Annotated in this window: 43 protein-coding genes; 14 read left to right on the top strand and 29 right to left on the bottom strand. The window is 70.5% G+C overall.

Going from position 1 to position 55,430, the window contains the following annotated elements; all coding sequences use genetic code 11:
- From ACFWI9_RS09645 to ACFWI9_RS09635, 3 genes are all read right to left on the bottom strand, one after another.
- A partial coding sequence (locus ACFWI9_RS09645; RefSeq protein ID WP_387160290.1) for a condensation domain-containing protein occupies positions 1-2,462 on the bottom strand: 2,462 nt, incomplete at its 3' end.
- Positions 2,463-2,512: 50 nt separating this feature from the next.
- Complete coding sequence (locus ACFWI9_RS09640) at positions 2,513-3,622, bottom strand: MupA/Atu3671 family FMN-dependent luciferase-like monooxygenase (RefSeq protein WP_387160289.1); 1,110 nt, start codon at positions 3,620-3,622, stop codon at positions 2,513-2,515.
- 36 nt (positions 3,623-3,658) lie between these two features.
- On the bottom strand, positions 3,659-5,677 hold the full coding sequence (locus ACFWI9_RS09635) for an amino acid adenylation domain-containing protein (protein WP_387160287.1): 2,019 nt from the start codon (positions 5,675-5,677) through the stop codon (positions 3,659-3,661).
- A 239-nt stretch (positions 5,678-5,916) separates the two neighbouring features.
- Here ACFWI9_RS09635 and ACFWI9_RS09630 point away from each other — a divergent pair, with 239 nt between their 5' ends.
- Positions 5,917-7,188: an MFS transporter gene (locus ACFWI9_RS09630; protein ID WP_387160285.1), complete on the top strand. Its 1,272-nt coding sequence runs from the start codon at positions 5,917-5,919 to the stop codon at positions 7,186-7,188.
- Positions 7,189-7,284: 96 nt separating this feature from the next.
- Here ACFWI9_RS09630 and ACFWI9_RS09625 read toward each other — a convergent pair whose 3' ends face one another.
- Together ACFWI9_RS09625 and ACFWI9_RS09620 are read right to left on the bottom strand one after the other, a co-directional pair.
- On the bottom strand, positions 7,285-8,931 hold the full coding sequence (locus ACFWI9_RS09625) for a glycoside hydrolase family 71 protein (RefSeq protein ID WP_387160283.1): 1,647 nt from the start codon (positions 8,929-8,931) through the stop codon (positions 7,285-7,287).
- 180 nt (positions 8,932-9,111) lie between these two features.
- Positions 9,112-10,248, bottom strand: coding sequence for an LCP family protein (locus ACFWI9_RS09620; RefSeq protein ID WP_387160282.1), 1,137 nt, complete (start codon positions 10,246-10,248; stop codon positions 9,112-9,114).
- 385 nt (positions 10,249-10,633) lie between these two features.
- Here ACFWI9_RS09620 and ACFWI9_RS09615 point away from each other — a divergent pair, with 385 nt between their 5' ends.
- Together ACFWI9_RS09615 and ACFWI9_RS09610 are read left to right on the top strand one after the other, a co-directional pair.
- Positions 10,634-12,037 carry an exopolysaccharide biosynthesis polyprenyl glycosylphosphotransferase gene (locus tag ACFWI9_RS09615; RefSeq protein WP_387160281.1) on the top strand — a complete coding sequence of 468 codons (1,404 nt, stop codon included), beginning with the start codon at positions 10,634-10,636 and terminating at the stop codon, positions 12,035-12,037.
- 152 nt (positions 12,038-12,189) lie between these two features.
- The gene (locus ACFWI9_RS09610; protein ID WP_387160279.1) at positions 12,190-12,375 is read left to right on the top strand and encodes a hypothetical protein; all 186 of its coding nucleotides are present in this window, start codon (positions 12,190-12,192) and stop codon (positions 12,373-12,375) included.
- Here the strand turns inward: ACFWI9_RS09610 and ACFWI9_RS09605 are convergent.
- Positions 12,366-12,947 carry a dienelactone hydrolase family protein gene (locus tag ACFWI9_RS09605; protein ID WP_387160278.1) on the bottom strand — a complete coding sequence of 194 codons (582 nt, stop codon included), beginning with the start codon at positions 12,945-12,947 and terminating at the stop codon, positions 12,366-12,368. The two genes, ACFWI9_RS09610 and ACFWI9_RS09605, sit on opposite strands and share 10 nt — an antisense overlap.
- 23 nt (positions 12,948-12,970) lie before the next feature.
- Between ACFWI9_RS09605 and ACFWI9_RS09600 the strand changes: the two genes are divergently transcribed.
- Positions 12,971-14,065, top strand: coding sequence for a mechanosensitive ion channel family protein (locus tag ACFWI9_RS09600; protein WP_387160276.1), 1,095 nt, complete (start codon positions 12,971-12,973; stop codon positions 14,063-14,065).
- 66 nt (positions 14,066-14,131) lie between these two features.
- Here the strand turns inward: ACFWI9_RS09600 and ACFWI9_RS09595 are convergent, their stop codons facing one another.
- From ACFWI9_RS09595 to ACFWI9_RS09580, 4 genes are all read right to left on the bottom strand, one after another.
- Complete coding sequence (locus ACFWI9_RS09595) at positions 14,132-15,730, bottom strand: Na+/H+ antiporter (protein WP_387160275.1); 1,599 nt, start codon at positions 15,728-15,730, stop codon at positions 14,132-14,134.
- Between the two features lie 134 nt (positions 15,731-15,864).
- Positions 15,865-16,806 carry an RluA family pseudouridine synthase gene (locus ACFWI9_RS09590; protein WP_387160274.1) on the bottom strand — a complete coding sequence of 314 codons (942 nt, stop codon included), beginning with the start codon at positions 16,804-16,806 and terminating at the stop codon, positions 15,865-15,867.
- Between the two features lie 17 nt (positions 16,807-16,823).
- The gene (gene lspA, locus ACFWI9_RS09585; protein WP_387160272.1) at positions 16,824-17,435 is read right to left on the bottom strand and encodes a signal peptidase II; all 612 of its coding nucleotides are present in this window, start codon (positions 17,433-17,435) and stop codon (positions 16,824-16,826) included.
- An 89-nt stretch (positions 17,436-17,524) separates the two neighbouring features.
- Positions 17,525-18,640 (bottom strand): TraR/DksA family transcriptional regulator, encoded by a 1,116-nt coding sequence (locus ACFWI9_RS09580; protein ID WP_387160271.1) that lies wholly within the window; start codon positions 18,638-18,640, stop codon positions 17,525-17,527.
- Between the two features lie 583 nt (positions 18,641-19,223).
- Between ACFWI9_RS09580 and ileS the strand changes: the two genes are divergently transcribed.
- Positions 19,224-22,364: an isoleucine--tRNA ligase gene (gene ileS / locus ACFWI9_RS09575; RefSeq protein WP_387160269.1), complete on the top strand. Its 3,141-nt coding sequence runs from the start codon at positions 19,224-19,226 to the stop codon at positions 22,362-22,364.
- A gap of 288 nt (positions 22,365-22,652) precedes the next feature.
- On the opposite strand, the gene ACFWI9_RS09570 is transcribed toward ileS, so the two are convergent.
- From ACFWI9_RS09570 to rsmH, 16 genes are all read right to left on the bottom strand, one after another.
- Positions 22,653-23,735, bottom strand: coding sequence for a DivIVA domain-containing protein (locus ACFWI9_RS09570; protein ID WP_387160267.1), 1,083 nt, complete (start codon positions 23,733-23,735; stop codon positions 22,653-22,655).
- A 49-nt stretch (positions 23,736-23,784) separates the two neighbouring features.
- Positions 23,785-24,081, bottom strand: a complete 297-nt coding sequence (locus tag ACFWI9_RS09565; protein WP_338676159.1) for a YggT family protein — start codon at positions 24,079-24,081, stop codon at positions 23,785-23,787.
- A 66-nt stretch (positions 24,082-24,147) separates the two neighbouring features.
- Positions 24,148-24,771, bottom strand: a complete 624-nt coding sequence (locus ACFWI9_RS09560; protein ID WP_387160265.1) for a cell division protein SepF — start codon at positions 24,769-24,771, stop codon at positions 24,148-24,150.
- Between the two features lie 134 nt (positions 24,772-24,905).
- Complete coding sequence (locus ACFWI9_RS09555; protein ID WP_387160263.1) at positions 24,906-25,622, bottom strand: YggS family pyridoxal phosphate-dependent enzyme; 717 nt, start codon at positions 25,620-25,622, stop codon at positions 24,906-24,908.
- A complete protein-coding gene (gene pgeF, locus ACFWI9_RS09550; RefSeq protein ID WP_387160261.1) occupies positions 25,619-26,380 on the bottom strand; it encodes a peptidoglycan editing factor PgeF in 762 nt (253 codons plus the stop codon). The genes ACFWI9_RS09555 and pgeF overlap by 4 nt, the downstream gene beginning before the upstream one ends.
- A gap of 28 nt (positions 26,381-26,408) precedes the next feature.
- The gene (gene ftsZ, locus ACFWI9_RS09545) at positions 26,409-27,614 is read right to left on the bottom strand and encodes a cell division protein FtsZ (protein WP_387160259.1); all 1,206 of its coding nucleotides are present in this window, start codon (positions 27,612-27,614) and stop codon (positions 26,409-26,411) included.
- Between the two features lie 276 nt (positions 27,615-27,890).
- Entirely contained in the window at positions 27,891-28,736 is an 846-nt protein-coding gene (locus ACFWI9_RS09540; protein ID WP_387160257.1) for a cell division protein FtsQ/DivIB, read from the bottom strand.
- 50 nt (positions 28,737-28,786) lie between these two features.
- Complete coding sequence (gene murG, locus ACFWI9_RS09535) at positions 28,787-29,881, bottom strand: undecaprenyldiphospho-muramoylpentapeptide beta-N-acetylglucosaminyltransferase (protein WP_387160255.1); 1,095 nt, start codon at positions 29,879-29,881, stop codon at positions 28,787-28,789.
- A 6-nt stretch (positions 29,882-29,887) separates the two neighbouring features.
- A complete protein-coding gene (gene ftsW / locus ACFWI9_RS09530) occupies positions 29,888-31,306 on the bottom strand; it encodes a putative lipid II flippase FtsW (protein ID WP_387160253.1) in 1,419 nt (472 codons plus the stop codon).
- A gap of 219 nt (positions 31,307-31,525) precedes the next feature.
- The gene (gene murD / locus ACFWI9_RS09525; protein ID WP_387160251.1) at positions 31,526-32,944 is read right to left on the bottom strand and encodes a UDP-N-acetylmuramoyl-L-alanine--D-glutamate ligase; all 1,419 of its coding nucleotides are present in this window, start codon (positions 32,942-32,944) and stop codon (positions 31,526-31,528) included.
- Positions 32,941-34,011: a phospho-N-acetylmuramoyl-pentapeptide-transferase gene (gene mraY, locus ACFWI9_RS09520; protein WP_387160250.1), complete on the bottom strand. Its 1,071-nt coding sequence runs from the start codon at positions 34,009-34,011 to the stop codon at positions 32,941-32,943. The genes murD and mraY overlap by 4 nt, the downstream gene beginning before the upstream one ends.
- Positions 34,008-35,456 carry a UDP-N-acetylmuramoyl-tripeptide--D-alanyl-D-alanine ligase gene (murF, locus tag ACFWI9_RS09515; RefSeq protein WP_387160248.1) on the bottom strand — a complete coding sequence of 483 codons (1,449 nt, stop codon included), beginning with the start codon at positions 35,454-35,456 and terminating at the stop codon, positions 34,008-34,010. The genes mraY and murF overlap by 4 nt, the downstream gene beginning before the upstream one ends.
- 4 nt (positions 35,457-35,460) lie before the next feature.
- A complete protein-coding gene (locus tag ACFWI9_RS09510; RefSeq protein ID WP_387160247.1) occupies positions 35,461-37,158 on the bottom strand; it encodes a UDP-N-acetylmuramoyl-L-alanyl-D-glutamate--2,6-diaminopimelate ligase in 1,698 nt (565 codons plus the stop codon).
- Between the two features lie 17 nt (positions 37,159-37,175).
- A complete protein-coding gene (locus tag ACFWI9_RS09505; protein WP_387160245.1) occupies positions 37,176-39,128 on the bottom strand; it encodes a peptidoglycan D,D-transpeptidase FtsI family protein in 1,953 nt (650 codons plus the stop codon).
- Positions 39,129-39,132: 4 nt separating this feature from the next.
- Positions 39,133-39,795: a septum formation initiator family protein gene (locus tag ACFWI9_RS09500; protein WP_387160291.1), complete on the bottom strand. Its 663-nt coding sequence runs from the start codon at positions 39,793-39,795 to the stop codon at positions 39,133-39,135.
- A 27-nt stretch (positions 39,796-39,822) separates the two neighbouring features.
- Entirely contained in the window at positions 39,823-40,806 is a 984-nt protein-coding gene (gene rsmH, locus ACFWI9_RS09495) for a 16S rRNA (cytosine(1402)-N(4))-methyltransferase RsmH (protein WP_387160243.1), read from the bottom strand.
- Positions 40,807-41,210: 404 nt separating this feature from the next.
- On the opposite strand from rsmH, the gene ACFWI9_RS09490 reads away from it, so the two are divergent.
- The 4 genes from ACFWI9_RS09490 (at position 41,211) to ACFWI9_RS09475 (ending at position 46,972) form a co-directional block, all read left to right on the top strand.
- Positions 41,211-41,756 carry a beta-class carbonic anhydrase gene (locus ACFWI9_RS09490; protein WP_387160241.1) on the top strand — a complete coding sequence of 182 codons (546 nt, stop codon included), beginning with the start codon at positions 41,211-41,213 and terminating at the stop codon, positions 41,754-41,756.
- A gap of 199 nt (positions 41,757-41,955) precedes the next feature.
- Positions 41,956-43,011: an AAA family ATPase gene (locus ACFWI9_RS09485; protein WP_387160239.1), complete on the top strand. Its 1,056-nt coding sequence runs from the start codon at positions 41,956-41,958 to the stop codon at positions 43,009-43,011.
- A complete protein-coding gene (locus ACFWI9_RS09480; RefSeq protein ID WP_387160238.1) occupies positions 43,011-44,435 on the top strand; it encodes a DUF58 domain-containing protein in 1,425 nt (474 codons plus the stop codon). Before ACFWI9_RS09485 ends, ACFWI9_RS09480 begins: the two co-directional genes overlap by 1 nt.
- Positions 44,432-46,972, top strand: coding sequence for a DUF3488 and DUF4129 domain-containing transglutaminase family protein (locus ACFWI9_RS09475; protein ID WP_387160237.1), 2,541 nt, complete (start codon positions 44,432-44,434; stop codon positions 46,970-46,972). The genes ACFWI9_RS09480 and ACFWI9_RS09475 overlap by 4 nt, the downstream gene beginning before the upstream one ends.
- 242 nt (positions 46,973-47,214) lie before the next feature.
- On the opposite strand, the gene ACFWI9_RS09470 is transcribed toward ACFWI9_RS09475, so the two are convergent.
- From ACFWI9_RS09470 to ACFWI9_RS09460, 3 genes are all read right to left on the bottom strand, one after another.
- Entirely contained in the window at positions 47,215-47,604 is a 390-nt protein-coding gene (locus ACFWI9_RS09470; protein WP_387160235.1) for a DUF3040 domain-containing protein, read from the bottom strand.
- Positions 47,605-47,874: 270 nt separating this feature from the next.
- Complete coding sequence (locus ACFWI9_RS09465; protein WP_387160233.1) at positions 47,875-48,663, bottom strand: methyltransferase; 789 nt, start codon at positions 48,661-48,663, stop codon at positions 47,875-47,877.
- 77 nt (positions 48,664-48,740) lie between these two features.
- Positions 48,741-49,376, bottom strand: a complete 636-nt coding sequence (locus tag ACFWI9_RS09460; RefSeq protein ID WP_387160232.1) for an SAV_6107 family HEPN domain-containing protein — start codon at positions 49,374-49,376, stop codon at positions 48,741-48,743.
- 161 nt (positions 49,377-49,537) lie between these two features.
- On the opposite strand from ACFWI9_RS09460, the gene ACFWI9_RS09455 reads away from it, so the two are divergent.
- From ACFWI9_RS09455 to ACFWI9_RS09435, 5 genes are all read left to right on the top strand, one after another.
- Positions 49,538-50,377, top strand: a complete 840-nt coding sequence (locus ACFWI9_RS09455; protein WP_387160230.1) for a PP2C family protein-serine/threonine phosphatase — start codon at positions 49,538-49,540, stop codon at positions 50,375-50,377.
- A gap of 88 nt (positions 50,378-50,465) precedes the next feature.
- Positions 50,466-51,455: an MASE1 domain-containing protein gene (locus ACFWI9_RS09450; RefSeq protein ID WP_387160229.1), complete on the top strand. Its 990-nt coding sequence runs from the start codon at positions 50,466-50,468 to the stop codon at positions 51,453-51,455.
- Positions 51,456-51,546: 91 nt separating this feature from the next.
- Positions 51,547-52,584 (top strand): ATP-binding cassette domain-containing protein, encoded by a 1,038-nt coding sequence (locus ACFWI9_RS09445; protein ID WP_387160227.1) that lies wholly within the window; start codon positions 51,547-51,549, stop codon positions 52,582-52,584.
- Positions 52,556-54,643, top strand: a complete 2,088-nt coding sequence (locus tag ACFWI9_RS09440; RefSeq protein ID WP_387160226.1) for a YhgE/Pip family protein — start codon at positions 52,556-52,558, stop codon at positions 54,641-54,643. The genes ACFWI9_RS09445 and ACFWI9_RS09440 overlap by 29 nt, the downstream gene beginning before the upstream one ends.
- Positions 54,644-54,671: 28 nt before the next feature.
- Positions 54,672-55,280, top strand: a complete 609-nt coding sequence (locus ACFWI9_RS09435; RefSeq protein WP_387160224.1) for a TetR/AcrR family transcriptional regulator — start codon at positions 54,672-54,674, stop codon at positions 55,278-55,280.
- Positions 55,281-55,430: the final 150 nt, after the last annotated feature.

The following is a 55,430-nucleotide window of genomic DNA, read 5'->3' as shown; positions in this document are numbered from 1 at the left end:
ACATACAACTCCCCCACCACACCCACCGGCACCGGAACCAAACACCCATCCAGCACATACACCCGCGTATTCGCCAACCCACGCCCGATCGACGGTGTGGCGTCACAGGCAGAGGCCGGCTCCAGGCGGAAGCGGTGCGATGTGGTGAAGGTGGTGTTCTCGGTCGGTCCGTAGCCGTTGGTGAGGAAGGTGCCGGGGAAGTCCTCCAGCATCTGCCGCACCGCCGCCGGTGACGGCTCTTCGCCACCGACCCAGATATGCCTCAGCTGCCCCAGGGCGGGGCTCCGCTGCGCGACAAGGGCGCCGAACAGCGAGGCGGTGAGGAAGGCACTGGTCGCCCCGTGCCGGGCGACCGCCTGCTCGATGTCCTGTGCGGCGGACTCACCCCTCGGTGCGACCACTACGGTGCCGCCGTTCAGCAGCGGGACCCAGAGCTCGAAGGTGGAGGCGTCGAAGGAGTGCGGCGAGTGCGCCAGTACCCGGCTATGGGTGCCATCGGCCCAGCACGGGTCGGCACACAGCGCGAGGACGTTCCGATGGGTCACCAGCACGCCCTTGGGGTGGCCGGTGGAGCCGGATGTGTACATCACATAGGCGGCGTCCTCCGCGTGGCTGCCGGGCAGGCCACGGATCGCCCCCGTGTCCGGTACCGACCCCGGTCCCTGCATCCGCTCCGGGTCCGTGACATCCAGCACCGGGAGTTCGTCGTACGACCGCGCCCATATGCTCGCCCGCTCGAGCGCCGACGGGTCCGTGAGCAGCAGGCAGGGCCGGGTCTCGTCCAGGATCGTCCGCAGCCGTCGGTCCGGGCTCCGGAGGTCGAGGGGCAGATATGCCGCACCGCTCCTGAGCACGGCCAGCAGGACGACGACCAGATCGGCGGAGCGCTCCATCGCCACGGCGACGCAGCGCTCCCGGCCCGCGCCGAAACCCCGGAGCACCTCGGCCAACCGCCGGGAACGGGCTTCCAGCTCCCCGTAGTTGAGCGAGACCTCACCGCACAGCACAGCGGTGGCGCCGGGCGTCGCTGCGGCCTGCTCCTCGAACCGCAGCGGGACGGAGCCTTCCGGTACGGGGTGTACGGGGCCCTGCCCGGCGTCGAGCACGGACTGCCGCTCGGCGGGCCCCATCAGCTCCGGATGTCCGATGGGCTGGTCGGGGTCCCGCACCGCGGTGGTCAGGAACCTCTCGTAGGCACGGGCGAGGCGCGCGGCCGTGGCGTGGTCGAAGAGGTCTTCCGCGTAGACCAGCCGCACATCGAGACCGCCGTCGGTCTCGGTGACGTCGAAGACCAGGTCGAAGGCGACCGCCCGGTCCCGCCCCTCGGTCGTCAGCCGGGCGTCGACACCCGGGAGGCGCATGGCGGCGGTCGTGTTGTTCTGGAGCACCAGCATGACCTGGAACAGGGGGTGCCGACCTGCGGAGCGCGCCGGGTTGACCGCCTCCACGACCTGCTCGAACGGCACGTCCTGATGGGCGAGTGCGGACAGCACCTCGGACCGTGTGTGGCGCAGCAACTCGCTGAAGGGCGGGTTCGCGGACAGGTGGGAGGCACCGGTTCGGACCACCACCGTGTTCACGAAGCAGCCGACGAGGTCTTCCAGTCCGGCGTCGGTGCGCCCGGCGACGGGGCTGCCCACGGGGATGTCCGATCCCGCGCCGAACCGGTGGAGCAGCGCGGCAAGGCCGGCGTGCAGCACCATGAACAGACTCGCCCCGTGCTCCTTGGCGACCTCCTGAATCCTGGTGTGCACCGGTGGGTCGAGTCGGAAGGGGACGACGCCGGCCCGGTGCGATGCGATGGGCGGCCGGGGCCGGTCGGTGGGGAGGCCGAGCTCTTCGGGGAGGCCGTCGAGACTGCGCCGCCAGTAGGCGAGCTGCCGTGCGCACAGACTGCCCCCGTCCTCGGGCGAACCCAGCACCTCACGCTGCCACAACGCGAAGTCCGCGTACTGCACGGGAAGTTCGTCCCATTCCGGCGCCACGCCGCCACCGGACAGCCGCGCACGATAGGCCGCCGAGAGATCACGCAGGAACGGCGCGGCCGACCATCCGTCGAACGCGATGTGGTGCACCACGACCACCAGTACGTGCTCCTCGGGCCCGGGTGAGAGCAGTTCCGCCCGCAGCGGCAGCTCCCGCGCCAGGGTGAAGGGGCGGTCCGCGGCGGCGGCCACGGTCCGTTCGATGTCCGCGGTGTCGACCCGGCGGACGGGCAGCGCCAGGCGCGCGGCCGCGTCGTCGGGATCCAGGATCAGCTGCCGGGGCTCGTCGTCCCGGGCGGGGAAGAGTGTCCGCAGGATCTCATGGCGTCCCACCACGTCCCGGAGCGCCTCGGTGAGCGCCGGTACGTCCAGCGCTCCGGACAGGCGGACCACGACCGACGCGTTGAGGGATGCATCCCCGCCGTCCACCTCACTCTGGAACCAGAAGCGCAGCTGCGAAAAGGACAGAGGGGTCATGTCGTCCGGGCCTCCAAGCCTCAGAGTCTCAAAGAAGGGAAAAGGGGTGGTCAGGCGAATGCTTCGCGGAGTTCGTCCAACTGCCGCAGGCCCTTGAGCACGGTCGCGGTGTCCACGCCGAAGTCGATCAGGCAGGCGATCTCATCGACCCCGACATCACGCAGGCGCTCCACGATCCGGCGCGCTTCGTCCACGGTGCCGAAGAGTCCGCGCTCTTCGACGTAGGTGTCGAAGGAGCGGGCGACGAGGAATTCGATGTCCTCCTCGTCGAGTGCGTCGGCGTCGATATCGATGTCATCGCCGGGATCGGAATCGGATTCGAAGTCGGAACCGGAGTCGGGGTGCGAACCGGGACGGTCGTTCCCCAGCGAACCGGTGACCAGGTTGAGTGAACTCTTCAGGTAGGCGTGGAGGGGCCCGCGTACGGCCTCCCGCACCTCCGCCAGGTCCTGCCCCAGCAGGGTGTGCAGCATGAGGACGACATGGCCTTCCGCTCCGTCATGGGTATCGCGGTGAACCCTGCGGTATTCGGCGATCTTTCCGGCCAGTTCGCCGATGTCCTGGTGGAGGAGATGGGTGAGTATCCCGGCACGGCTCGTGGCCGCGGCGCGGAAGGTGTCGGCATCGCCCGCGCTGGTGATCCAGACCGGGAGCTCCGGCTGCACGGGGGGAGGGTAGATCCGCACCGCAGCCGGGTTGCCGGTCCCGTCGACCACCTCGTGGCTGCCGCCGCGCCACAAGGTGCGGACCTGCTCGACCCGCTCCAGGGTGACACGCTTGCGGTCCTGGTAGGAGCTGTGGCTCAGGGCGAAGTCGACGGGGTGCCAGCCCGAGGCGAAGGAGACGCCGACCCGGCCGCCGGAGAGGTTGTCGACCACCGACCACTCCTCGGCGATCCTGAGGGGGTGGTGCAGGGGCGCGACCACGCTGCCGGCTCTGATCGCGATTCGCTCGGTGGTGGTGGCCAGCGCGGCGCCCACCACAGCGGGGTTCGGATACAGCCCGCCGAACGCGTGGAAGTGCCGCTCAGGTGTCCATACGGCGCGGAAGCCATGCTGATCGGCGAACCTCGCTCCTTCGAGAAGGAGTTCATAGCGGCCTGCGCCACCGTCCGGGTGACTTGCGCTGTCATCGGCGAAGTAGAAGAGGCTGAAGTCCATGTGATCCCCCGTTTCTGTCGGTTGGCCGTCAGCCGGTCAGCTGCCGCCTCGCATCCGTCGCAGCGCCGGCCGCGCCCTGGGGGCGGTATCGAGCCGCTCCGAGAGGTCGGCCACCGTGGGTGCGTCGTAGACCGCCTCGACGGTGAGTTCGACACCGAACTCCGCACGGATTCTGCTGACGAGCCGGGTCACGAGGAGTGAGTGGCCGCCGAGTTCGAAGAAGTCGTCATCGATGCCGACACCGGCGCCGGCTGCCCCTGGCGACGCCCCCCGTGCCCCGAGGAGTTCCTCGTACATCCGGCACAGCGCTTCCTCCCGGGGCGTCCTCGGTTCGCGGCAGTCACGCCTGGGGCCGATCTCGGGCTCGGGCAGGGCGGCGCGGTCCAGCTTGCCGTGCGGTGTCAGCGGGAAGCGGTCCAGGACGACCACGGCCGACGGCAGCATGAACGACGGCAGGAACGCTGCCGCGTGGCCGGTGACGGACTCCCTGAGGTGTGCGGCGGCAGCGGACACCGGGCTGGTTTCCGGCACCACGTAGGCCACGATCCTTCGGTCACCGCGGCCGTACTCGCGTATCGCCACCGCGGCTCCGGCGACCCCGGGATGTGCGGCGAGCACCGCCTCGATCTCACCCGGTTCGATCCGGTGGCCCCGTATCTTCACCTGCTGGTCGGCACGGCCGACGAACTCCAGTTCGCCGTCAGCGTTGCATCGGACGAGATCGCCGGTGCGGTACATCCTTGTCCCCGGGGGGCCGTACGGGTCCGCGACAAAGCGTTCAGCGCTGGCCGCCGGCCGGTTCAGATAGCCACGGGCCAGGCAGACCCCCGCGACATGGAGTTCACCCACCGCTCCGGCCGGTACCGGCCGGAGCCATTCGTCGAGCACGTACACACGTGTGTGGCGCACCGGCCGCCCGATCGGCGGCTGCGCGGAGCCGGTCAACGCGGAGCCGTCCAGCGCACCGCTCATGGCGGCGCAGACGGTGGTCTCGGTCGGCCCGTACGCGTTGATCATCGTGCGCCCCGCCGACCAGCGGCGCGCCAGTTCGGCCCCCAGCGCCTCGCCCCCGACGACCAGGTTGCCCACCGAACGCAGGGCGTCGGCTGACAGCACGCTCAGCACCGCCGCGGGCACCGCGAGATGGGTGATACGCCGCTCGTCCACCAGGCGGTGCAGTTCCGGCCCCGGCAGCAGGCTGCGGGCGGGCGCCATGACGAGTGTGGCGCCCGAGGAGAGGGTCATGGCCACCTCCCAGAAGAACGGGTCGAAGCTGGGGGAGATGAACTGGAGTGTCCGCGAGGTCACTTCGACCTCCAGCGCCCGCCGCAGATGGGCAGCCAGATTGGCGAGCCCCGCACGCGTCACCACCACACCCTTAGGGCGTCCGGTGGATCCCGAGGTGTAGATCACATACGCGGCACCGGCCGGATACAGCGGGCCGTGCCGTTCGGCGTCCGTGAGATCGGCCGCCGGATGGCGACGTGATTCGGCTTCCCCTTCCGGGGCGTCGAGGCACAGGAGATGTACGGGGGGCAGCGCGGAGGGTCCGGACAGTGCGGTGGTCACCTCGGGAGGCAGCGCGCTGTCCACGGTGGTGAGCAGTATGCCGGGCCGTGCGTCACCGAGGATTCGGGTGATGCGCTCCGCCGGGTACTCCGGGTCCACCGGCAGATACGAGGCCCCGGTCTTCATCACGGCCAGCACCCCGGTCAGCAGTGCGACCGATCTCGTCGCCGCGGAGGCGACGACGGTCTCCGGGCGCGCACCCCGCGCGATCAGCAGGCGAGCGAGCCGGTTCGCGTCGGCGTTGAGCTCGCCGTACGAGACCATCCGGCCCTTGAACTCCGCAGCCGACGCGTCCGGAGTCCGCTCCGCCCAGTGCTCGAAGCACTCCAGCAGGCTGGGGGTAGCGGTATCCGCCTCGCATTCCCAGCCGATGGGTAATGGTTCAAATCCAGAGGAATCCACGGGCGCGGAAATCGCGGCGCACTCCGCGCATTGGGCCGCGGACTCGTCAGAACATCCTGAGGCGCCGCGCGAATCATCACCCACGAACGACTCCTCGCCTTGATCCGTGAGATCCCCGTTTCGACACCCGTACACGTTTCGCGGGGCCTTCTACGGAGACCAGGGGTTTTGTCCGTACCCCATTGCCGTAACAGTGCGTCCGACACGATTCAGCGGCCGATCCTAGGCGCGACACGGCCTGTTTTCACAGTGTTGCAGACAGTTGTGTGATCTTGTTAACGTAACCCGTCCATCGCGCAGGCCACGAAGGACCTGTTCTCGCTATGACTTCACAGGAGAGGGCACGTCCGACGCGGTTAGGCGGACTGTGGGCCCACCGCAACTTCCGTTTCCTGCTCATCGGGGAGACCGCAGGCCGGCTCGGGGCGAGCATCACCTCGGTGCTGCTGCCTCTCCTGGCAGTCGACACCCTGCATGCCTCACCGTGGATGATCGGGCTGCTGACCGCCGCCCCATGGGTGCCCTGGCTCGTCATCGGACTTCCCGCCGGCGCCTGGGTGGACAGACTTCCGCGCCGCAGCATCATGCTGTGGTGCAATCTCGTTTCGGCGGTGCTCCTTCTCAGTGTGCCGGTCGCATGGTGGCTGGCCGCACTGAGCATCTGGCATGTCCTGGTGGTGGCCTTTCTGACCGGCGCGGCCGCCGTGTTCTTCTCCACCGCGTACTCCGCCTATCTGCCGTCCCTCGTGGACAAGGACGATCTGATGGAGGGCAACGCCAAACTGCAAGCGGCGGAGCAGACCACCCGGGTCGCCGGTCCCGGCGCGGGCGGCCTCATCGCGCAGTCCGTGGGCAGTGCCACCGGATTGCTCTTCGAGGTGCTGTCGTTCCTCGTCTCGACGGTGTGCTTGCTGTCCATCCGCGCCGTCGAGTCCCGCCCCGACCGTGAGTCGGGACCGATACTCCGCGAGATAGCCGACGGGCTGCGCTTTGTCACACGCGACCGCTACGTCCGCGCCATCACCGTCTTCGGCGCTGCGGTGAACATGGCCCTGGCCGGCTACCAGGCCACACAGATCGTCTTCCTCGTCCGCACGGTCGGCGCGTCACCGGGCCTGGTCGGAACGCTGGTGGCCTTCGGCGGGGTCGGCGGCATCCTGGGCGGTCTCGCCGCCGCACGGGTGTCCCGCCGCTTCGGCACGGCACGCGGTCTGCTGTACGTACAACTCGTGGCGGCGCCCTTCGGGTTGCTCATCCCGCTCACCCAACAGGGTTCCCGGCTCGCCCTCTTCGCCATCGGGTCCACCGTGATGATGGCCGGTGTGGTGGCCTGCAACGTCATCATCGTGAGCTTCCGGCAGTCCTACTGCCCGACAGAGCTCATCGGACGGGTCACCGCCACGACGATGTTCGTCAACTTCAGCACGATCCCGGTGGGCGCGCTGCTCGGCGGCGCGATGAACACCTTCCTGGGACTGAGGCCGACGATGTGGGTGGTCTGTCTCGGCCTCTGCGCCACGAGCGGCATCCTGCTCTCCCGACCCCTGCGGGGGCTGCGGGACCTACCCGTCTCCCAACAGGTACCGGCGGCCTGAGGAATCGCGCCGACGACGAGGGGCGGGGCCCGGTACGGGACCCGCCCCTGGCAGCGGGCCCCCGGGGAACGGATCTCCCGGCCTCGCCCGGAGCGGTCAGCGCCTGCTGGAGACTCCGTAGTACTGGAGGTCCTGCACGGCGGCCGTACGCTGCGCCGGATAGCGGGTGGTGACGGCGGCGGCGGTGCCGCCGTCGCGGCTGACCACGGCCTCGGTGCGGCCGGGGCTCAGCGGCAGCCCGCGAGCGTACGGGCCTGCGGGAGCACCGTACGTATGGGGCACGGTGCCGACGCGCGCGCGGACCGTGGCGGGTGCGGTCAGGAAGGTGAGGACTTCCACCTGGTCACTCGCGGGCGCGGTGCCCGGCCGGGGACGCATCCGTAGGGGGTGGGTCGCGGTGTCGGCGGCGGACGTGAACTGCACGCGGGAGGTGACGTACACGGTGTCACGGACGATCCGGGGCCAGGTCCCCGTCTTGAAGCGCGTGAGGTAGTAGGAGGATATGTCCAGGTAGGTATGGCCGTTGTGCAGCGAGGGAGCGAACTGCGTGCCCTCCGAGTAGTCGTTCCAGGTCGTGAGCTGCACCCAGTCCGCCCCGTCGGAGATCGCGTGGTTCCAAGTCGAGCGCAGGGTGGCGGTGTTGCCCGCTTCGTCGTAGACGCCCTGGTTGGGCCGGGCGTCCTGGATGGACACGGCCTGCATCCACTTCTTGCCCAGAGAATGGGCGAGCCGGATGTCGTCGGGAACACCGTCCTGCTGGGTGTGGCTGCGGTTGCCCCAGGACGAGAAGGCCTCACTGAACGGTGCGAACCGCTCGGCGTTCGCACGGAATTCCAGGAAGACCGGGACCAGCGCGGTGCCGATGCCGTGCTCGCCGAGGCGTCCGATGACCTGGCTCCACCAGGCCGGTTCCCGGGCCTCGGCCTTGAACGGGGAGACCACGAGGCGGCCGTCGGCCAGGCGGTACGCGGACGGGGAGGCGGCGAGCTCGGCCAGTGCGTCGGCGAGGGTGCGCGGGTCAGTGTCCAGGGACGCCATGTCCGGCATCAGCACGATACGGAATCCGGGGTCGACGCGCTGCGCCGCGCGCAGCAGCAGTTCGACGCGCTCCCGGTTGGTACCGGTCAGGGAGAGGATGTCGACGGTGAATCCGTCGATCCCGGCGTCCCGGGCGGTCCTCACTTCCTTTTCCAGGTTGGCGAGTCGCCAGTCCCCGCCGCTGGGCTGCACGGGCAGCGGCCGGTCCCGGAGCAGCCCGCCGTAGGCCGCGTGCTTGCCCTTCTCCCCGTCGGCCGTGAGGTAGTTGCGGTTGTAGTAGTCCCGCGCGGTGGGCTCGTTGTCGAGCGAGAGCGGGTAGGGCGGGAAGTAGTGCGCGAAGACGAGGTGCGGACTACGGCGCAGCACCTCGGTGGCCGGCAGGTCGAAGGGAAGCGCCGAGCTCGACGGCCCAGCCGGTGCCGTGCTGGGCTCCGGGTCGGGAGCGGGCCCGGTGGGCTCCGGGCTCGGCGGCTCGGAGGGCGTCGTGGTGGGGGACGCGGGCGGCTCCCAGTCGGGGGCCGGTTCGGTGGCAGCCGGGCTCGGTCGAGCGGCGCGCGGCACGGGGTGTTCCCGGTCGCCCGCGAGACCGGCTCCGGCACCCAGCCCGATCAGTAACAGTCCGAGCAGGGCTCCGATCGTGGCGCGTCGTTTTCGGTTGGACGGTCTTCGGTGGTGGTGGGCGCGGCGGACCGGCTGTTCCAGCATGGGTGTCCTCCGTGGACGCGGCGTGGGTTCTGAAGCACGGGACCAGACGCTCACAAGCATGGCCTGCCGACCGGTGAAAGCACTATCGAACGAGCCTCTGTGGCGACAACACGCCACCGTCGCAAAGCGGCTCAGGGCGTCTCAGCACGTCGCGACGCGTCTCGGCACGTTCTCAACGCGTCAGTGCGTTGTGGCGCCGAGCCGGTCGGTGTCGTCGTGGGTCTCCATGTAGACGTCGAGGGAGTCCTCGCGCATGGCCTGCCACAGCTCGGCTCCTTCGCCGCTGTCCAGCAGGACCACGGACTGGCCGGAGATCATGTCGGTCCCCTTGACGGGGGCGTTCATGAACACCATCGAGCCAGGACGCACGTTCCTGTTGTCCCACAGCATCGCGCGCAGGTCGGTGTCGCTGAGCCGGTCGTCCACGCTCACCGCCGCGGTGAGGTCGTCCAGCACCTCGGTGGCCTTGGCCGGGTTGGAGAACGTCGACGGGCGCATGACCTTCCCGAGCAGGGTGCGCAGGAAGTACTGCTGGCGGTGGGTACGGTCGAAGTCGCCGCGGGGCAGGTTCTTCCGTTCGCGTACGTAGGTCAGGGCCTCGGTGCCGTCCATATGGCGGCTCGCGCCGTCCACGACGAGGTCCACTCCGCCCACGGAGTCGGTGAGTTCCTTGAAGCCGTCCCAGTCGATCACGGCGAGGTGGTCCACCCGCACCTTGGTCAGCCGCTGCACCGTGTCGATGAGCAGTGGCGGTCCGCCCCAGGAGAACGCGGCGTTGAGCTTGGCCTTGCCGTGTCCGGGTATCTCCACCCAGGAGTCACGGGGCAGTGAGACGACATACGCACCGGAGTGGTCCGCCGGGAGGTGGACCAGCATCATCGTGTCGCTGCGCTGGGCGCCGTACTTCCACTGGGGAGCCTTGGCGTCGCGGCCCGTGGTCGGCAGGTCGGAGCGGCTGTCCACGCCGACGAGGAGGAACGTCTGGCCGCCGCGCGACGGCGCGGGCTGCTCGGCCGCGGGGATCGTCGTCGGGAAGACACCGGATATGCGGTCGACCTTGCCGGTGTAGTGGTCGACGGTCCACCAGGCGATCCCGCCCACCATGAGCAGGCCCACCGCGAGCAGCGTCATCGCCCCGATGAGCACTCGGCGTGCGCGGCTCCTGGGCTTCCCGCGGCGCCGGCTCTCCGCTCCGGTGGCCCCGGTGGCCGTGCCGCTGGTCCCGGGCGTCGCCCCGTTGGCGTCGCCGGTGGTGGATTCGTCCGACTCCACGGCGGCAGCCGGGAGGATGTCCATCGCTTCGGTCCGGTCCGTCATCGCGGCATCGGCCGCCTTTCTGTCCCCCACCACGCACCCCGGCACCGCTGGAGCGTGTCCCCTTCCCCGTCGGGCGCACACTGTAGCCAGCATGTTCGAGGTTCGTACAGATTTCTGTGAGGTTCGCGACCCGGCGCCCCTCATCCGCACACCATGCGGTTTCATGTGGCCCAGTACCTGTCGGTCACGTTCACGTAAACGCGCCCATGCGTGCATAAGTTTGCCGGTACCGTTCACCATCGTGTCACATGTTCGATGAACAGACGTTCGTGACATCGGTAGCTCACGCCACCGAACGTGCCTGGGGGGGTACATGTGGGATGTTCAGACCGCTGATTTCGATCGATCAAGCGAGGCCCGTTACAGGGCCCGCTCCTCACTGTGGATGGGACGCAAGTCCCGGTGGTATCTGCCCGCTTCGCTGATCATCGACCTCGGCGGCGCCGGGGTGCCCGTAGGGCTGATGTTCTACGCCACCCATCAGCCGTGGGCGGTCCCGAGCGGTATCGCCGCGGGGCTCGCATGGGCGGGTGTCCAGTTGTTCCGTTCGCGCTACGAGGCACGGGCCATCGGCGAGGACCGGGGCGCGCTCCCGGTGCTCCACGACTGGTTCATCCTGCTGGGAGTGCTCGCGGTGGGACACGCCGCGATGGGGATCCGGTTGCGCGCGCTGCTGTGCCTGGTCGCACTGCTGCCGGCCCTGCTGCTGACACTGATCTGCCGCAAGGCGGTGCACCGCCATCTCGCGGCGAAGCGCCGCAGGGCGCAGGCGGTGGTCAAGGTGCTGGTGGTCGGCGAGCCGACCGCGGCGGACGATGTGACCGCGCACCTCGCCGCTCGTACCGACCATCCGTATGTGGCGGTGGGAGCCGTCCCCGTGGGAGGCGGAGACTTCGACTCCGGCATCCGGACCGGAAAGCGACTGGCCGAGACCACGCCCGAGTCCCCGGCCGAGGACTCCGAGCTGGTGGTCGGCGCGGTGCAGCGGCTCGGCGCCGACCTGGTGCTGGTCGTCCCGGGCACCACGCTCTCCGGGGAGCGGCTGCGCCGCCTCTCCTGGGGACTGCACGACGCCGGGATCGAACTGTTCCTCGCACCGGGTCTGGTGGAGGTGTCCGTCAAGCGCCTGGAGACCGGATCAGCCGGCGGTATGTCGCTGCTTCGGGTGGCCCCGCCGACCAAGGAGGGCATGCAGCCCCTGCTCAAGCAGGTGCTGGACCGCTGTTCCGCCCTGCTGGGTCTGCTGGTGCTGGCCCCGCTGCTGCTGCTGATCGCGGCGGCGGTGAAGCTGTCGTCACCGGGTCCGGTGTTCTATCTCCATGAGCGCATCGGCCTGAGTGGGCGCCCGTTCGTGATGTGGAAGTTCCGCAGCATGCGGGTGGGCGCCGACACCGAGAAGGCCGATCTGGCCCAGGAGAACGAGCACGACGGCCTGATGTTCAAGATGCGCCGCGACCCCCGGGTCACCCGCGTCGGACACTGGCTGCGCCGCACCTCTCTCGACGAACTGCCCCAGCTCGTCAATGTGCTCAAGGGTGACATGTCCCTGGTGGGCCCACGGCCGCCGCTCGCCGACGAGGTGGCCCGCTACACGCCCGTCGAGTGGCGGCGGCTGACCGTGCGGCCGGGGATGACCGGGCTGTGGCAGATCAGCGGGCGCTCGGACCTGTCCTGGGACGAAACCGTCCAGCTCGATCTCAGCTATGTCGACAACTGGTCGTTCACCAGCGACGTGGATGTCATGGCCCGTACGTTCCGCGCCGTCGTCGACGGCCGCGGGGCGTACTGAGGACGGCACCCGTGACCGCACAGCACCCCGACGTGGTCGCCGGCGCCGGGCCCCGCCGCCGCGGGCCCCGGCCGGACCGCGGCGGGCCCCCGGGCCCGGGGCCGGGGGGGGGCCCCCGCCCCCACACCGCGCCGCCCCGCCCCGGATACTGGGTGGTCTACGCACCGGGCCCGTTCACCAGCGGCGCGTCCGCGCTCGCCTTCTGCGCGGAACGCGGCAGGACGACGGCCAACTCCTGTATCGGCCGCTATCTCAGCACCAGCGCTGACGACTACGGATTCCAGTGCGGCCCGCCGGCGAGCAATCCCACAGGCCGGTGCTACCGCCGCTATTCCTGAGCCGGGAGTGAGCCGAGGAATTCGAGCGCCACCCGCCAGGTCCGGTCGGCCGCTTCCTCGTCGTAGTCCGGAAGATCCGGGTCGGTGTACAGATGTCCCGCGCCCGGATAGCGGTGCACCTCCACGTCGGCCCCCGCTCTGCCCATCCGGAGGTACCAGGCCGTCAGCCAGTCATGCGGCTCGAACGGGTCGGGGTCGGCCACGTGCAATTGCACCGGCAGCTCATCGACATGGGCATCATTCGCAATATCGGATGTTCCGTGCAAAAGTAGCAAACCGCGCGCCTTCTCGTCTCCAAGCGCCAGGTTCTGCGCCACGGCCGCGCCGAACGAGAAGCCCGCGTACACCAGTCCGTGCTCCGAGTGAGGGGCGGCGGCCAGGACCGCCCGCTTCAGGAGTTCATCCATACCGACCTCGTCGCGGAACTCCCTGGCTTCCTCGACGGAGTCGAAGACGGACCCGCCGAACAGGTCGGGTGTCCACACCTGGTGCCCGGCCGCACGAAGCCGCTCGGCGGCCGAGTGCACGGCCGGACGCAGACCGTACACAGAATGGAAAAGCATGATGTGCATGCGGTCAGGTTACGTTCGAGGTTATGGAGAACGTGCTGCGCCCGATGATCGTCCTGGTCGGCTCGGTGGGGCTGACGCTGCTGCTGGTCTGGCTCGCGGACCTGCTGCTGCGCCGAGCCGACGCCCGCCACAGTGAGACCCCGCTGTGGGGACTGCTGCGCCGCTGCCGCGCACCGCTCCAGGTGGTGCTGCTCACCGCCCTGCTGAGGGGCACCTACGGGGAGACGCACATTCCGGTCGTGGAGCGGAACGAGCGACTGATAGGCCATGTGCTGACCCTGGTGCTGATCGCGGCGTCCTCCTGGCTGGTGATGCGGATAGCCGACGCGGTGGTCGAGTCGTCCTATTCGCGCTACGCGGCGAGCACCAGCACCCGGGATCCGGCCCGGGTTCGCCGGGTACGCACGCAGGTGGCACTCGTCCAGCGGATCGTCACCGCCGTCATCTGCGTGGTCGCCGTCGCCTCGATGCTGCTGACCTTCCCGGGAATGGACAAGCTCGGCGCCTCGCTGCTCGCCTCCGCCGGCGTACTGGGCATCGTCGCCGGTGTCGCCGCGCAGTCCACGCTCGGCAACCTCTTCGCCGGTTTCCAGATCGCCTTCGGCGACATGGTGCGGATCGGCGACACGGTCGTGGTGGACGGCGAGTGGGGCACCGTGGAGGAGGTCACCCTGACGTTCCTCGCGGTACGCACCTGGGACGAGCGGCGGATCACCATGCCGGTCTCCTACTTCACCAGCAAGCCGTTCGAGAACTGGTCCCGCGGTGGTGCGCAGATGACCGGCACGGTCTTCCTGCACCTCGACCACTCGGCACCGGTGGCCGCTATGCGCGAGAAGCTCCGGGAGATCCTGCTCGAGTGCGGGGAGTGGGACGGGCGCGAATGGTCGCTCGTGGTCACGGACACCACGCCCAACTCGATGGTGGTACGGGCGGTGGTCACCGCCAAGGACGCCGACGACCTCTGGACGGTGCGCTGCGCGGTGCGGGAGCAGCTGATCGGCTGGCTGTGCGAACGCCATCCGCACGCGCTCCCCCGCATCACGACGGCGATGGCGGTGGAGGCCCCTGGGACACACGCGGAGGAGGGCGTCTCCCGACGAGGTGGACAGGGCTGATCTGGCCAGGAGGCCGGTGCGGGAAGTTGGGACGCGCGGCGCACCGCTGACCCCCACCCGTGCCGCTCAGCGCATACTGCGTACGTCGAGATGTCGCAGCACCCGGTCCACCACTTCGGGATCGGTACCCGGTTCGCTGCGGGCGGCCAGTACCTCATGGCGTGCGGCGGACAGCATCTCGCGGGTGATCCGGGACACCGTGCGCAGCCGGTGGGCGCGCTGGGTGTACCAGTCGCGGCGTTCCTCCTCCACGATGTCCGGGCTGATCCGGGTACCGACGTCGTACGCGGCCCGCTGCAGCCGCCCGGCGATGTCCTCCGGCAGGTCCTCGACCTCCTCGATCTCCTTCAGCCGGTGCTTGGCCGCCCGTGCCGCCCGGCGGGCCAACTCGCGCTCCAGGGCCCGTTCGGCATCCGTGTCGGCCCGTACACCGAGGCGTTTCACCAGCCAGGGGAGACTGAGCCCCTGCACGATCAGAGTGGTCATGATCACCGCGAAGGCGATGAAGATGATCTCGTCGCGGTACGGGAACGGCTCACCGTCCGCGGTCCGCAGCGGGATCGCCAGAGCCAGCGCCACCGACGCCACTCCCCGCATGCCCGACCACCACATGACGACGGTCTCGCGCCAGCCGACCGGGATCTCCTCGTCGTAGTCGCGGATGCGGTGCAGTCGCTTGGCGAGCGCGGTGGCGGGCAGCAGATACAGCAGCCGTACGCCGATGACGACCGCGACAACGGCGGCGGCCCAGCCGGCGAGGGTGACCATCCCGGCCTCGTGCCCGTCGGCCGCCGCCTCCACTACGTGGTAGAGCTCAAGTCCGATCAGCCCGAAGGCCAGGCCGGTCACCAGGGTGTCCACGACCTGCCAGAAGGTGTCCCCGGCCAGCCGCCCCATCACGTCGTCCGCGTCGACGGCGTTCTCGGCGAGATAGAGCGCGGTGACCAGAACGGCCAGCACACCGGACCCTAGGAGTTCCTCGGCCAGCGCGTAACTCACGAACGGCACCAGCAGCGTCAGCCCGATCTGCAGGGTGGCGTCGCCGAGCAGTCCCATCAGCCGGTTCGACAGCCAGCCGAGCGCCAGTCCGACCACGACCGCCACCACCGCGGACAGCACCAACTCCCCGGCCGCCTTGGGCCATGAGAAGGTGCCGCTGACGGCGGCGGCGATCGCCACGTGGTAGAGCACGATCGCGGTGACGTCGTTGAAGAGCCCCTCGCCCTCCAGGATCGACACCAGCCGCCGGGGCAGCCCGAGCGAGCCCGCGACGGCGGTGGCGGCGACCGGGTCGGGCGGTGCGACCAGCGCTCCGAGCGCGACGGCGGCGGCCAGCGGCAGCCCGGGGACGACGGCGTGCGCGACCGCCGCGACCGCCGCCGTGGTGACGAACACCAGGGCGACGGCCAGCAGCAGGATGGGCCGGATGTTGGCGGTGAACTGGCGCCAGGACGTGCGCTGGACGGCGGCGTACAGCAGCGGCGGGAGCAGCAGCGGCAGGATGTACTCGGGCGGCAGGGCGATGTTCGGCACGAACGGCAGCAACGCGAGCACCACACCGATGAGCGTCATCAGCACGGGCGCTGGCAGCCCGAGGCGCTCCCCCAGCGGCACGGTGACCACGGCACCCAGCAACAGACCGAGCAACAGGGCCAATTGGTCCACGGGCGTACCTCCCGGGGGCGGTGCGTTGAAGGCCGGCCCGGTAAGCGTCCCACGCGATCACCGCGAATCGGCCGCCACCCCACCCGGGGAGTGGGCGGCACCGCCCACTCAGGCGCTCCGCGTCCCGGTCGGCGTCAGGCGCTCTCCGCCGCGATACGGTCCAGGGCCGCCTGGAGGTCGTCCGGGTACTCGCTGCCGAACTCGACCCACTGCCCGTCCGCGGGGTGCTCGAACCCGAGCCGCACGGCGTGCAGCCACTGCCGGGTCAGACCGAGCCGCCGTGCCATGGTCGGATCGGCGCCATAGGTGAGGTCGCCCACACAAGGGTGCCGGTGTGCCGACATATGCACCCGGATCTGGTGCGTACGGCCCGTCTCCAGCTTGATGTCGAGCAGCGAGGCGGCCCGGAAGGCCTCCATCAGGTCGTAGTGCGTGACGGACGGCTTGCCGTCAGCGGTCACGGCCCACTTGTAGTCGTGCTGCGGGTGCCGTCCGATCGGCGCGTCGATGGTGCCGCTCAGCGGGTCGGGGTGGCCCTGAACCAGCGCGTGGTAGCGCTTGTCCACCGTGCGTTCGCGGAACTGCTGCTTCAGCAGCGTGTACGCGCGCTCCGACTTGGCGACCACCATCAGGCCCGAGGTGCCGACGTCCAGCCGGTGCACGATGCCCTGGCGCTCCGCGGCGCCAGAGGTGGAGATCCGGTACCCGGCCGCGGCGAGCCCGCCGATCACGGTGGTCCCGGTCCAGCCGGGGCTCGGGTGCGCGGCCACCCCGACCGGCTTGACGATCACCACGATGTCGTCGTCGTCGTGGACGATCTCCATGCCCTCGACCGGCTCCGCGACGATCTGCACCGGCGCGGGTGCCTGCGGCATCTCGACCTCGAGCCACGCGCCCCCGCTGACCCGCTCGGACTTGCCCACGGCGACCCCGTCCACCAGCACCTTCCCGGCGGCCGCCAGCTCGGCGGCCTTGGTGCGGGAGAACCCGAACATACGGGAGATGGCAGCGTCGACGCGCTCGCCTTCGAGGCCGTCGGGAACGGGCAGGGTGCGGGTTTCGGGAAGCGTACTCACCCGTCGAGTATGCCTTGTCAGTTCTTGTGCACGGTCCCGTCGGGGTCCAGCCCCCGGAAGGAGAGGATCACGATCAGGAAGCCACCGCACACGATCGCCGAGTCCGCGAGGTTGAACACGGCGAAGTGCGCGGGCGCGATGAAGTCGACCACCGCACCCTGGAGGAACCCGGGCGCACGGAAGATCCGGTCGGTGAGATTGCCCAGCGCGCCGCCGAGCAGCAGCCCGAGCGCGATGGCCCACGGCAGGCTGTAGAGCTTGCGCGCGAGCCGTGCGATCACCACGACCACGATCGCGGCGATGATCGTGAAGATGATCGTGAAAGCGCCGCCGAAGCCGAAGGCGGCTCCCGGGTTGCGTACCGCGGTGAAGGTCAGCAGATCGCCGATGACCGGGATCGGCGGCTGGTGCTCCAGCCGCGCCACCACGAGCAGCTTGCTGCCGAGGTCGAGCAGATACGCCACGATGGCGACGGTGAACAGCGCGACGACGCGGCGCCGGCCCCGGGGACGCTCCTCGGGACCTTGGTCCGAGGAGTGCTCATCGGGACGTGCCTCAGCGGGCGCTGCCGCGTCGTCGGCCTCGTCTTTGTTGTCTGGCGTACCGATGACGCGCTCCGCCTCTGCCACGTGAGTCCCTCGACCTGGGTACCTGGGTGATACCTGACTGGTCACGAGGGTACGGCACACCCCCGGGAACGGGCTTGCGAACGAGCCTCTCAGCCCCGGCGCTCCTGCTTCTGCTTGTCCTCCACGCACAGGGTCGCTCTCGGGAATGCCTGCATCCGAGCCTTGCCGATGGGCTTCCCGCAGATCTCGCAGAGGCCGTAGGTGCCGGTGTCGAGGCGACGCAGGGCGCGCTCGGACTGCTCGACCATCTCACGGGCGTTGTTGGCCAGGGCGATCTCGTGCTCGCGCGTGATGTTCTTGGTGCCGGTGTCGGCCTGATCGTCACCCGCGCCGTCACCCGAGTCGCGCATCAGACCGGTCAGCGCCTCCTCGGAGTGGCTGATCTCGGCCCGCAGCCTGGCCAGCTCGTCCTCCAGCTCGGCGCGCGCGTCCGCGACCTCATCGGGCGTCCACGGGTCCTCACCGGGGCGCACCGCCAGTTCTCCGGGCGCCGCCGCGGCACGCTCGGGTGCCAGTGCCGTAGCCGTGCTGTCCCCACCGGCTGCGGCTCCGGCCGCGATCTTCTTCGCTCCCACCGTCCTGGCTCCCGTCTGCTTGGCGGCCTTCGCCGCCTCCTTGGCCGCCTTGGCGGCCTTACCGGCACCGGCGCCCGCCGCCTTCCCGGCGGTCGCGGTCTTCTTCGTCTTCGCTGGCTTGGCCGGCTTCGCCCGCGCTGTGGGGGTCGGCTCCTCGGGATGCCCCGCCGCTGCCTTGCGGGCGGGGGGCTTCTTGGCCGCCGCCTTCACAGGCGCGGCCTTGCCGGTCCCGGAGACCTCGGTGCTCGCGGTGTTCTTGGGGGGTTTGGCGGCTATGGCTGCCTTGGCTGTGCCAGAGGCCTTGGCGCCGCTCTTGGTCGCGGTCCCGGAAGTCCTCTTTGACGCGACCTTGGACACGGTCTTGGACGCGGTCTTCTTCTTCGCATCGCCCGCGGGCTTCGCCGCACCCCTGGCCGCTTCGGCGGCCTTCTTCGCCGGCGCCACGGCCATCACCTCCGTCGCCTCATGCGCGTACGCACCGGCCCCGCTGGTCTTCTGCGTCCGGCCGACAGCCGGTCGCGTCGTCGCGACGGTGCTCTTCCTGCCGTTCATTCCCTTGGCCGCCGCACCCGCGGCGGCGGTGGACCTCATGGACGCCGTCCCCTTCAGGGCGGTCTTCTTCGCCACCATGGCCGCGGCCCCTTCACATATTGTGATCTTGCGCGCGAATCGGTGCTGGGACGATAAATCGGCCCCAGCGCCGCGGCAACGGGGCACGCCGCCCAAAGGGCCTGCCCCGCGCCTGCCCGGACGCGAGCCTGCATCCGTTGTGCCCAGCTCCCCGCCCGGTAATCCGCCCTGATGACCGGTACCCGATTCCGCGCGGGACCGTATGGCCATTCGGGTCACGGTGAAGCACGGCGGATCACCCGTGCGCCACGAGGGAAATCCGGTCGGCCCCGCACGGAACCGGCCCGTACACTGGGCGGAGCGAAAGGCGTGGATGGGGACCAGTAGCGTCGTACGCAGCCATGAGCGACCCGGGGACGGTGCGAGCCCGGGGGCGAGCGCGAGGTGAAACATCACCCCGGAGCCGCCGGAAGAAAGCCCACGGTCACCCGGCGTGACCCGGCGAGTAGAACCGGCTTCGCGGCCTCAATGAGGGGGCCTGGGGCGAAAGCGCCCGGGGCCAAGGAGGGTGGTACCGCGGGAGCAGCTCATCGGCTCTCGTCCCTCCGACGGAACAGGCACAGTCCGTTGGAGGAGCCCCTATATGACGCCCCCACCGCAGTACCGCCAGGTACCCGCCCAGGTCGACCTGCCCGCGCTCGAGCACGCCGTGCTCGACTTCTGGCAGGACAACAAGATCTTCGCGAAGAGCCTTGAGCAGTCCGAGGGCCGCCCCGAATGGGTGTTCTACGAAGGTCCGCCGACCGCCAACGGCATGCCCGGTGCCCACCACATCGAGGCCCGCGTCTTCAAGGACGTCTTCCCACGCTTCCGCACCATGCGGGGCTATCACGTCGCCCGCAAAGCCGGCTGGGACTGCCACGGGCTGCCCGTCGAGCTCGCCGTCGAGAAGGAGCTCGGCTTCAGCGGCAAGCAGGACATCGAGGACTACGGCATCGCCGAGTTCAACGCCAAGTGCCGTGAGTCGGTCACCCGCCACACGGACGCGTTCGCCGAGCTCACGACCCGTATGGGGTACTGGACCGATCTCGACGGCGCGTACCGGACGATGGACCCGGCGTACATCGAGTCCGTCTGGTGGTCGCTGAAGGAGATCTTCAAGAAGGGCCTGCTGGTCCAGGACCACCGCGTCGCCCCCTGGTGCCCCCGCTGCGGCACGGGGCTCTCGGACCATGAGCTGGCGCAGGGCTACGAGACGGTCGTCGACCCCTCCGTGTTCGTCCGATTCCCGCTGACCTCCGGACCGCTCGCCGGCGAGGCGGCGCTGCTGGTGTGGACCACCACCCCCTGGACACTGGTCTCGAACACCGCGGTGGCCACGCACCCCGAGGTCACTTACGTGGTGGCGACCAACGGTCAGGAAAAGCTGGTCGTCGCCCAGCCGCTGCTGGAGAAGGCGCTCGGTGAAGGCTGGGAGGCCACCGGGCAGAGCTTCACCGGCGCCGAGATGGAGCGCTGGACCTACGAGCGCCCCTTCGGTCTGGTGGAGTTCCCCGAGCCGGCCCACTTCGTGGTCAACGCCGAGTACGTCACCACCGAGGACGGCACGGGTCTGGTCCACCAGTCCCCCGCCTTCGGTGAGGACGACCTCAAGGTCTGCCGCGCCTACGGTCTGCCGGTCGTCAACCCGGTGCGCCCCGACGGCACCTTCGAGGCGGATGTGCCGCTGGTCGGCGGGATCTTCTTCAAGAAGGCCGACGAGGCACTGACCAAGGACCTGGACGAGCGCGGACTGCTGTTCCGGCACGTCCCGTACGAGCACAGCTACCCGCACTGCTGGCGCTGCCACACGGCGCTGCTCTACTACGCGCAGCCCTCCTGGTACATCCGCACGACCGCGGTCAAGGACCGGCTGCTCGCCGAGAACGAGGGCACCAACTGGTTCCCCGAGTCGGTCAAGTACGGCCGCTTCGGCGACTGGCTCAACAACAACATCGACTGGGCGCTCTCCCGCAACCGCTACTGGGGCACCCCGCTGCCGATCTGGCGCTGCGAGGAAGGCCACCTCACCTGCGTGGGCTCGCGCGCCGAGCTGACCGAGCTCACCGGCACCGACCAGTCCTCGCTCGACCCGCACCGGCCGTTCATCGACGACGTCGCCTTCCCCTGCCCTGAGTGCTCCGGGCAGGCCACACGGGTCCCCGAGGTCATCGACGCCTGGTACGACTCGGGCTCGATGCCGTTCGCGCAGTGGGGCTACCCGTACCAGAACAAGGAGATCTTCGAGAAGCGCTACCCGGCGCAGTTCATCTCGGAAGCGATCGACCAGACCCGCGGCTGGTTCTACACGCTGATGGCCGTCGGCACGCTGGTCTTCGACAAGTCCTCGTACGAGAACGTGGTCTGCCTGGGCCACATCCTTGCCGAGGACGGCCGCAAGATGTCCAAGCACCTGGGCAACATCCTCAAGCCGATCCCGCTCATGGACCAGCACGGCGCGGACGCGGTGCGCTGGTTCATGGCGGCCGGCGGCTCGCCCTGGGCGGCGCGGCGGGTGGGCCACGGCACCATCCAGGAGGTGGTGCGCAAGACCCTCCTCACGTACTGGAACACGGTGGCGTTCCAGGCCCTCTACGCCCGAACCTCCGGCTGGGCCCCCTCGGCGACCGACCCGGCACCGGCCGAGCGCACGGTGCTGGACCGCTGGCTGCTGTCCGAGCTGCACGCCCTGGTGGAGCAGGTCACGTTGGCGCTTGACGCGTACGACACCCAGCGCGCCGGCAAGCTGATCTCCACCTTCGTGGACGACCTGTCGAACTGGTACGTACGCCGGTCACGCCGCCGCTTCTGGCAGGGTGACGCGGCGGCGCTGCGGACACTCCATGACGTGATCGAGACCGTGACGCGGCTGATGGCGCCGCTCACGCCGTTCATCACCGAGCGGGTCTGGCAGGACCTGGTGGCCCCGGTCACTCCGGACGCCCCCGAGTCGGTCCACCTGGCCACCTGGCCCGAGGTCGACCTGTCCGCGATCGACCCGGTGCTGTCCCAGCAGATGCTGCTGGTACGCAGGCTGGTGGAGCTGGGCCGGGCGACCCGTGCGGAGTCCGGGGTCAAGACCCGGCAGCCGCTCTCGCGGGCCCTGGTCGCGGCGGCGGGCTTCGACGCACTGTCACCGGAACTGCACGCGCAGATCACCGAGGAGCTGAACGTCTCCTCGCTGGCGTCCCTGTCGGAGGTCGGCGGGTCTCTGGTGGACACCACGGCCAAGGCGAATTTCCGGGCTCTGGGCAAGCGCTTCGGCAAGGGCGTCCAGGACGTGGCGAAGGCCGTCGCGGCGGCGGACGCCGCGGCGCTGTCCCTGGCGCTGCGCGGCGGCGAGGCGACGCTGGAGGTGTGCGGGGAGACCATCAGCCTCAGCCCCGATGAGGTCATCATCACGGAGACCCCGCGGGAGGGCTGGTCGGTGGCCTCCGAGCAGGGCGCGACGGTAGCGCTCGACCTGGAGATCACTCCTGAGCTGCGGCTCGCCGGTCTTGCGCGGGACGCGATCCGCCTGATCCAGGAGGCCCGCAAGAACAGCGGCCTGGACGTGGCGGACCGGATCGCGCTGCGCTGGTCCTCCGAGGACCCCGAGGTCACCCGGGCCCTCACGGACCACGCGGCCCTGATCGCGGAGGAGGTCCTCGCGACGGAGTACGCCTCCGGCGGCGCGGACGAGGGGTACGGCTCGCCGTTCACGGACGAGGGCCTGTCCCTGACCTTCCGCCTCCGCAAGGCGTAACTGAACGGGTTCCACGGGGTGCCCTCACCCCGTGGTGCCCCGTTGCACGGGGTGCGGGCGTGTCCTGTGTTCCGTACCCCGCTGCGGCGCCCGGTGTGTCAGGCCTCAAGCGCCGGCCGGGCTGGGTGGTCAGGGCTGCCCGTGCCCGGAGCACCACGGGGTGCGGAACACCGCGGCACCCGGCCACCGCGCGAAGGCGACGGAAACGGGCCGGGCCCGGGACACAAGGTCCCGGGCCCGGCCCTGACATGCCTGCCGACGGCTACGCGCGCTTCGCGCGGCAGCCCGTCAGTTGTCGTCCTCGTCAATGAGGAAGCCCCGCATCGGCGACGGCGCCTGCTGCATCGGCTGCTGGCCCTGGGGCCGCACCGGTGCCATCGGCTGGGTCATCGCCGGGGACATCTGCTGCTGGCCGCCGTAGGACGGGGCCGCCGGCGACGGGCCGTGGCCGCCCATCGTCTGCTGGCCGCCGTAGGACGGGGCACCGGCTCCGGCGGGGGCCATGGAGGGCGCCGGGGACGGGGGCAGCGAGGCCGTCGCGGGGGTACGCGGCGGGGCCAGGGAGTCATCGGCCTGGGTCTCCAGCTGGCGGAGCTGGCTCTCCAGGTAGGACTTCAGCCGCGTCCGGTACTCGCGCTCGAAGCCGCGCAGGTCCTCGACCTTGCGCTCCAGCGTGGCGCGAGCGGACTCGAGCGAGCCCATCGCGACGCGGTGCTTCTCCTGCGCGTCCCGCTCCAGCGCGTCGGCCTTGGCGCGGGCGTCGCGCTCCAGGCCCTCGGCGCGCGAACGCGCCTCACCGACGATCTTGTTGGCCTCGGAGCGGGCCTCGGCGATGGCCTGGTCGGCCGTCTGCTGGGCCAGCGAGAGCACACGCGCGGCGCTGTCGCCGCCCGGGCCCTGACCGGGGCCACCCATCGGACCGCCCATGGGGCCGCCCATCGGGCCACCCTGCATGGGGCCACCCATGGGACCGCCCTGCATCGGACCGGGACCCATGGGGTTGGGGCCCTGAGGGCCACCCTGCATCGGACCGGCCGGCAGCTGGGGAGCACCACCGGGCAGCTGGGGGGGACCCATCTGCGGGGGCTGCTGCTGGACCGGAGGTCCAGATATGGCAGCGGGCACAGGAGCCCCGGGACCTCGGCCGTCCTGCGGCTCCGGGGGTTTGCGCATGCCCTGCTGCTGGTTCTGCGCCGCGGCACGGGTCGCCGCCGCCAGCTTGGCGCGCAGGTCCTCGTTCTCCCGGAGCAGACGGGTCAGCTCGGCTTCGACCTCGTCGAGAAAGGCATCGACCTCGTCCTCGTCATAGCCTTCTCGGAGGCGGACGGTCGTGAACTGCTTGTTCCGCACGTCCTCGGGGGTCAACGGCATCTCTTCTTCACCTCTACGTAGTCGTCGGCAGTCGGCAAGACCGTATCGCTCACATCCCGCTCCCCACCCCGCGGACGATGGAGATCAGGATGTAGACGATGATCATCAGAACGAAGAAGGACAGATCGAGTGCCACGCCCCCCAAACGCAGCGGCGGAATGAACCGCCGCAGAAGCTTGAGCGGTGGATCGGTGACAGTGTAGGTGGCCTCGAGAACGACCACCATCGCCTTCCCGGGTTGCCATGATCGGGCGAACTGGAAGACGTAGTCCATGACCAGCCGGAAGAAGAGCACGACGAGGAAGCACACCAGCGCGATGTAGACAACCTGCACTGCGACGCCCATTACCGCGCGTACCTCTCCCCTGGCTCTCGTGTCCGGCCTCGCGGCCGGGTCGTTCGTTCCCGGTGTTCAGCTCTGATTGAAGAACCCGCCCTCTGCGATGCGGGCCTTGTCCTCCGCCGTGACATCGACGTTAGCAGGCGACAGCAGGAACACCTTCTGCGTCACTCGCTCAATGCTGCCATGGAGACCGAAGACGAGTCCCGCGGCAAAGTCGACAAGTCGCTTTGCGTCGGTGTCGTCCATCTCCGTGAGGTTCATGATCACAGGCGTTCCCTCGCGGAAGTGTTCCCCGATGGTACGGGCCTCGTTGTAGGTCCGCGGGTGCAGCGTCGTGATGCGGTAGGGCTCCCGCTCGGACACAACCTTGGGCATGATCACGGGGGCGTTCTTCTCCAGATTCGGACGTTCAGGTGTGATGGATGCCACGGGGGCGATTCGTGCCGGACGTCCGGATTCCGCAGGCGGCGGCGCCGAATGGGCCACCGGCTCGCGGGGCGCGGGCGGCTGCACCGCGCGCACCGGCTCATCCCGTTCCATCTGGTGCGGGGGCTGGTGCCGACGCCGGTCCCGCTCGGGCTCCGGCTCCATCTCGGGTTCGAAGTCATCGTCGGGGTCGAATCCCCGGCCGTCGTACCCATCGTCCTCCACGAGGCCGAGGTAGACCGCCATCTTGCGCATCGCGCCGGCCATTCTCTGAGTCCTCCGCTCTGTGGTGGATCGGCTTCGTTCGGCTACATCACCAAGTGCCCGCGATCCACTCGGCCTGTCCGCTATTCGACGGAAATGACCATATTTTCTACTGTGGTCCGACTTGCATCGCGACGTTACCCGAGCCGAGGTCGGACTCCGAGTACCGCAGTACCGACGCGCACATGTGTCGCCCCGGCCGCCACGGCCTCTTCGAGGTCCGCACTCATCCCTGCTGACACCATGTTCGCAGCAGGATGAGCCGCGCGCACGCCTGATGCGAATTCCATCAGCCGCTCGAAGGCGGCCTGTTGACGCCCGGCATACGGGCCCTCCAGCGGCGCGACGGTCATCAGCCCGTCGAGCCTGAGCCCGGGCGAGCCGTCGACCGCCGCCGCCAACTCCTCGATCCCGCCGGGCGGAACACCGCCCCGGCCGGCCGAACCCGACTCGGCGTCGAGGGCGACCTGGATCAGGCAGCCCAGTTCGCGCCCCTCGCGCACCGCCGCGGCGGACAGCGCCCGAACGAGCTTCAGGCGGTCGACCGATTGCACAATATCGGCATAACTCGCCACCGACCGGACCTTGTTGGTCTGGAGCTGACCCACGAAATGCCAGGTGAGATCGAGATCGGAACACTCGGCGGCCTTCGGCGCCGCGTCCTGGTCCTTGTTCTCGGCGACATGCCGCACCCCGAGCCCATGCAGCAGTCGTACATCGCTCGCCGGGTAGGTCTTGGTGACCACGATGAGGGTCACCTCTTCCCGCTCGCGCCCGGCCGCGGCACAGGCAGAAGCGATACGTTCCTCCGCCCGCGCCAGGTTCCCGGCGAGTTCGGCCCTGCGGTCGCTCATCGCTCTTCTCGGTCTTCTCTTTCGCTGCCCTGGCCCGCCAGCCAGACATAACCGGCCAGCCGGCCCGTGGTGCGGTCGCGGCGGTACGAGTAGTGATCGCCGGACTCCCGTGTGCAGACCGGCGACGCCTGGCGGTCCCGTACACCGAGCGCCGCGAGCTGGGCGTGCACCCCGGCGGTGACATCCACCGCGGGAGTGCCCCAGCTCGTCCGCGCCCACGCCTCAGGCACCACCGCCGCGACCTCGGCGCGCATAGCCTCGGGCACCTCATAGCACTTCCCGCAGACGGCCGGGCCGGTACGGGCCACGATCCGGTCCGGGGTGGCCCCGAGCTCGATCATGGCCGCGACCGCCGCGGGTACGACCCCCGCGACGAGGCCAGGGCGCCCGGCGTGCGCTGCACCCGCCACCCCGGCGACGGGGTCGGCGAGCAGAACCGGGGTGCAGTCGGCGGTGAGCACCGCGAGCGCGAGCCCGCGCCGGGCGGTCACCACCGCGTCCACCGCCGGGATGTCCCCGCTGGGCGCGGCGCCTGCGATCGCCCAGGGTCCGTCGACCACGGCGACATCGCGGCCGTGCACCTGGTTCATCCAGACCACGTGCCCCGGTTCGAGGCCGAGTGCCTTGGCGGCCAGCTCGCGGTTCGTGCGAACGGCGGCGGGGTCGTCGCCGACCGCGCCGCCGAGGTTGAGCTCCTCGTACGGAGCGGCGCTCACTCCGCCCCACCTGTCGGTGAAGGCGAAGTGGGCGCCGCTCACGCTGTCCTGCCCCCGTATCACCGCGAGGTCACTTCAGGAAGTCCGGGACATCCAGCTCTTCGGCCTGGCTGTCATACGGGCGGGCCGGAGGGACCTGCGGGGCGGATCCGCCGGAGAGCGAGCTGTCGCCTCCGACCGGAGCCGGCTCGGCCGGGGCCGCGGGCTCCTCGCGCGGGGGCACCGTGCCGAGGCCGCCGATGGAGCGGGGCTCCGGGCGGGCCGGGGGCGCCGGCTCCTCGCGCTTGGCGGCGGTGGAGCCGATCACATTGTCCCGGCGGGCCGGGGGCTGGCCCCCGTCGAAGCCTGCCGCGATGACCGTGACCCGCACCTCGTCGCCGAGCGCGTCGTCGATGACGGCGCCGAAGATGATGTTGGCCTCGGGGTGGGCGGCCTCGCTGACCAGCTGGGCCGCCTCATTGATCTCGAAGAGACCGAGGTCCGAGCCACCGGAGATGGAGAGCAGCACACCACGGGCGCCGTCGATGGACGCTTCGAGCAGCGGCGAGGAGATCGCCATCTCGGCCGCGGCCACCGCACGGTCGTCGCCGCGGGCGGAACCGATGCCCATGAGAGCGGATCCGGCCTCGGACATGACCGACTTGACGTCGGCGAAGTCCAGGTTGATCAGACCCGGTGTGGTGATCAGATCGGTGATGCCCTGAACGCCGGAGAGCAGGACCTGATCGGCGGACTTGAACGCGTCGAGCACGCTGACCTGGCGGTCCGAAATGGACAGCAGACGGTCGTTCGGGATCACGATGAGGGTGTCGACCTCTTCGCGGAGCTCGGCGATGCCGTCCTCTGCCTGGTTGGCGCGGCGGCGGCCCTCGAAGGTGAAGGGCCGGGTGACCACGCCGATGGTCAGGGCGCCCAGTGAGCGCGCGATGTTGGCCACGACGGGCGCGCCGCCGGTGCCGGTGCCGCCGCCTTCGCCGGCGGTGACGAAGACCATGTCGGCCCCCTTGAGGACCTCCTCGATCTCCTCTCGGTGGTCCTCTGCCGCCTTGCGGCCGACGGCCGGGTTGGCTCCGGCTCCGAGGCCGCGGGTGAGCTCGCGGCCGACATCGAGCTTGACGTCGGCGTCGCTCATCAGCAGCGCCTGTGCGTCGGTGTTGATCGCGATGAACTCGACGCCCTTGAGGCCGACCTCGATCATCCGGTTGATGGCATTCACACCACCGCCGCCGACACCGATGACCTTGATGACTGCGAGGTAGTTCTGCGGTGCTGCCACGTCGAAGGCCTCTCGCCTCGAGATACGTGTCGCCGCTTCGCGGGGGTTCCGCGCCGTGACGACGATGCCGATGGGACGGTTCGAAGTGCCGACCCAAACCCTAACGTTGAAGTTTAGGGTTACCAGTGTCCGTCCTACTGGACTCTCTCGAACGAGACACTAAGTCGACAAGCGGCGCGCGTTCAACGAACACGCCGAACCTCCCGTTTTTCTTTTCACCCTATGTGATCAGCCGTTGCGCTGACCAACCAGGGTGCTGGCCTGCGCGTTTGTGCGTCAACTCCCCGAGGCCGCAGGGGCCGTCGGGGCGCTGACATCGAAGTGCCGGGCTTCCGGCTGCGCTTTCAGCAGCGCGGTCAGCGCCCGCGCCTTGGCCTCGCCGTCGCTGCCGCTGCCCCACAGCACCGTTCTGCCACGCGTCAACTTCAGAGTGATGGAGTCATACGAACTGATTTCCACAGAACGCAGCGTCTGGGCTGCGGCCCGCGGAAGCCCGGAGACGGCCAGGACCGCCTCCCGCACCAGCCGCTGCTCGCCGAAGCGGCGCAGACTGGACGGCTGCACGGCCGTCAGCTCCAGCAGGGGCAGACCCTCGGGGGCGGTGTCCACGGTCGCGAACCGCACCCCCTGGGCATCCAACTCGACAAATTTCCCGCCCTCTTCGACGAGGAGCACCGGCTTTCGCTCCACCACCGTCAACTCGATCCCGCGCGGCCAGGAGCGGACGGCCTGGACCGAGTCGATCCGTGGCAGTTTCCGGCGCAACCGTGCCTCGATCTCCTCCAGATCGACCGAGACGAGTGGCGATCCGATCGGAACCGCAGCGGCCCGCTCGACCTCGCGCGGGGTGAGCACCGCCGTACCGGAGACCCGGACCTCCTCGGTACGCAGCCAGGAAGAGCCGTACAGCAGCCAGACCCCGGTGCCGGAGAGCACGATCAGCACCGAGACGGCCAGCAGCATCCGCAGCCGGAACATCCGGGACCTGCCGGCAGTGGGAGCACCCTTGGACGGGCCCGACCGGCCCTGCCGGCCCGAGCGACCGGGCCCGCTGGATCGGCCGGGCGGAGACTGGCCGATCTGCTTGCCCGCGCCCCGTTCGGCGGTCGTCGGTCCGGCCATCTCCGTGCCCTGCCCTTCGTCGTACTGCCGCGCCCTGCCCGCCCGGCCCCCTACCGGCGCGCCCTGGCGGCAATCGCTTCGTAGACCATTCCGACAAGCAGATCGTCTGCGTCCCGGCGTCCGAACTCGGCGGCGGAGCGGGACATCTCGTACAACCGGTGCGGATCGGCCAGCACCGGGAGCACATTCCCCTGGACCCACTGGGGGCTCAGCTCGGCGTCGTCCACCAGCAGTCCACCGCCGGCCTTCACCACCGGCTGGGCGTTGAGCCGCTGTTCACCGTTGCCGATCGGCAGCGGTACGTACGCGGCGGGCAGCCCGACAGCGGACAGCTCGGCGACGGTCATGGCACCCGCGCGGCACAGCATCATGTCGGCCGCGGCATACGCGAGATCCATCCGGTCCAGATACGGTACCGGGATGTAGGGCGGCATTCCGGGCATGTTGTCCACGCGCGGCAGCTCGTTCTTGGGGCCGACCGCGTGCAGGATCTGGATTCCGGAGCGCTGGAGCAGCGGGGCGACCTGCTGGACCACCTCGTTGAGCCGGCGGGCCCCCTGGGAGCCGCCGGACACCAGCAGCGTCGGCAGGTTGGGGTCGAGACCGAAGGCGGCGCGGGCCTCGGGCCGCATCCGGGCCCGGTCCAGGGTCGCGATGGAGCGGCGCAGCGGAATGCCGATGTAGCGGGCGTCGCGCAGCTTGCTGTCCGGGGTGGAGACCGCCACACCGGCGGCGTAGCGCGAGCCGATCTTGTTGGCCAGACCCGGGCGGGCGTTGGCCTCGTGGACGACGATCGGCACACCGAGCCGCTTGGCCGCGAGATAGCCGGGCAGGGCGACATAGCCGCCGAAGCCGACGACGCAGTCGGCCTTGGTGCGCTCCAGGATCTGCTCGGCGGCCTTGATGGTGCCGCGCAGCCGCCCGGGAACCGTGATCAGTTCGGGCGTGGGCTTGCGCGGCAGCGGCACGGCGGGGATGAGGGCCAGCTCATAGCCGCGCTCGGGGACGAGCCTGGTCTCCAGGCCCCGCTCCGTGCCGAGTGCTGTGATGCCCACGGTCGGGTCCTGCCTGCGCAGGGCGTCCGCGAGGGCGAGCGCGGGCTCGATGTGGCCGGCGGTCCCCCCGCCGGCGAGTACGACATGCACCGAAATTCACCGCTCTCCGGACGGACGCTTCGTCAGGCGCCGTCTCATCGTCTTCCATCTCACCCCGGACCCGCGTGCGGCCAGGGCCGCCTTCGCCGCGGGGTCCTCACGCGCGAACGCGATCAGCAACCCCACCGCGAACATGGTCGGCAGCAGGGCGGAGCCCCCGTAAGAGAACAGCGGGAGGGGGACTCCGGCGATCGGCAGCAGACCGAGCACCGCACCGATGTTGATCACGGCCTGGGCCGTGATCCAGGTGGTCACGCCTCCCGCGGCGTATCTCACGAAGGGATCCTCCGTGCGTCCGGCCACGCGGATACCCGCATAGCCTAGAGCCGCGAAGAGAGTGAGCACCGACAGCGTCCCCGCCAGCCCCAGTTCCTCCCCGGTGACGGCGAAGATGAAGTCGGTGTGCGCTTCGGGTAGTTGGCCCCATTTTTCCACACTCGCGCCGATGCCGGAACCGAACCATCCGCCGGAGGCGAGCGCGTAGATCCCGTGCACGGCCTGCCAGCAGACGCCCTCGGGTCCCAGATCGGTGGCACCGACACACCGGAAGCGGCCCATCCGGTTGGGGCTGGTCTTGATCAGCACGGCGCCGATCACCACGGCGACGGCGAGCACTCCGGTGAACAGCCTGGTGGGAGCCCCGGCAAGCCAGAGCAGCCCGAACAGGATCGCGGCCAGGATGATCGAGGTGCCCATGTCCCCGCCGAGCATGATCAGCCCCAGCAGCAGGAAGGTGACCGGCACCAACGGCACGAGCAGGTGCTTCCACTGGGTGAGCAGTTTCTTGTCCTGCTTGCGGGCGAGCAGGTCGGCGCCCCAGAGGATCAGCGCCAGCTTGCCGAACTCACTGGGCTGGAGCTGGAAGGGACCACCGAGGTAGATCCAGTTCTGGTTGCCGTTGACGGAGTGCCCTATCCCCGGGATCTGCACCAGCACCATCAACAGGACGCTGACCGCGAGCAGGGGGTAGGCGCACGCCCGGTGGAGCCGGGACGGCATACGGGAAGCGGCCAGCAGCAGCACGGTGCCGATGACCGCGGCGAGGAACTGCTTGCGGAAGAAGTACGAGGGGGCGAGCGAGTACTTCAGCGCCGTGATCATCGACGCGGAGTAGACCATCACCAGACCCAGCGCGGTGATCAGCAGTCCGGCACCGAGGATCACGTAGTACGCGGTGAGCGGCCGGTCCCAGGCCCGTCGGGCCTGCTCGAAGAGCCGCCGGGGCCCACCTCCCGGCAGCCTGCCCGAACCGCCGGGGCGGCCTGTCCCACCGCGTGCCGACGACGGTCTCCGCGCCGGTGGCGGTTTCCGCGCCGGGGCCCCCGCGGTGCCGCTGCGCGACAGCACTCCGGGTGACCCGGCGAGCGCCGCCGCCGGCCGGGGACGGGACGCGGCGGTGGGGTCGTACTGCGGCATGGGCGGTGTCCCCTTTCGACAGCTCCGTGTCCCCTGGCCTTCGGCCGGGGGCCTCCCACCGGGGCGCCTTGAGCGGGCTCCGGGGTCCTTCCCCCGAGGACGAGCGGGGAGGACGGGCGCGCGCTCCCCCCTCGTGCTCGGGGCTGTGCGCTCCGCCGGAGGACGCCCCGATGCCTTCGGCCTTCCGGTGTCCGCGCTCCAGCCGGAAGGCCGCGCCGGTCAGGCGTGTTCGGCGGCGAGTGCCCGGACGGCGTCCGCGAAGGCTTCGCCCCGCTTGTTGTAGTTGGCGAACATGTCCATCGAGGCACAGGCGGGAGCCAGCAGCACCGTGTCCCCCGGCCGCGCGAGCCCCGCCGCTTCGCGGACCGCCGCCGCCATCGCCCCAGTGTCGGTCCGGTCGAGGTCGACCACGGGGACCTCGGGGGCGTGTCGCGCGAGCGCTTCGGCGATCAGCGCGCGGTCCGCGCCCATCAGCACGACGCCCCGCAGCCGCTGCGCGGAGGTGCGGACGAGTTCGTCGAACGTGGCGCCCTTCGCCAGTCCCCCCGCGATCCATACGATCGGGTCGTATGCCGCCAAGGAGGCTTCCGTGGCATGGGTGTTGGTGGCCTTGGAGTCGTCCACATAGGAGATGCCCGCGATATCGGCGACATGCTCGATACGGTGCGGGTCGGGACGGAATGCGCGCAGCCCGTCCCGCACGGCCGTCGGGGCGACACCGAAAGCGCGGGCGAGGGCCGCCGCGGCCAGGGCGTTGGCGATGTTGTGCGGGGCCGGTGGGTTGACGTCCGAGACCTCGGCCAGCTCCTGGGCCTGCTTCTGCCGGTTCTCAACGAACGCGCGGTCCACGAGGATGCCGTCGACCACACCGAGTTGGGAGGGCCCGGGGGCCCCGAGGGTGAAACCGATCGCACGGCAGCCCTCGACCACGTCGGCCTCGCGCACCAGGCCCTCGGTGGCGGGGTCGGCGGTGTTGTAGACGCAGGCAACCGTGTTGCCCTCGTAGATCCGGCCCTTGTCGGCCGCGTACGCCTCCATCGAGCCGTGCCAGTCCAGGTGGTCCGGCGCCAGGTTGAGCACGGCGGCGGAGTGGGCACGCAGCGAGGGGGCCCAGTGGAGCTGGTAGCTGGAGAGCTCGACGGCCAGCACGTCGTACTTCTCCTCGCCGAGGACGGCGTCCAGCAGCGAGACGCCGATGTTGCCGACGGCCGCCGTCCTCAGACCGGCCGCCTCCAGGATCGAGGCCAGCATCCGCACGGTGGTGGTCTTGCCGTTGGTGCCGGTGACCGCGAGCCAGGGAGCGGAGTCCGGGCCGCGGAGCCGCCAGGCCAGTTCCACATCGCCCCAGACCGCCACGCCCGCCTCGGCGGCGGCGGCGAACAGCGGTTTGCCGGGCTTCCAGCCGGGCGCCGTGACGACCAGCTCGGTGCCCGCCGGCAGGGTGTCCCCGTCGCCGAGGCGGACGGTGATGCCTTCCGCCTCCAGCTCCGCGGCCTGCGCACGCGCGCGCTCGTCGTCGCCGTCGTTGACGACCGTGACGACCGCGCCCAAGCCGTGCAGGACGCGTGCGGCCGGGATGCCGCTCACGCCGAGCCCGGCGACGGTGACGTGCTTGCCCTGCCAGTCCCGCGTACTCACTTGTCGGCCGCCCATCCCGCGTAGAAGAGGCCCAGACCCACAATGACGCACATGCCCTGAATGATCCAGAACCGGACCACGACCAGCACTTCCGACCAGCCCTTGAGCTCGAAGTGGTGCTGGAGCGGAGCCATCCGGAAGACCCGCTTGCCGGTGAGCCGGAAGGAGCCGACCTGGATGATCACCGACATGGTGATCAGCACGAACAGTCCGCCGAGCAGCGCGAGCAGCAGTTCGGTACGGGAGCAGATCGCCAGACCCGCCAGCGCGCCGCCGAGGGCGAGCGAGCCCGTGTCTCCCATGAAGATCTTGGCCGGTGAGGTGTTCCACCACAGGAAGCCGAAGCAGGCGCCCATCAGCGCGGAGGCGACCACGGCGAGGTCGAGCGGGTCGCGTACCTCGAAGCAGGCATTGGGGTTGGTCAGGGTGTTCGCGTTGGCGCACCACTCCTGGAACTGCCAGAGCCCGATGAAGGTGTAGGCGCCGAAGACCATCACGGACGCGCCGGTGGCCAGGCCGTCCAGACCGTCCGTGAGGTTCACGCCGTTCGACATCGCGAGGATCATGAACAGCGCCCAGACCACGAACAGCACCGGGCCGATGGACCAGCCGAAGTCGGTGACGAAGGAGAGCCTGGTGGACGCGGGTGTCTGGCCGCGGATGTCGGCGAACTGGAGGGACAGCACGGCGAAGGCGATACCGACGATCAGCTGTCCGGCCATCTTCGCCTTGGCCCGCAGACCCAGGGACCGCTGCTTGACGATCTTGATGTAGTCGTCCAGGAAGCCGACCAGGCCCATGCCTGCCATCAGGAACAGCACCAGCACGCCCGAGAACGAGGGCTTCTCGCCGGTGATCACCTTGGCGAGGGCGTAGGCGATGAGCGTGGCCAGGATGAAGGCGATACCGCCCATCGTGGGCGTGCCCTTCTTGCTGCCGTGGCTGCGCGGGCCGTCGTCGCGGATGAACTGGCCGTAGCCCTTGCGGGCCAGCAACTTGATCAGCAGCGGGGTGCCGATGAGCGTCAGGAAGAGCCCGATGGCCCCCGAGAAGAGGATCTGCCTCATCGACCGGCTACCTGCCCCTCGGAAGAGCCCGCCGTGGTCCCCGTGTTCTCGAGCAGCGCCTGGGCGATCCGCTCAAGCCCGGCCGACCTCGAAGCCTTCACCAGCACGACGTCTCCCGGGCGCAGCTCTCTGCGCAACAGGTCAACCGCAGCCTGCGCGTCGGACACGTGCACCGACTCCTCACCCCACGAACCCTCGTTGTAAGCGCCCAGTTGCAACCAGGACGCTTCCCTGCCCCCGACTGCCACGAGCTTGCTGACGTTGAGCCGGACGACAAGCCGTCCGACCGCGTCGTGCTCGGCGAGCGCCTCGTCCCCCAGTTCGGCCATCGGGCCGAGCACCGCCCAGGTACGTCCCCCGGCGGCTCGTGCGGCCGCTCCCATGGCCACGAGGGCGCGCAGGGCGGCTCTCATGGACTCGGGGTTCGCGTTGTAGGCGTCGTTGACGATCGTCACGCCGTCCGGACGCTCGGTGACCTCCATACGCCAGCGGGAGAGGGTGCCGGCCTCGGAGAGCGCGGTGGCGATCTCGTCGACGGGCATGCCCAGCTCATGGGCGACGGTGGCCGCGGCGAGCGCGTTCGACACGTGGTGCTCACCGTACAGCCGCAAGGTCACATCACCGCACCCGGATGGTGTGCGAAGCAGGAATGCGGGCTGCCCGCTCGGCGTCAGCCGGACGTTCTCCGCCCGTACGTCCGCTTCGCCCGCCTCGCCGAACAGCACGACGCGTGCCTTCGTACGCGCGGCCATGGCGCGCACGAGGGGGTCGTCGGCGTTGAGTACGGCGATGCCGCCCTGTTCGGCGGGCGGCAGGCACTCCACGAGCTCGCCCTTGGCCTGGGCGATCTGCTCACGGCCGCCGAACTCGCCGATGTGTGCGCTGCCGACGTTGAGCACCACACCGATACGCGGCGGGGTGAGGCCGGTGAGATAGCGGATGTGGCCGATGCCGCGGGCGCCCATCTCCAGGACGAGATGGCGGGTTTCCGCCGTCGCGCGCAGCGCGGTCAGTGGCAGGCCGATCTCGTTGTTGAGGGATCCGGGGGTCCACACCGTGGGGGCGTGGCGCTCCAGGAGCTGGGCGATGAGGTCCTTGGTGGAGGTCTTCCCGGCGGATCCGGTGAGGGCGACGACCTCCGTGCCGAGCCGCCCGACCACGGCGCGGGCCAGCGCGCCCAGGGCGGTCTGCACGTCGTCCACGACGATGGCCGGCACACCGACGGGGCGCACGGCGAGCACCGCGACGGCACCCGCCTCGACCGCGCGCTCCGCGTAGTCGTGGCCGTCGGCGTGCTCACCGGCGAAGGCGGCGAAGAGACTCCCGGATTCGACCTGCCGGGAGTCGATGACGACGGAACCGGTGACCTGGACGGCCGGATCCGGTATGTCGTGGGTCTGCCCGCCGACGACATGGGCGATCTCGGCGAGGGAGAGGGCGATCACTGCTTCATCCCTGACTGTTCTGGTGACGGGCTGCGTCTACTGCGTCTGCTGCGTCTGCTGCGTCCGGGGAGCCGGCGTTGTCCGGGGTGCCGGCGTGGCGTGGGGAACGGGCTTCGATGGCCTCGCGGAGCACCTGACGGTCATCGAAGGCGCGGACCACCCCGGCGATGTCCTGGCCCTGTTCATGGCCTTTGCCCGCGACCAGCACGGTGTCGCCCGCCTCGGCCCGTGCGACGGCCGCGGCGATGGCGGCGGCGCGCTCCTCGAACACCTGGACCTCGCCGCGTTCGTGCGCGGGTACTTCGGCGGCACCCGCGAGCATGGTGGCGAGGATCGCGAGCGGGTCCTCGGAGCGGGGGTTGTCAGAGGTCAGGATGGCGGTGTCGGCGTGGCGTGCCGCGGCGGCGCCCATCGGTCCGCGCTTGGTCGTGTCGCGGTCGCCGCCACAGCCGAGCACGATGTGCAGCCGGCCCTTGGTGACCTTGCGCAGGGCGCGCAGCACCGACTCGACGGCGTCCGTCTTGTGCGCGTAGTCGACCACGGCGAGATACGGCTGCCCGGCGTCGACGCGTTCCAGCCTGCCGGGGACGCCGGGGACTGCGGCGACGCCATCGGCCGCGGTCTGCGGGTCGAGCCCGGCGACGGCGAGGGTGGTGATCGCGGCGAGGGTGTTGGCGACGTTGAAGGCACCCGGCAGCGGCGCCTGGGCGGTCACCCGCTCACCGTCCGGGCCGACGGCGGTGAACGTCGAGCCGAGCGGGCCCAGTTCGACTCCCTCGGCGTGCCAGTCGGCGTCCGGGTGGCCCTCGGCGGAGAAGGTGACGACCGGGATGGGCGACTCGGCGGCCAGCCGCCTGCCGTACTCGTCGTCCAGGTTGACCACGCCTCGCCGGGCCCGGGCGGGGGTGAAGAGCTGCGCCTTGGCCTGGAAGTAGTCCTCCATGCCGGAGTGGAACTCCATGTGCTCCGGGCTGAGGTTGTTGAACACGGCGATGTCGAACACGCAGCCGTCGACCCGGCCGAGCACCAGTGCGTGGCTGGACACCTCCATGGCGACCGACTCGACATCGCGCTCGCGCATCACCGCGAACAGCGCTTGGAGGTCGGTGGCTTCGGGGGTGGTGCGCTCCGCCTTGATGCGCTCGTCGCCGATACGCATCTCGACCGTGCCGATGAGCCCGGTGCGGCGGCCCGCGCCGCGCAGCCCGCCCTCCACCAGATAGGCGGTGGTGGTCTTGCCCGATGTGCCCGTGATGCCGATCTGGAGCAGACCGGCACCGGGCTGTCCGTAGATCGCGGCGGCCAGAGCGCCCATCTGGCCGCGCGGGTTCCCGCTGACCAGTACCGGCAGCCCGGTCGCGGCGGCACGCTCGGCACCGGTCGGGTCGGTGAGGATGGCGGCGGCGCCGAGTTCCTTCGCCTGGGCGACGAAGTCGGCGCCGTGCAGCCGGGCTCCGGGGAGGGCCGCGTACACGTCACCGGGGCGTACCGCCCGGGAGTCGTGGGTGATGCCGGTGACCGCGCCGGAGCCCGGGGGCTCTACCCCCAGCCGGTCGGCCAGCTCACTGAGGTCGATCGGGCGGACCTCGGCCGGACGGGGTGGGGCGGTTCGGTACTGATCAGCATGTGGCACGGCGGTGAGCGTACCGGGCGTACCGGGACCGGTGCTAAATGAGGGGGGGTCGGGCGTGATCCTTGTCACTGAGGGTGCCTCCCGGCTCACGTGCCCGGCTCGAACGTCACCGGAAGCCGCGCGGGCGGTGCGCCGGTGGGTGCGACCTGTTGGGTCTTGAGGGCGAATTCCATGACCTTCTTGTAGATGGGTCCGCAGATCTGGCCGCCGAAATAGCTGCCCTTGGTCGGGTTCTGGATGGCGCAGTAGACCGTGATCCGAGGGTCGTCGGCGGGTGCAAAGCCGGCGAAGGACGCGGTGTAGCCCTTGTAGCGGCCGGTTTCCGGGTCGACCCGGTTGGCCGTACCGGTCTTTCCTGCCACGCGGTAGCCGGGGATCTTGGCCTTGGTGCCGGTGCCCTCCTCGTCGCCGACGACGGATTCGAGCATGGTGGCGAGGGTGCGGGCGGTCTTCTCGCTGACCACCCGGGTCTTCCCGGGCTCGGGGGCGGCGGTGAACCGTCCGTCCGGCCCGGTGGTGCCCCGCACCAGGGTGGGCTCGATGCGCACGCCGCCGTTGGCGATGGTCGAGTACACGGACGCGGCCTGGACGGCGTTGACGGACAGGCCCTGGCCGAACGGGATCGTGTACTGCTGCGAGGTGGACCAGTTCTGCGGCTTGGCGAGGATGCCGGGGGATTCGCCGGGGTAGTCGAGGCCCGTCGGGCTGCCGATGCCGAACTTACGCAGATATGAGTAGAGGACCCGGTTGGCCTCAGCCTGGGTCTTGCCGAGCTGGCCGGTGGCCAGGATCGTGCCGATGTTGCTTGACTTGGCGAGGACGCCGTTGAGGGTCAGATGCCAGGTGGGGTGGTCGATGTCGTCGTGGAACAGCCGGTCGCCGCGGTGCAGCCGGTTCGGCACGGTGACATGGGTGGCGGGGGTCGCTGCCTGCTCCTCCAGGACCGCTGCCATGGACATGACCTTGCTGGTGGAACCCGGCTCGTACACGTCCTGGAGGGCGGCATTGCCCATGACCGCCGCGTCGGCCCGGGAGATGTCGTTGGGGTCGAACCCGGGGGCGTTGGCCATGGCGAGGATCTCGCCGGTGCGGGTGTTCTGGACCACGACATAGCCCCGGTCGGCCTTGGACTTGCGCACCTGGGCGGCGATCGCCTGCTGGGCGGCCCACTGGATGTCGCGGTCGATGGTGAGCTCGATGTCGGCGCCGGGGACGGCGGGCACCTCGCGGGCTCCGGCGGTGGGGACGCGCCGGCCGCCGGACTGGGCGTAGGTGACCTCGCCGTCCTGGCCGGCGAGTTCGGCGTCGAGCATGGATTCGAGGCCGCCCGCGCCGCGGCCTTCGGCGTTGACGTATCCCAGTATCCCGGCCCCGAGCTCGCCGTTGGGGTAGACCCGCTTGCTGCGGGCCTCGCGGAACACTCCGGCCAGCACGTTGGCTCCGGGCCCGCCCTTGGCCCGGTCGGTCCTCGCCTTCTCGGCGAAGACACCCTTGAGGTCGCTGATCTGCTTCCACACCTGGGGGGTCTGGCGCCGGGCGAGGACGGTATAGCGGGACTTGGGGGTCTTGAGCCGGTTCGCGAGCTCGGCGGCGTCCTTGCCCAGGATCGGGGCGAGCAGTGCCGCCGCCTGCTCGGGGGCGTCCGGGGCCTTGCTCTCCTCCGGGGTGAACATCTTCGGGTCGGCGGTGATGTCGTATGCGTCGACGCTGGTGGCGAGGGCGATCCCGGACCGGTCGGTGATCTCGCCGCGCTCCGCGGTCAGCGTGTGGCTCATGTAGCGGTTCTTGCCGGCCATGGCCGCGTAGGTGCCCGCGTCGATCGCCTGCACTTGGAGGAGGCGTACGACGAACACCAGCATGGTGAGGGTCAGCGCCAGGCTGACGAGCCGCAGCCGGGGGCGGGGGTTGCCCAGGCGGATCCTGCGCGGCTGGGCGGCGGCGGGGCGGGGGCGGTTCGCGACGGGGCGGGGGCGGTTGCCCGGCCCGGGGCGCCGGGCGGGCCCGGGAACGCGGCGGCGCGGAGTTTCCTTGGGGGGCACTGCGTCACCTGCCGGGGTTCGGGGACGGCTGCTGCTGCGGGGTCCGGGGCGGAGCGGGGTTCGCGGACGGCCCCGGATCCGCCGGTGCCACCGGGTTCACGGGCTGGGCGCGGCCGGCGGGCGGCGGCGCGGGGCTCCCGGAGACCGCAGGTCCGGGGTGCGAGGCGGAGGCCCCGGACGGTGTCACGGAGGGAGTCGCGGACGGGGACCCGGGTGCCGTACGGGGTGTGGCGGACGTGCCGGGTGTGCCGGGTGTGCCGGACGGCGCCGCGGAGCGCTCCGGCGGCGCGTACGGCTCGGCCTTGGCCTTGCGCGGCACTCCCCTGACCTTGCCGTCCGGGTCCAGGAACGCGGGGTTTCCGCCGGGCACCATGCCGAGCTCGCGCGCCCGCCGCTGGAGCGCGTCCGGAGCCGAGCGGCTGTCCACGTCCCGCTGGAGGGCCTGCTCCTCGTCGGTCAGCTCGGTGGTCTTCTTCCTGAGTTCACTCAGTTCGAACGAACCTTCGTTGAGTGAGGAGTTGAGCAGCAGCAGGGTGATGAGGCCACCGCCCAGGAGCACCACGACGAGCACGACGAAAGGAGTCCGGGCGGCGGTACTGGGGCCGGACGGCATCAGCCCGGCCAGCCGGGCGGCGCGTCCCCTGAGCTGACCGGCGGCCTTCTTCACCACGTGCGCTCCCTCACCCGGCGGATGTCACTGTGCGTCCTCGCGGATCCGCTCCGCGCCGCGCAGCCGGGCGGGCGCCGCACGGCGGTTCTCGGCGACCTCCTCGTCGGTGGGCAGTTCGGCGCCGCGGGTCAGCAGCTTCAGCCGGGGCTGGTAGCGCTCGGGTACAACGGGCAGCCCGGGCGGGGCGGTGCTGACCGCACCCGCCGCGAAGACCTGCTTGACCAGCCGGTCCTCCAGCGAGTGGTAGGAGAGGACGGCGATCCGGCCGCCGACCGCGAGTGCCCGCACGGCGGCGGGGATCGCCCGTTCCAGGACCGACAGTTCGCCGTTGACCTCGATCCGCAGCGCTTGGAAGGTGCGCTTGGCGGGATTGCCACCGGTGCGTTTGGCGGCCTGCGGCAAGGCGTCGCGGATCAGTTCGACCAGCCTGGCGCTGCGATCGAACGGCTCCTTCTCACGTTCGCGCACGATCGCCGACACGATCCGCTTGGCCTGCTTCTCTTCGCCGTACATACGCAGGATCCGCACCAGTTCACCGGCCGGATAGGTGTTGAGTACCTCCGCCGCGCTGACGCCGGTGGTCTGGTCCATCCGCATGTCGAGCGGGGCGTCCTGGGCGTAGGCGAAGCCGCGGTCGGCCTCGTCCAGCTGCATCGAGGAGACGCCGAGGTCGAAGAGGACACCCTGCACCCGGGGGGTGCCGAGGCGGTCGAGCACCTCCGGCAGTTCGTCGTACACGGCGTGCACCAACGTCGCGCGCTCCCCGAAGGGGGCGAGCCGCTCGCCGGACAGCCGCAGGGCTTCCTTGTCCCGGTCGAGCGCGATGAGGCGGGCATCGGGGAACCGTGTGAGCAGCGCTTCGCTGTGGCCGCCGAGCCCGAGGGTGCAGTCGACGACGACCGGAGCCCGTCCCCCGTCCGTCGCGAGCGCCCCGTCAGGCGCCTCCAGTGCGGGTGCCAGCAGGTCCAGGCACCGCTGGAGCATCACCGGGACGTGTCGCTGGCTCAATGCGCCCTCTCAGGTCCGACGTGTTCGGCTGCCGGGGCGCCGGGGGCGTACGTATGCCGTCGCCGTTGCCGGTGCCACGGCCGCACACGCGGGGAAATCATGGAAATGTGCAGTATGTGCGGGGTGGTCCGTGTTCATGACCGTTGTTCAAGCCGTTCATGGGCATGGACTGGACATGAACTGAGCGTCACTTTAGTCCACTGGACGGGCCGGTCAATCAACCGGCTGGCGCGTCGCACGGCCCGTGGGACACGCCTGTCACGACCGGAACACATCACTCTTACGGGCTCGACACGGTCCCGCCTGTGGGTTACCTCACAGCCCGGCTCATTGACGCTCTTTGTCGCTCTTCGTCCGGCTCTCACGGCGGGCCCGGACGGACCGCGGCCAGTACCGTCTTAGCCATGTCGACCTCTGCACACCCATCAGCCGAAGCCGCTGTCGAGAGCGGCACCGTCACCGACAAGCTCGTCGCGGCGAACGAGCGCTACGCCTCCGGCTTCACCGACCCCGGTATGGACGCGCGGCCCGTACTCGGCGTGGCGGTGGTGGCGTGCATGGACGCACGCCTCGACCTGCACAAGGCGCTCGGCCTGGAGCTGGGCGACTGCCACACCATCCGCAACGCCGGCGGTGTGGTCACAGACGATGTGATCCGCTCGCTCACCATCAGCCAGCGTGCTCTCGGCACCCGCAGCGTGATACTCATCCATCACACCAACTGCGGTCTGGAGAAACTGACCGAGGACTTCCGGCACGAGCTGGAGGACGAGGTCGGGCAGCGGCCGTCCTGGGCGGTCGAGGCGTTCCGCGATGTCGACCAGGATGTACGGCAGTCCATGCAGCGGGTGCGCACGTCGCCGTTCCTCCCGCACACGGACGACGTGCGGGGTTTTGTGTTCGACGTCAGGACCGGGCTACTGAAGGAGATCGACCCGGCGGCTGAGTGAACCGGTGGCGCGGACCGTAGTAGGCGGTACACGCACCCGGACACAGCCCGGTTATCCACAGGCGAGTGACACGAAGCGGTAACGGCAACAAGAATGCGGGAGTGACATCGCGGCGGCGCCGCCGGATGTGGTGTCCGTGTTGGGGTGGGCCGTGCCGTTCGCAGCGCATCGGCCCGTGGAAAGGGCCGAGGAGGGCCGGGTGACGACCTATGACGATCGAGCGAGCCTCACAGATCTGACCGCCACGGTGGAGCGTGTCCGCAGGTCGATCGAAGGTGTGATCGAGGGCAAGCCTGAGGTCGTACGGCTTTCGCTGACCGTGCTGCTCGCCGAAGGGCATCTGCTGATCGAGGATGTGCCGGGCGTGGGCAAGACCATGCTGGCCAAGACGCTGGCGCGGTCCATCGACTGCTCGGTGCGGCGCATCCAGTTCACACCGGACCTGCTGCCGTCGGACATCACCGGCGTGTCGATCTACGACCAGCAGCGACGGGACTTCGAGTTCAAGCCCGGGGCGATCTTCGCGCAGATCGTGATCGGTGACGAGATCAACCGGGCGTCTCCGAAGACCCAGTCGGCGCTGCTGGAGTCCATGGAGGAGCGGCAGGTCACCATCGACGGGCAGACGTATGAACTGCCAAGCCCGTTCATGGTGGTGGCCACGCAGAACCCGGTGGAGATGGAGGGCACCTATCCGCTGCCCGAGGCGCAGCGGGACCGCTTCATGGCACGGGTGTCGATGGGGTACCCCACCCCGGAGGCCGAGCTCCAGATGCTGGACGTGCACGGTGGGGTGTCCCCGCTCGACGATCTCCAGCCGGTGGCGCACGCGCATGACATCGTGAAGCTGATCGACGCGGTGCGCACGGTGCATGTCGCCGAGTCCGTGCGGCGCTACGCGGTGGAGCTGGTCGCGGCGACCCGCAACCACCCGGATCTCAGACTCGGCGCCTCGCCGCGTGCCACCCTGCACCTGCTGCGCGCCGCGAAGGCTTCCGCCGCGCTGTCCGGACGGGACTACGTGCTGCCGGACGACGTGCAGTCGCTCGCCGTGCCCGTGCTGGCGCACCGGCTGCTGGCGACCGCTCAGGCGCAACTGAACCGGCGTACGTCGGAGCAGGTCGTCCTGGAGATCGTGGGGCGCATTCCGGTGCCCACCTCGGGTAACGACAGCGGTTACGGCAGTGTGACGCGGCCTTCGCCCTCCGGCGGGCCGCTCTACGGCCACCAGCAGCCCGGTTCCCGGCGGCTGTGATGGCGTCCGGGAGCCCCGCGGCGGGCGGCGGACCCTCCTCGGGAGATGAGGGCAAAAGCGGGCTGCGGGCTGCTCTCGGCGGGCTGACCACCCGCGGCCGGTCCTTCCTCGCGGCCGGTATCGCCGCCGCGGTGTGCGCGTATGTGCTGGGGCAGAGCGATCTGCTCAGGGTCGGGTTGCTGCTCGCGGTACTCCCGCTGATCTCGGCCGCGGTCCTGCACCGCACGCGCTACCGGGTCGCGGCGAGCCGCGGGCTGACCCCTTCACGGGTGCCGGCCGGGTCGGAGGCACGGGTCCAGCTGCGGATGGACAACATGTCGCGGATGCCCACGGGCCTGCTGATGCTCCAGGATCATGTGCCGTACGTGCTGGGCCCCCGGCCCCGCTTCGTACTGGACCGGGTGGAGCCCGGGGGGCGGCGTGAGGTGTCGTACCGGGTCCGTTCGGATCTGCGCGGGTGCTATCCGCTGGGGCCGTTGCAGCTGCGGCTGAGCGATCCGTTCGGGATGTGCGAGCTCACCCGCTCGTTCAGCGCCGCCGACCTGCTGACGGTGATACCGCGGACCGATCCGCTGCCGCCGGTGCGGCTGGCGGGCGAGGCCGCCGGGCACGGGGACGGGCGGCAGCGCTCACTGGCTCTCGCGGGCGACGACGACATCATCCCGCGGGCGTACCGGCACGGCGACGACCTGCGGCGGGTGCACTGGCGCTCCACGGCACGGTACGGCGAGCTGATGGTCCGCCGCGAGGAGCAGCCCCAGCGGACCAGGTGCACGGTGCTGCTGGACACCCGCGGCATCGCCTACCAGGGCGCGGGGCCCGACTCGGCCTTCGAGTGGGCCGTCTCAGCGGCGGCGTCGGTGCTCGTACACATGCTGGAGCGGGGATTCGCGGTGCGGTTGCTGACCGACACGGGGAGTTCGCTGCCCGGTGCCGGTGCCGACGGGTATGCCGGGTCCACCCAGGACTCCGCGAACGCGGCGGACTCCGCGGGGCTCATGCTGGACACCCTCGCGGTCGTGGACCACTCGGACGGCGCGGGCCTGTCCCGGGCCCATGACGTGCTGCGCGGCGGCAACGAAGGGCTGCTGGTCGCCTTCTTCGGCGATCTCGACGAGGAGCAGGCCGCGATCGCCGCCCGGATGCGGCAGCGCTGCGGTGCCGCCGTGGCCTTCGTGCTGGACAGCGGCACCTGGCTGACCAGCGGGGCGGTGGCGGGTGCGGCCGATGAGCGACTGCGCGTGCTGCGCGAGGCGGGGTGGACGGCGATGGCCGTTCCGGCGGGTGCGTCGCTGCCCGAACTGTGGCGTCTTGCGGCCGGGGAGCGGCCCGCCGCCGTCTCCGGTGGTTCACCGGGCTCTTCCGGTTCATCGGCTTCATCGGGATCGTCGGCTTCATCTGCTTGGTCGGGGGGACGGTCATGAGTGGTCGCACACGGCTGGCCCTGTGTGCCTTCGCCGCCACGGTGCTGGCGGCCGGCGCTCTCTCGCCGCTGGTGGAACCGGCGACCTGGATCGTGCTGGCGGCGTTCCTGGTCGGCGTACAGAGCGGGGTCGGCGCCCTGACCCGCCGGGTGCCGCTGGCCCGGCCGCTGACCGTGGCCGTACAGGCGATCGTGGCCGTGCTGCTGCTCACGCTGTGCTTCGCCCAGGAGCAGGCGCTGCTCGGGGTGGTACCGGGACCGGACGCCTGGGTGCGTTTCGGCGATCTGCTGTCGTCGGGCGTGGCGGACGTCGGCCGCTACGCGGCCCCCGCGCCGGCCACCGAGGGCATCAAGCTGATGCTGGTCGGCGGGGTGCTGCTGATCGGTCTCCTGGTGGACGCGCTCGCGGTGACCTTCCGCAGCGCCGCCCCTGCCGGTCTGCCGCTGCTGGCGCTGTACTCGGTCGCCGCGGCGCTGTCCGGTGGCGATGCCAGCTGGCTCTGGTTCCTGCTGGCGGCCTCGGGGTATCTGCTGCTGCTCCTCGCGGAGGGCAGGGACCGGCTGTCGCAGTGGGGCAGGGTCTTCGGTGGCTCGCCGCAGGCGTCGGCCCGTACGGCGGGCGGCCTCGAACCGGGTGGCGGCCCGCAGGCACCGGTGCGCACCGGCCGCAGGATCGGTGTGCTCGCCCTCGGGGTGGCGCTGGCCGTTCCCGCCGCGCTTCCCTCACTGAACGGCGGGCTGCTCGGCGGGGCGGGCGACGGACCCGGCGCGGGCAGCGGAGGCGGCGGCGAGATCAGCGCGGTCAACCCGGTGGTGACCCTTCAGGACACGCTGAACCAGCCCGAGAAGCGCGAGTGGCTGAAGTACAAAACCAACACCCCCGACGTCAGCGGTATGTATCTGCGGCTGATGGCGCTGAACCAGTTCGACGGGGACTCCTGGAAGTTCTCCAAGCGTCCGGTGACCGACATCCCCGACGAGCTGCCCACGCCCGACGGCCTCAGTGACTCCGTGGCGACCACGGAGGTGCGTACCAACATCTCGGTCGCCGGTTCCTACCGGCAGGGTTGGCTTCCGATGCCGTTCCCCGCCGCGAAGGTGGAGGTCGGCGGGAAGTGGCGGTACGACCCGGCCCGCAGGACGATCATCGGCGACCATGGGCAGACCACCAGCGGACTCCAGTACAAGGTCACCAGCCTGGTGGTGAACCCGACCCGTGAGCAGCTGGCCAACGCGCCGGCGGCTCCCGAGGAAGTGCTGAAGGAGTACACCCAGGTGCCCGCGCAGCTGCCCGCCGATGTGAGGCAGACCGCCCTGCGGGTGACCGAGGGCGCGACGAGCGACTACGAGCGGGCGGTGAAGCTCCAGGAGTGGTTCGCGACGAAGGGCGGCTTCGCGTACTCGACCCGCGTGGATTCGGGCGGCGGGGCCGCGGGGATCTCTCGGTTCCTGAAGAGCAAGCAGGGATTCTGCGTCCATTTCTCGTTCTCGATGGCCGCCATGGCCCGGACGCTGGGCATCCCGGCACGGGTCGCCGTGGGCTTCACTTCCGGTTCGCCGGTCTCGGGCGGGGCGATATCGGTCACCAACCGCGACGCCCACGCCTGGCCCGAGCTGTACTTCGAAGGCGCCGGATGGACGCGCTTCGAGCCCACCCCCGGACGGGGCAGCGCGCCGGACTACACCCAGGCGCAGACGCCGGCCGATACGCCCAGCGCTCCGGCGCAGCCCGATCCGAGCAGCTCAGCGGCTGCGCCGGCCGCTCCGTCCGGCTCGCCGAGCTGCTCGCCCCGTGAGCAGGAGCTCGGGGAGTGCGGGGCCGCGGTGCCGACGGGCACGCCAGGAACCGCTGAGCAGGATCCCTCGCTCCTGACGGTCCTGGGGTGGAGCCTCGCCGCTGTCGCGCTCGTACTCGGACCGCTGCTGCCGATGCTGTGGCGGCTGAGAGCGCGGGCGCGTCGGCTTGGCTCGGAGAGGCATGTCCGCACAGCGGGGAAGACCGCCGGGGGCGCCCCGGGATCCTCCGGCGCGCCGCTGGTGGAGCCGGACGCGAGCTCGACAGTCGTGCGGAGCGGGCCCGGCGCCGCGGCGGACGCCGCCGCGCGGACCCTCGCCGCCTGGCGGGAGGTCTGCGATTCCGCCTGGGACCACGGCATCCCACCGGACGATTCGCAGACGCCGCGTAAGGCCGCGGCACGGATCGTACGGCTCGGGCGCCTGGATGGCGATGCCGCCAACGGAGCCGCCGACGCCGTTCACCGGGTGGCCGGGGCCGTGGAGCAGGTGCTGTACGCACCGGCCCCGGGTCCGGTGGCCGGGCTCGCGGAGGATGCACGGCGGGTCAGCTCGGGGCTGGCAGCCCAGGCGAGCAGAGGTACCCGACTTCGGGCCCTGCTGCTGCCGCGCTCGTCCGTGCGGGTCGTATGGGCACTGTCCGAGCGATGGGCCGCGGTCACCGAGCAGTGGGCAGCCACCCGCGACCGGTTCCTGGCCCCTCTGGCCGACCAGCTCCGCCGCTTCGCTCGCCAGCGCGGCTGAGGGGGCCTTCCTCGGGCCCGCGGCTCCCTGGGGGGCGGCAGCCGGGAGGGGCCCCGTGCGCCCGACGCCTCGAGCCCCGTCGCACGGGCGGACGTAGGGGAATCACGGATGAGGGGTGACCGCTGAATCGCGGTCACCCCTCAGGCCCTGAGTGGTCTCTGGTTTTCCCGTACACGGTTTCCGGTTCGGGACGCCTTGGCTGCGTCTTGGACGGCGACGATCAGGATTGACGGGGCCGGGCCTCAGTGGCCCTGCTCATCGCGGCGGCGCTGCCACCGCTGCTCGATCCGGTCCATCACGGACCGGCGCTGCTTGGGCTGTCGGCGCGCCTGCTGCGCCCCGGGGCCCTGCTCGCCCGGCTTGGGCGCCTTGCGCCAGCCGGTGACCGCGAGGACCGCGCAGCCGAGCATGACGAGGAAGCCCACCACACTGATCCAGATCGCTGTGGTGACCATTCCGGCCATGAGGAGCGCGATACCCACCAGGAAGCCGGCGATCGCTTGGTAGACCCGTCGGCGGGTGTACGTACGCAGCCCGCTTCCCTCGAGCGCTGTCGCGAACTTGGGATCTTCGGCGTACAGCGCTCGCTCCATCTGCTCGAGCATTCTCTGCTCGTGCTCTGAGAGCGGCACGGAGTCCTCCTAGTCGTCGGTCGCTGGGGCGACCGGTAAACGGCCCTTTCAGGATAGGCAGGGAATCACCCCCGTGAAACCCGTCCATCGCCCAATTCGCTGCTATAGGGCCGTCATGGCGGCCCGACTGCTGAAGCGTTGATTCCCCAGCCGCCGTCCCGTCATGCCGGACGATGTCCCCCGATCATACGGGGCCGCCGCCCCGAAAGGGGGATGAGTGACGTACTCCGTCTGCGGCTGCCGTGCTGATCAGCGGTGCGGAGGCCGGTATCAGGCGTGCTTCTCGCCCAGGAGGTGGAGCTGGGTGGCGACCGCGTGGAAGGCGGGCAGCTCGGCCGCGGCCTCCTCCAGCTTCAGCAGGGCGTCCAGGGCGCCTGGCTCGGTGTCCACGAGAACGCCCGGCACCAGGTCGGCGAACACCCGCACTCCGTGCACGGCACCGACCTTCATCCCGGCACCGGCGACCAGGTCGGCCAACTGCTCGGCGGAGAAGCGGCGCGGCACCGGGTCGCCCTCGCCCCAGCGGCCCGCCGGATCGGCGAGGGCGTGCCGGGCCTCGGTGAAGTGCCCGGCCAGCGCCCTGGCCAGGACGGCTCCGCCGAGGCCCGCTGCGAGCAGGCTGAGCGAGCCGCCCGGGCGCAGGGCCTCTGCGGTGTTCCGCACGCCTTCGGCGGGGTCGTCGACGTACTCCAGCACACCGTGGCAGAGCACGATGTCGAAGCCGCCCCGGTCGACCACGTCGAAGAGCCCGTGGACATCGCCCTGGACTCCGCGCACCCGGTCGGCGACACCGGCTTCGGCGGCCCGGCGCTCCAGCGCGAACAGCGCGTTGGGGCTGGGGTCGACCACGGTGACACGGTGCCCCAGGCGGGCGGCGGGTACGGCGAAGTTGCCGGAGCCGCCACCGGTGTCCAGGACGTCCAGCGCGTCCTTCCCGGTCGCCCTGGTGCGGCGGTCGAGGGCGTCCTTCAGGACATCCCAGACCACGGCGGTACGGAGGGAGGCCCGGGAAGGGCCGCCCTCGGTGCGGGGCCGCTGGGGGCGCGTCTGGTCCGGCACGGCAGTTGACTCCTCGGCGGGGCTTGACGGTGGCAGGCCCCACCCTATTGCTTCCGCCTGCCTCCCGGCCCTCCCTGTCACCCCGCGGCATTCCCCCTTCCCGCCGGGCCGGAAGCGCTTTCCGCCGCCACCGTCCGGCCGGGCTCCGCAGACGCGGCCCCGCCTGGCCCTGTCCCGGACTCCGCAGCCGCGGCCGGCAGCACCGGCTGGAGCATGAGCATCCGCTCGACGAGCCGGAGGAACATGGCCGCGTCGCGCAGCAGATCGTCGGCGTCGCGGATGCTCGCGGCGCCCTGGATGCCCGCCTCCGCGCGCGCCCTGCGCGGCGCGCCCGAAGCGAACAGCGCGCTCCACTCGGTGAGCTCAGGCGCCGTCTCCGGGAGCACCTCCCATGCGGACCGTATCCGGGCCCTGCGCCGCGGGCTGGTCTCAGGTCGGCCGCGGACCGCGAGCACGGCGGCGGCGGTGCGCAGCGCCGCGAGGTGGGCGGTGGCATAGCGCTCGTTGGGCGTGGGCAGCCCGGCGGCCTCTTCGAGACCGGCGCGGGCTTGGGCGAGCAGTTCGACGGCGGCCGGCGGCGCGGACGAGCGCCGCAGCACGGGATGGATGTCGCCCGCCGGACCACCCTGCGGGGGCAGCGGGGAACCGGTCAGTGAGGGGGCAGGGCCGCCTGTGCTGAGCCGGCGTGCGGCAGCGGCGTAGGAGCTGGCCATGACGAACCTCCTGTCGTCGTGTCACGGCACGGTGGCCGTATGTGTCCATACTGGACGGGGCCACTGACAGTCCGACCTGACCAGCGCTTTTGCCTCTGGAGGTGAGGTGCATGGGTGGCGGCTAAGGTGATTAGGGATCGGGTGGGACCTTCGGAGCGGTCATGCGGGAACATCACGCGGACCAGCCCGACAACGCTCAGCAGCTCCTGCTGACACTCGGGCGCCTCGTCGACCAGGCCCTGGAGCGGGTCAAGCTCCAACGGGCCAGGGTCGAGCTGGCCATGGCGCTCCAGCGCCATATGCTCCCGCCCGAGCTGCCGAAGGTGCCCGGGGTGCGTATCGGGGCGCGCTACGCGCCGTCGCGGGACGGGCTGGCCGTCGGGGGCGACTGGTACGACGCCTTCCTGATGCCGGACGGATCGCTCGGGCTCGCGGTCGGGGACGTTCAGGGGCATGACGCCGAGGCCGTGGCGTTCATGGGCCAGGTGCGCACCAGCCTGCGGGCGCTCGCCGAGGCGACGAGCGATCCCGGCGCGGTGCTGAGCCGTACCAACGACCTGCTGATCTCCATGGGCTTCGGTCTCTTCGCGACCTGCTGCTTCCTGCGCTTCGATCCGGACAGCAGGGATCTCACGGTGTCCCGCGCCGGTCATATCCCGATGGTGTGGGCCACCGCCAGCGGCCGTTCCGGTATCGCCCTGGACCGCGGCGGCCCGCCCCTCGGCATCGTGCCGGGAGAGCGCTATCCGGTGACGCGGCGGCGGCTCACCGAAGCAGGGGTGCTCGTCCTGATCACCGACGGCGTGGTGGAAGGGCCTGACTATCCGATGGAGGCCGGTCTCGCCGAGGTGGTCAAGCTGGTGCGCGCGGGGTTCGACGCCGACCCCGATGTGCTGGCTTCCGCCGTGATCAGGGTGGCCGAGCTGACCGGTCACCGCGACGACGCCGCCGTACTGGTCGCTCGCTACGACGGCCCTCCTGACGACGACCTGCCCTGGTGACCCGGTCCGGTGACCCGGTCCGGTGACTTGCCGGCGTCTCCGGCGCACCCGACTCGCCGTGCCCCGCACGGCGGCGCAGACTGCTGTGGTGCGCAAGCAGGAGGTCCGGGGCTACGGGATCGCGATGCTGTGGATCCTCGCTGTCGCCGCCGTCTACTACGGAGCCGCGCAGCTCGGCCTCCTCCTGCAACTGGTGCGCGGCCAGGTCACCCCGCTGTGGCCGCCGACCGGGCTGGCCTTGGCCGCGCTGCTCCTGCTGGGTTCGCGGGTGTGGCCCGGTATCGCGCTCGGCGCGTTCCTGACCAATGTGTCCATCGGCCCCACGCCCCTCGCCGTCCTGGTGATCGTCGCCGGAAACACCCTGGCCCCGGTCGTGGCGTACCTCCTGCTGCGCCGCGCGGGCTTCCGTTCAGAGCTCGACCGGCTGCGTGACGGGCTGCTGCTGGTCTTCCTCGGCGCGCTTGCCGGGATGCTGATCAGCTCCACGGTGGGCAGCAGCGTGCTGATGATCTCGGGAGCCGTGGCTCCCGGCGCGTTCTGGCCTACCTGGTCGGTGTGGTGGACCGGGGACGCGATGGGCGTGCTGGTGGTCACGCCGTTCCTGCTGGTGCTACGCAGACTGCGCTGGCCTCCGGACGCCAGGGCGGCCCGCTGGGTGGAGGCGGTGGCGCTGACGCTGTTCGCCGTCGCGGCCACGGTGCTGGCGACGCAGTCGAGGAGCTCATCGCTGCTGTTCCTGGTCTTCCCCGCGCTGATCTGGGCGGCGTTCCGGTTCCAGTTGGCGGGCGCGGCGCCCTGCGCACTCGGCGTCTCGATCATGGCGATCCTCGCCGCCACCTGGCACACCGGTCCGTTCGTGGATCAGGACCTGTTCGCCAGCATGGTCACGCTCCAGGCGTTCAACGGCTCGACGGCGCTGGTGGGCCTGTTGCTGTCCGCGGTCATCGCTGAGCGGAACGAGACCCATGAGGAGATCAAACGGGTCTGCGAGCGACTGGAGGAGATGGTCGCGAACATCGAACCCGGCAACCCCGGCGATTACGGTGATTACGGCAATCCAGACGATCAGAGGTTCTGAACAGGTTTGCCCGGCAGCCGGATTTGTCACCGCGAAGCTCCCGCGCTAACTTTTGAACTGACCAGTCAGTTCAAAAGCATGGAGGGGGTCCATGGAGGCGCACGGGGCGGCCGTCACCGCCGAGAACTTCGGGCTCAAGGGCCCGCGCGGCTGGGCCTTCCGGGGCGTGGACATCAACGCCGAGCCGGGGTCGATCATCGCGGTGGAGGGCCCTTCGGCCTCGGGCCGCACCTGTCTGCTCCTCGCCCTCACCGGCCGGATGAAACCCTCGGAGGGGCACGCCGAGATCGCCGGGCTGCGACTGCCCCGGAAGATGGCCACCGTACGGCAGGTCACCGCGCTCGGACCGGTCCAGGGTGTCAGCGAACTGGACCCCGCGCTCACCGTCGCCGAGCACCTCCGGGAGCGCGCGATGCTCCAGCGGCGGTACGACGGCTCCCTGCGGGCGCTGCTGCGTCCGCGCCGCGAGCGGCGGGCAGCGGCACTCCTCCGTATCGAGGAGGCTCTGCGGACCGCGGGCCTCGCGCTGGAGACGCTACCGAAGGGCGACCGCACATCCGTGCGGGACCTGGAGCGTCTGGAGGCACTGCGCCTGTCGATCGCGCTCGCGATGATCGGGCGGCCCCGGTTGCTGGCCGTCGACGACGTCGATCTCAAGCTCTCCGACGCGGACCGGGCCGGGGCCTGGGAACTGCTGCGGGAGATCGCCGCTCAGGGCACGACGGTCCTCGTGGCATGCAGCCAGGCACCGGATGACGGCGTGGTGCTGATCCGCACCGGGACGGGACCGGCGGACGCGATCGAGCCGAACGGCACGACTGACGCCGAGACGGCCGACGCCGAGACGGCGGACACGACCGCTCCGACCGCTCCGACCGCTCCGACCGCTCCGACCGCTGAGAACGGCGAGAACGGCGAGAACGGCCGGCAGGACGAGGACCGCGAGAACCGCCAGGACGGCGAGACGTCCGGCGAGGACGCCGACGCCACCGGCACGGACCGCGGGAACACCGGCGCCACCGCCAAGGACAGCGAGGGCGGCGGGGACACCAAGGCGACCAAGGCCACCAAGAACACGGACACCGAGGAGGGGGCGGACGATGCGCTCGCCGAAACTGGCCGCGCTTGAGCTGAAGCGGTTCGGCAGGGGACCACTGCCGATGGGTGCGCTGATCTCGGTGCTCCTGCTGCCGCTGCTCTACGGCGCCCTCTATCTGGCGTCGTTCTGGGACCCCTACAGCCGCCTCGACCGGATACCCGTGGCGCTCGTCAACGACGACAAGGGCGCCACCGTCTCAGGCAAGAAGCTCACCGCGGGTGACGAGATCTCCGACGGCCTGCTCGACAGCAAGGTCTTCGAGTGGCACCAGGTAAGCGATTCCGAAGCCCGCGAGGGTGTGGAGGACGGGACGTACTACCTCTCGCTGACCATGCCCGCAGACTTCAGCGAGCGCATCGCCTCCAGCTCCGGCGACTCCCCGGAAACCAGCGCCCTGGAGGTGCGTACCAACGACGCGAACAACTACATCGTCGGCCAGATATCCCGCTCGGTCTTCTCCGAGGTGCGCAAGTCCGCGTCGCAGAACGCCTCCCGGTCGATCCTCGACAAGATCTTCATCTCCTTCTCCGACATCCACGACGCGACGGAGAAGGCCGCGAACGGCGCCGATGATCTCAAGGGAGGCATCGGCAAGGCCAAGAAGGGCTCCGAGGACCTCGCCAGCGGGCTCGAAAGCGCCAAGACCGGCAGCGGCGAGCTCAAGGGCGGCATCGTCCGCCTCAACGAGGGAGCGGGCGCCCTGGAGAAGGGCGCCAAAGAGGTCGCGGGAGGCACACAGGAACTGGCCGACCGTGTGAACGGCATCGCCGGCGCCATCCGCCCGTACTTCAGGGACAACGGCAAGTCGATCGGCGACACCGCCCGACTTGTCGAGGACTCCGCACGGGCCACCCAGCGGCACCTGGACGATCTCGTGGAGCGTGCCCCGCTGGCCGCCGACGCGTCGCGCAGGAGCGCGGACCTCCTGGCCGGGTACTACGAGGAGCGCTGCGACGGCGCCCTGCTGCCCGACAAGCGCCTGTGCGATCTCCTGGGTCACGCCAAGACGGACGCGGCGGATGTCGCCGAGATCGCCGCCGACGTAAACCGGCTGGTCAAGGACAACGACAGCGACCTGAAGGAACTGGACGAACGACTCGACACCCTCCAGACGCAGGCGAGGAAGCTCGCCGAGAGCTCCCCGCATCTGGACGAGGACGTGGAGCAGGCCGTCCGCGACATCAACCTGCTCAACTCCGGTGCGCAGCAGGTGGCCAAGGGCGCGGACCGGATCCACACCGGTCTCGGCAGCGCTCAGTCGGGCTCCGCCGACCTGGACTCCGGGGTGGGGCGCCTGTGGAACGGTGCCCAGGATCTCGACGGCGGGATGTTCAAGCTGGTCGACGGCTCGTCAGAGCTGGCGAGTGGTCTCAGCGACGGCGTCGGCAAGATCCCCGACTACGGCAAGGACGAGCGCGACCGCCGTACGGAGGTCATGTCCGACCCGGTCCAGCTCGCGTCCCAGTCACTGCACAAGGCGTCCAACTACGGCACCGGCTTCGCCCCGTACTTCATCCCGCTCTCCCTGTGGGTGGGCGCGATGGTCGCCTACATGCTGATCCAGCCGCTCAACCGGCGCGCCCTCGCCGCAGGGTCGCCCGCTTGGCGCATCGCGCTCGCGGGCTGGCTCCCGGTCGCCGCCATCGGCCTGGTCCAGGTGGGCGCCCTGATGTCGGTGCTGCACTGGGGGCTCGGCCTCGAGATGGCCCACGCGGCGGGCACTCTGGGCTTCCTGGCACTGACGGTGCTCTGCTTCGCCGCGATCATCCAGTGGCTCAACGCCCGCTTCGGCGCGGCGGGCCGGATCCTCGTGCTCGCCATGCTGATGCTCCAGCTGACCTCGGCCGGGGGCACCTATCCCGTCCAGACCAGCCCCGGCTTCTTCAACGCTATCCACCCCTACCTGCCGATGACATACGTCGTGGAGTCCCTGCGCCGGCTGATCACAGGCGGCGATACCGGCTCGGTCTGGGGAGCCTGCGCCGTGCTGCTGGCCTTCACCGCCGGGGCACTGGCCCTCACCTCGCTCGCTGCTCGGGGCAAGCAGGTGTGGACGTTCGACCGTCTGCACCCCGAGCTGAGCATGTGAGATCGCCGGACCTGTGAGAATCAACGCCATGAACAGCAGCAGCACCCGGCGCCAGGCGACGCGCGCCAAGCTCTACGAAGCGGCCGTCACCCTCATCGCCGAGCAGGGCTTCTCCGCGACTACCGTTGACGAGATCGCCGAGCGGGCCGGGGTCGCCAAGGGCACGGTCTACTACAACTTCAAGAGCAAGACCGAGCTCTTCGAGGAACTGCTGCGGTACGGCGTCGGCCTGCTCGCCTCGTCCCTCCAAGCCGCGGCGGAGGAGACGGAGGAGCGGGGCGGCACCAGCGTCGAGGCCCTGGACTCCATGGTCAGGGCGGGCCTGGTCTTCATCGACCGCTATCCCGCCTTCACCCAGCTGTACGTGGCCGAGCTCTGGCGCACCAACCGCGCCTGGCAGTCGACGCTGCTGGTCGTCCGTCAGCAGGCGGTCGCCGTGGTGGAGACCGTGCTGCGGGAAGGGGTCGAGCGCGGTGAGCTGAGCGACGAGATCGATGTGCAGCTCACCGCCGCGGCGCTGGTCGGAATGGTGCTGGTGGCCGCGCTGGACTGGCAGGCGTTCCAGCCGGAGCGATCGATCGACGATGTCCACTCGGCGCTGTCCCGGCTGCTGCACGGCCGGGTGAGCGGGCGCTGAGCCCCGTATCCCGAGACAGAGAACCGAACAAAGAGTCGAACAGAGAACCGGGGGGGGGGGGGGGGCGCGGCCCCCCGCCGCGGCGCGGCCCCGCCGCGGGGCCGGCCCCCCCCCCCCCCCCCGTACCCCCCCCCCCCCCCCCGCGCCCGC

Origin of the sequence: Streptomyces sp. NPDC127084 (assembly GCF_042724175.1) — a bacterium.
In the GTDB taxonomy this organism is placed as follows: Bacteria; Actinomycetota; Actinomycetes; order Streptomycetales; family Streptomycetaceae; genus Streptomyces.
Note: the sequence above shows the minus strand (reverse complement) of the source record. Positions and strands in the feature narration are given on the sequence as shown.

Excerpts from the sequence above, each read along its gene's own strand:
- ACFWI9_RS09640 (WP_387160289.1), bottom strand. The coding sequence starts at position 3,622 with ATGGACTTCAGCCTCTTCTACTTCGCCGATGACAGCGCAAGTCACCCG.
- ACFWI9_RS09630 (WP_387160285.1), top strand. The coding sequence starts at position 5,917 with ATGACTTCACAGGAGAGGGCACGTCCGACGCGGTTAGGCGGACTGTGG.
- ACFWI9_RS09625 (WP_387160283.1), bottom strand. The coding sequence starts at position 8,931 with ATGCTGGAACAGCCGGTCCGCCGCGCCCACCACCACCGAAGACCGTCC.
- ACFWI9_RS09620 (WP_387160282.1), bottom strand. The coding sequence starts at position 10,248 with ATGACGGACCGGACCGAAGCGATGGACATCCTCCCGGCTGCCGCCGTG.
- ACFWI9_RS09615 (WP_387160281.1), top strand. The coding sequence starts at position 10,634 with ATGGGACGCAAGTCCCGGTGGTATCTGCCCGCTTCGCTGATCATCGAC.
- ACFWI9_RS09605 (WP_387160278.1), bottom strand. The coding sequence starts at position 12,947 with ATGCACATCATGCTTTTCCATTCTGTGTACGGTCTGCGTCCGGCCGTG.
- ACFWI9_RS09600 (WP_387160276.1), top strand. The coding sequence starts at position 12,971 with ATGGAGAACGTGCTGCGCCCGATGATCGTCCTGGTCGGCTCGGTGGGG.
- ACFWI9_RS09580 (WP_387160271.1), bottom strand. The coding sequence starts at position 18,640 with ATGGTGGCGAAGAAGACCGCCCTGAAGGGGACGGCGTCCATGAGGTCC.
- ileS (WP_387160269.1), top strand. The coding sequence starts at position 19,224 with ATGACGCCCCCACCGCAGTACCGCCAGGTACCCGCCCAGGTCGACCTG.
- ACFWI9_RS09570 (WP_387160267.1), bottom strand. The coding sequence starts at position 23,735 with ATGCCGTTGACCCCCGAGGACGTGCGGAACAAGCAGTTCACGACCGTC.
- ACFWI9_RS09565 (WP_338676159.1), bottom strand. The coding sequence starts at position 24,081 with ATGGGCGTCGCAGTGCAGGTTGTCTACATCGCGCTGGTGTGCTTCCTC.
- ACFWI9_RS09560 (WP_387160265.1), bottom strand. The coding sequence starts at position 24,771 with ATGGCCGGCGCGATGCGCAAGATGGCGGTCTACCTCGGCCTCGTGGAG.
- ACFWI9_RS09555 (WP_387160263.1), bottom strand. The coding sequence starts at position 25,622 with ATGAGCGACCGCAGGGCCGAACTCGCCGGGAACCTGGCGCGGGCGGAG.
- ACFWI9_RS09540 (WP_387160257.1), bottom strand. The coding sequence starts at position 28,736 with ATGGCCGGACCGACGACCGCCGAACGGGGCGCGGGCAAGCAGATCGGC.
- ftsW (WP_387160253.1), bottom strand. The coding sequence starts at position 31,306 with ATGCCGCAGTACGACCCCACCGCCGCGTCCCGTCCCCGGCCGGCGGCG.
- mraY (WP_387160250.1), bottom strand. The coding sequence starts at position 34,011 with ATGAGGCAGATCCTCTTCTCGGGGGCCATCGGGCTCTTCCTGACGCTC.
- ACFWI9_RS09490 (WP_387160241.1), top strand. The coding sequence starts at position 41,211 with ATGTCGACCTCTGCACACCCATCAGCCGAAGCCGCTGTCGAGAGCGGC.
- ACFWI9_RS09480 (WP_387160238.1), top strand. The coding sequence starts at position 43,011 with ATGGCGTCCGGGAGCCCCGCGGCGGGCGGCGGACCCTCCTCGGGAGAT.
- ACFWI9_RS09475 (WP_387160237.1), top strand. The coding sequence starts at position 44,432 with ATGAGTGGTCGCACACGGCTGGCCCTGTGTGCCTTCGCCGCCACGGTG.
- ACFWI9_RS09460 (WP_387160232.1), bottom strand. The coding sequence starts at position 49,376 with ATGGCCAGCTCCTACGCCGCTGCCGCACGCCGGCTCAGCACAGGCGGC.
- ACFWI9_RS09455 (WP_387160230.1), top strand. The coding sequence starts at position 49,538 with ATGCGGGAACATCACGCGGACCAGCCCGACAACGCTCAGCAGCTCCTG.
- ACFWI9_RS09445 (WP_387160227.1), top strand. The coding sequence starts at position 51,547 with ATGGAGGCGCACGGGGCGGCCGTCACCGCCGAGAACTTCGGGCTCAAG.
- ACFWI9_RS09440 (WP_387160226.1), top strand. The coding sequence starts at position 52,556 with ATGCGCTCGCCGAAACTGGCCGCGCTTGAGCTGAAGCGGTTCGGCAGG.
- ACFWI9_RS09435 (WP_387160224.1), top strand. The coding sequence starts at position 54,672 with ATGAACAGCAGCAGCACCCGGCGCCAGGCGACGCGCGCCAAGCTCTAC.